The organism is Enterobacter chuandaensis (assembly GCF_003594915.1).
Taxonomy (GTDB): Bacteria; Pseudomonadota; Gammaproteobacteria; order Enterobacterales; family Enterobacteriaceae; genus Enterobacter; species Enterobacter chuandaensis.
The window spans coordinates 173,015-230,685 of sequence record NZ_QZCS01000006.1; the positions used below are offsets into that span (position 1 = coordinate 173,015).

General features: G+C 56.5%; 54 protein-coding genes, 1 pseudogene and 1 other annotated feature (2 of these 56 running past the window's edge). Of the genes and pseudogenes, 16 read left to right on the forward strand and 39 right to left on the reverse strand.

Annotation, left to right across the window (positions count from 1 at the left end):
- The 5 genes in view from surA to apaH are tightly spaced (at most 4 nt apart) and all read left to right on the forward strand, a layout consistent with a single transcriptional unit that may run on beyond the window.
- Positions 1-831, forward strand: the 3' portion of a protein-coding gene (gene surA, locus D5066_RS11960) for a peptidylprolyl isomerase SurA (protein ID WP_119916062.1). Its footprint begins 456 nt before the window's first position; 831 of the gene's 1,287 nt are visible here — the last part of the coding sequence; its start codon lies off the left edge, out of view; the stop codon is at positions 829-831.
- Complete coding sequence (pdxA, locus tag D5066_RS11965; protein ID WP_119916063.1) at positions 831-1,817, forward strand: 4-hydroxythreonine-4-phosphate dehydrogenase PdxA; 987 nt, start codon at positions 831-833, stop codon at positions 1,815-1,817. Before surA ends, pdxA begins: the two co-directional genes overlap by 1 nt.
- Positions 1,814-2,635, forward strand: a complete 822-nt coding sequence (gene rsmA / locus D5066_RS11970; RefSeq protein WP_119916064.1) for a 16S rRNA (adenine(1518)-N(6)/adenine(1519)-N(6))-dimethyltransferase RsmA — start codon at positions 1,814-1,816, stop codon at positions 2,633-2,635. Before pdxA ends, rsmA begins: the two co-directional genes overlap by 4 nt.
- A gap of 3 nt (positions 2,636-2,638) precedes the next feature.
- Positions 2,639-3,016 (forward strand): Co2+/Mg2+ efflux facilitator ApaG/CorD, encoded by a 378-nt coding sequence (gene apaG, locus D5066_RS11975; protein WP_080328716.1) that lies wholly within the window; start codon positions 2,639-2,641, stop codon positions 3,014-3,016.
- A gap of 4 nt (positions 3,017-3,020) precedes the next feature.
- Entirely contained in the window at positions 3,021-3,869 is an 849-nt protein-coding gene (gene apaH / locus D5066_RS11980; RefSeq protein ID WP_119916065.1) for a bis(5'-nucleosyl)-tetraphosphatase (symmetrical) ApaH, read from the forward strand.
- A gap of 71 nt (positions 3,870-3,940) precedes the next feature.
- Here the strand turns inward: apaH and folA are convergent, their stop codons facing one another.
- The 13 genes and pseudogenes from folA to D5066_RS23105 form a co-directional block, all read right to left on the reverse strand.
- Positions 3,941-4,420 carry a type 3 dihydrofolate reductase gene (folA, locus tag D5066_RS11985; protein WP_006173915.1) on the reverse strand — a complete coding sequence of 160 codons (480 nt, stop codon included), beginning with the start codon at positions 4,418-4,420 and terminating at the stop codon, positions 3,941-3,943.
- A gap of 114 nt (positions 4,421-4,534) precedes the next feature.
- Complete coding sequence (gene kefC, locus D5066_RS11995) at positions 4,535-6,400, reverse strand: glutathione-regulated potassium-efflux system protein KefC (RefSeq protein ID WP_119916066.1); 1,866 nt, start codon at positions 6,398-6,400, stop codon at positions 4,535-4,537.
- On the reverse strand, positions 6,393-6,923 hold the full coding sequence (gene kefF / locus D5066_RS12000) for a glutathione-regulated potassium-efflux system oxidoreductase KefF (protein ID WP_119916067.1): 531 nt from the start codon (positions 6,921-6,923) through the stop codon (positions 6,393-6,395). The genes kefC and kefF overlap by 8 nt, the downstream gene beginning before the upstream one ends.
- A gap of 103 nt (positions 6,924-7,026) precedes the next feature.
- Complete coding sequence (locus D5066_RS12005) at positions 7,027-7,260, reverse strand: YgdI/YgdR family lipoprotein (protein WP_119916068.1); 234 nt, start codon at positions 7,258-7,260, stop codon at positions 7,027-7,029.
- Between the two features lie 139 nt (positions 7,261-7,399).
- A complete protein-coding gene (gene carB / locus D5066_RS12010) occupies positions 7,400-10,624 on the reverse strand; it encodes a carbamoyl-phosphate synthase large subunit (RefSeq protein ID WP_008502028.1) in 3,225 nt (1,074 codons plus the stop codon).
- An 18-nt stretch (positions 10,625-10,642) separates the two neighbouring features.
- Complete coding sequence (gene carA / locus D5066_RS12015) at positions 10,643-11,791, reverse strand: glutamine-hydrolyzing carbamoyl-phosphate synthase small subunit (RefSeq protein WP_080329004.1); 1,149 nt, start codon at positions 11,789-11,791, stop codon at positions 10,643-10,645.
- Positions 11,792-12,245: 454 nt separating this feature from the next.
- Positions 12,246-13,067, reverse strand: a complete 822-nt coding sequence (gene dapB, locus D5066_RS12020; protein ID WP_080329003.1) for a 4-hydroxy-tetrahydrodipicolinate reductase — start codon at positions 13,065-13,067, stop codon at positions 12,246-12,248.
- A gap of 205 nt (positions 13,068-13,272) precedes the next feature.
- A complete protein-coding gene (gene ispH / locus D5066_RS12025; RefSeq protein ID WP_022647010.1) occupies positions 13,273-14,223 on the reverse strand; it encodes a 4-hydroxy-3-methylbut-2-enyl diphosphate reductase in 951 nt (316 codons plus the stop codon).
- Position 14,224: 1 nt separating this feature from the next.
- Entirely contained in the window at positions 14,225-14,674 is a 450-nt protein-coding gene (gene fkpB / locus D5066_RS12030) for an FKBP-type peptidyl-prolyl cis-trans isomerase (protein ID WP_003856450.1), read from the reverse strand.
- Between the two features lie 57 nt (positions 14,675-14,731).
- Complete coding sequence (lspA, locus tag D5066_RS12035; protein WP_080329002.1) at positions 14,732-15,232, reverse strand: signal peptidase II; 501 nt, start codon at positions 15,230-15,232, stop codon at positions 14,732-14,734.
- Positions 15,232-18,048, reverse strand: a complete 2,817-nt coding sequence (ileS, locus tag D5066_RS12040) for an isoleucine--tRNA ligase (RefSeq protein ID WP_119916069.1) — start codon at positions 18,046-18,048, stop codon at positions 15,232-15,234. The genes lspA and ileS overlap by 1 nt, the downstream gene beginning before the upstream one ends.
- A gap of 45 nt (positions 18,049-18,093) precedes the next feature.
- Positions 18,094-19,020 (reverse strand): bifunctional riboflavin kinase/FAD synthetase, encoded by a 927-nt coding sequence (gene ribF, locus D5066_RS12045; protein ID WP_119916070.1) that lies wholly within the window; start codon positions 19,018-19,020, stop codon positions 18,094-18,096.
- A 7-nt stretch (positions 19,021-19,027) separates the two neighbouring features.
- Positions 19,028-19,246: pseudogene (locus tag D5066_RS23105) on the reverse strand (DUF2575 domain-containing protein).
- 101 nt (positions 19,247-19,347) lie between these two features.
- Here D5066_RS23105 and rpsT point away from each other — a divergent pair.
- On the forward strand, positions 19,348-19,611 hold the full coding sequence (rpsT, locus tag D5066_RS12055; protein WP_003856458.1) for a 30S ribosomal protein S20: 264 nt from the start codon (positions 19,348-19,350) through the stop codon (positions 19,609-19,611).
- Positions 19,612-19,668: 57 nt separating this feature from the next.
- Here rpsT and nhaR read toward each other — a convergent pair whose 3' ends face one another.
- The 4 genes from nhaR to dnaK form a co-directional block, all read right to left on the reverse strand.
- The gene (nhaR, locus tag D5066_RS12060) at positions 19,669-20,568 is read right to left on the reverse strand and encodes a transcriptional activator NhaR (RefSeq protein ID WP_080328999.1); all 900 of its coding nucleotides are present in this window, start codon (positions 20,566-20,568) and stop codon (positions 19,669-19,671) included.
- Positions 20,569-20,625: 57 nt separating this feature from the next.
- The gene (gene nhaA / locus D5066_RS12065; protein WP_119916071.1) at positions 20,626-21,801 is read right to left on the reverse strand and encodes a Na+/H+ antiporter NhaA; all 1,176 of its coding nucleotides are present in this window, start codon (positions 21,799-21,801) and stop codon (positions 20,626-20,628) included.
- Positions 21,802-21,973: 172 nt separating this feature from the next.
- Positions 21,974-23,119 (reverse strand): molecular chaperone DnaJ, encoded by a 1,146-nt coding sequence (gene dnaJ / locus D5066_RS12070; protein WP_014830600.1) that lies wholly within the window; start codon positions 23,117-23,119, stop codon positions 21,974-21,976.
- Between the two features lie 87 nt (positions 23,120-23,206).
- Positions 23,207-25,120, reverse strand: a complete 1,914-nt coding sequence (gene dnaK / locus D5066_RS12075; protein WP_023310346.1) for a molecular chaperone DnaK — start codon at positions 25,118-25,120, stop codon at positions 23,207-23,209.
- Between the two features lie 296 nt (positions 25,121-25,416).
- On the opposite strand from dnaK, the gene satP reads away from it, so the two are divergent.
- Complete coding sequence (gene satP / locus D5066_RS12080) at positions 25,417-25,983, forward strand: acetate uptake transporter (RefSeq protein ID WP_080328997.1); 567 nt, start codon at positions 25,417-25,419, stop codon at positions 25,981-25,983.
- Here the strand turns inward: satP and D5066_RS12085 are convergent.
- The 3 genes from D5066_RS12085 to tal all read right to left on the reverse strand — a co-directional run bounded on the left by D5066_RS12085 (position 25,960) and on the right by tal (position 29,055).
- Positions 25,960-27,282, reverse strand: a complete 1,323-nt coding sequence (locus D5066_RS12085; protein ID WP_119916072.1) for an MFS transporter — start codon at positions 27,280-27,282, stop codon at positions 25,960-25,962. The genes satP and D5066_RS12085 overlap by 24 nt on opposite strands.
- A 122-nt stretch (positions 27,283-27,404) precedes the next feature.
- Positions 27,405-27,992 (reverse strand): molybdopterin adenylyltransferase, encoded by a 588-nt coding sequence (mog, locus tag D5066_RS12090; RefSeq protein ID WP_119916073.1) that lies wholly within the window; start codon positions 27,990-27,992, stop codon positions 27,405-27,407.
- A gap of 109 nt (positions 27,993-28,101) precedes the next feature.
- Complete coding sequence (tal, locus tag D5066_RS12095) at positions 28,102-29,055, reverse strand: transaldolase (protein ID WP_080328994.1); 954 nt, start codon at positions 29,053-29,055, stop codon at positions 28,102-28,104.
- Positions 29,056-29,317: 262 nt separating this feature from the next.
- Between tal and D5066_RS12100 the strand changes: the two genes are divergently transcribed.
- Both D5066_RS12100 and yaaA read left to right on the forward strand, forming a co-directional pair.
- Entirely contained in the window at positions 29,318-30,748 is a 1,431-nt protein-coding gene (locus tag D5066_RS12100; RefSeq protein WP_119916074.1) for an alanine/glycine:cation symporter family protein, read from the forward strand.
- 66 nt (positions 30,749-30,814) lie between these two features.
- Entirely contained in the window at positions 30,815-31,588 is a 774-nt protein-coding gene (yaaA, locus tag D5066_RS12105) for a peroxide stress protein YaaA (RefSeq protein ID WP_119916075.1), read from the forward strand.
- A 32-nt stretch (positions 31,589-31,620) separates the two neighbouring features.
- Here the strand turns inward: yaaA and D5066_RS12110 are convergent, their stop codons facing one another.
- From D5066_RS12110 to yjjY, 7 genes are all read right to left on the reverse strand, one after another.
- Complete coding sequence (locus tag D5066_RS12110; RefSeq protein ID WP_080328991.1) at positions 31,621-31,917, reverse strand: DUF2502 domain-containing protein; 297 nt, start codon at positions 31,915-31,917, stop codon at positions 31,621-31,623.
- Positions 31,918-32,165: 248 nt separating this feature from the next.
- On the reverse strand, positions 32,166-33,452 hold the full coding sequence (gene thrC / locus D5066_RS12115) for a threonine synthase (protein ID WP_119916076.1): 1,287 nt from the start codon (positions 33,450-33,452) through the stop codon (positions 32,166-32,168).
- 3 nt (positions 33,453-33,455) lie between these two features.
- Entirely contained in the window at positions 33,456-34,385 is a 930-nt protein-coding gene (gene thrB, locus D5066_RS12120) for a homoserine kinase (RefSeq protein WP_080328989.1), read from the reverse strand.
- Position 34,386: 1 nt separating this feature from the next.
- Positions 34,387-36,849, reverse strand: a complete 2,463-nt coding sequence (gene thrA / locus D5066_RS12125) for a bifunctional aspartate kinase/homoserine dehydrogenase I (protein ID WP_119916077.1) — start codon at positions 36,847-36,849, stop codon at positions 34,387-34,389.
- A gap of 24 nt (positions 36,850-36,873) precedes the next feature.
- Positions 36,874-36,991, reverse strand: a sequence feature (Thr leader region).
- On the reverse strand, positions 36,930-36,998 hold the full coding sequence (thrL, locus tag D5066_RS12130) for a thr operon leader peptide (RefSeq protein ID WP_015572623.1): 69 nt from the start codon (positions 36,996-36,998) through the stop codon (positions 36,930-36,932). (Overlaps the previous feature by 62 nt.)
- A 211-nt stretch (positions 36,999-37,209) precedes the next feature.
- A complete protein-coding gene (locus D5066_RS12135) occupies positions 37,210-37,896 on the reverse strand; it encodes a tRNA/rRNA methyltransferase (protein ID WP_119916078.1) in 687 nt (228 codons plus the stop codon).
- Positions 37,897-38,295: 399 nt separating this feature from the next.
- Complete coding sequence (gene yjjY / locus D5066_RS12140; RefSeq protein ID WP_001541509.1) at positions 38,296-38,436, reverse strand: YjjY family protein; 141 nt, start codon at positions 38,434-38,436, stop codon at positions 38,296-38,298.
- Between the two features lie 95 nt (positions 38,437-38,531).
- On the opposite strand from yjjY, the gene arcA reads away from it, so the two are divergent.
- Positions 38,532-39,248 (forward strand): two-component system response regulator ArcA, encoded by a 717-nt coding sequence (arcA, locus tag D5066_RS12145; RefSeq protein ID WP_003856501.1) that lies wholly within the window; start codon positions 38,532-38,534, stop codon positions 39,246-39,248.
- 49 nt (positions 39,249-39,297) lie between these two features.
- On the opposite strand, the gene creA is transcribed toward arcA, so the two are convergent.
- Positions 39,298-39,768, reverse strand: coding sequence for a protein CreA (gene creA, locus D5066_RS12150; RefSeq protein WP_010427098.1), 471 nt, complete (start codon positions 39,766-39,768; stop codon positions 39,298-39,300).
- A 211-nt stretch (positions 39,769-39,979) separates the two neighbouring features.
- Here creA and robA point away from each other — a divergent pair, with 211 nt between their 5' ends.
- A complete protein-coding gene (robA, locus tag D5066_RS12155) occupies positions 39,980-40,849 on the forward strand; it encodes an MDR efflux pump AcrAB transcriptional activator RobA (RefSeq protein ID WP_080328986.1) in 870 nt (289 codons plus the stop codon).
- On the opposite strand, the gene gpmB is transcribed toward robA, so the two are convergent.
- A complete protein-coding gene (gene gpmB / locus D5066_RS12160; protein ID WP_008502057.1) occupies positions 40,846-41,493 on the reverse strand; it encodes a 2,3-diphosphoglycerate-dependent phosphoglycerate mutase GpmB in 648 nt (215 codons plus the stop codon). The two genes, robA and gpmB, sit on opposite strands and share 4 nt — an antisense overlap.
- A gap of 49 nt (positions 41,494-41,542) precedes the next feature.
- On the opposite strand from gpmB, the gene yjjX reads away from it, so the two are divergent.
- The gene (yjjX, locus tag D5066_RS12165; RefSeq protein WP_119916153.1) at positions 41,543-42,058 is read left to right on the forward strand and encodes an inosine/xanthosine triphosphatase; all 516 of its coding nucleotides are present in this window, start codon (positions 41,543-41,545) and stop codon (positions 42,056-42,058) included.
- Here the strand turns inward: yjjX and trpR are convergent.
- A complete protein-coding gene (trpR, locus tag D5066_RS12170; protein WP_080328985.1) occupies positions 42,049-42,378 on the reverse strand; it encodes a trp operon repressor in 330 nt (109 codons plus the stop codon). The two genes, yjjX and trpR, sit on opposite strands and share 10 nt — an antisense overlap.
- Before the next feature lie 55 nt (positions 42,379-42,433).
- Positions 42,434-44,371, reverse strand: a complete 1,938-nt coding sequence (sltY, locus tag D5066_RS12175; protein ID WP_119916079.1) for a murein transglycosylase — start codon at positions 44,369-44,371, stop codon at positions 42,434-42,436.
- A 227-nt stretch (positions 44,372-44,598) separates the two neighbouring features.
- On the opposite strand from sltY, the gene ettA reads away from it, so the two are divergent.
- Entirely contained in the window at positions 44,599-46,266 is a 1,668-nt protein-coding gene (ettA, locus tag D5066_RS12180) for an energy-dependent translational throttle protein EttA (protein WP_119916080.1), read from the forward strand.
- A gap of 91 nt (positions 46,267-46,357) precedes the next feature.
- Here ettA and D5066_RS12185 read toward each other — a convergent pair whose 3' ends face one another.
- The gene (locus tag D5066_RS12185; protein WP_119916081.1) at positions 46,358-47,257 is read right to left on the reverse strand and encodes a LysR family transcriptional regulator; all 900 of its coding nucleotides are present in this window, start codon (positions 47,255-47,257) and stop codon (positions 46,358-46,360) included.
- Between the two features lie 108 nt (positions 47,258-47,365).
- On the opposite strand from D5066_RS12185, the gene D5066_RS12190 reads away from it, so the two are divergent.
- A complete protein-coding gene (locus D5066_RS12190) occupies positions 47,366-48,367 on the forward strand; it encodes a zinc-binding alcohol dehydrogenase family protein (protein WP_119916082.1) in 1,002 nt (333 codons plus the stop codon).
- Positions 48,368-48,407: 40 nt separating this feature from the next.
- On the opposite strand, the gene nadR is transcribed toward D5066_RS12190, so the two are convergent.
- The 3 genes from nadR to serB are packed head-to-tail and all read right to left on the reverse strand — an operon-like array spanning position 48,408 to position 52,041.
- Positions 48,408-49,640 (reverse strand): multifunctional transcriptional regulator/nicotinamide-nucleotide adenylyltransferase/ribosylnicotinamide kinase NadR, encoded by a 1,233-nt coding sequence (gene nadR, locus D5066_RS12195; protein WP_006810194.1) that lies wholly within the window; start codon positions 49,638-49,640, stop codon positions 48,408-48,410.
- 35 nt (positions 49,641-49,675) lie between these two features.
- Entirely contained in the window at positions 49,676-51,061 is a 1,386-nt protein-coding gene (radA, locus tag D5066_RS12200; protein WP_003856523.1) for a DNA repair protein RadA, read from the reverse strand.
- A gap of 11 nt (positions 51,062-51,072) precedes the next feature.
- Positions 51,073-52,041 carry a phosphoserine phosphatase gene (gene serB / locus D5066_RS12205; RefSeq protein WP_080328981.1) on the reverse strand — a complete coding sequence of 323 codons (969 nt, stop codon included), beginning with the start codon at positions 52,039-52,041 and terminating at the stop codon, positions 51,073-51,075.
- Positions 52,042-52,158: 117 nt separating this feature from the next.
- Here serB and D5066_RS12210 point away from each other — a divergent pair, with 117 nt between their 5' ends.
- A complete protein-coding gene (locus tag D5066_RS12210) occupies positions 52,159-52,803 on the forward strand; it encodes a YtjB family periplasmic protein (protein ID WP_045631120.1) in 645 nt (214 codons plus the stop codon).
- Between the two features lie 39 nt (positions 52,804-52,842).
- Complete coding sequence (gene lplA, locus D5066_RS12215; RefSeq protein ID WP_119916083.1) at positions 52,843-53,859, forward strand: lipoate--protein ligase; 1,017 nt, start codon at positions 52,843-52,845, stop codon at positions 53,857-53,859.
- A gap of 61 nt (positions 53,860-53,920) precedes the next feature.
- On the opposite strand, the gene deoD is transcribed toward lplA, so the two are convergent.
- The 4 genes from deoD to deoC form a co-directional block, all read right to left on the reverse strand.
- A complete protein-coding gene (gene deoD, locus D5066_RS12220) occupies positions 53,921-54,643 on the reverse strand; it encodes a purine-nucleoside phosphorylase (protein WP_010427122.1) in 723 nt (240 codons plus the stop codon).
- An 88-nt stretch (positions 54,644-54,731) separates the two neighbouring features.
- Entirely contained in the window at positions 54,732-55,955 is a 1,224-nt protein-coding gene (gene deoB, locus D5066_RS12225) for a phosphopentomutase (protein WP_119916084.1), read from the reverse strand.
- Between the two features lie 53 nt (positions 55,956-56,008).
- A complete protein-coding gene (gene deoA, locus D5066_RS12230) occupies positions 56,009-57,331 on the reverse strand; it encodes a thymidine phosphorylase (RefSeq protein ID WP_119916085.1) in 1,323 nt (440 codons plus the stop codon).
- Between the two features lie 109 nt (positions 57,332-57,440).
- Positions 57,441-57,671 carry the end of a deoxyribose-phosphate aldolase gene (gene deoC / locus D5066_RS12235; protein WP_003856543.1) on the reverse strand. It continues 549 nt past the right edge of the window, so only the last 231 of its 780 coding nucleotides appear in the window; its start codon lies beyond the right edge, outside the window; its stop codon occupies positions 57,441-57,443.

Below are 57,671 nucleotides of genomic sequence, written 5' to 3' on the forward strand. Positions count from 1 at the left end.
CTGCCGCAGGAAGTAGACGCGCTGGCAAAACAGGTGGGTAACCAGAACGATGCGAGCACAGAGCTGAACCTGAGCCACATTCTGATCCCATTGCCAGAGAATCCAACGTCCGATCAGGCTGCGGAAGCAGAAAGCCAGGCGCGTTCTATCGTCGACCAGGCGCGTAACGGCGGCGATTTCGGCAAGCTGGCAATCACCTACTCCGCTGACCAACAGGCGCTGAAAGGCGGCCAGATGGGCTGGGGACGTATTCAGGAGCTGCCATCCATCTTTGCCCAGGCGCTGAGCACGGCGAAGAAAGGCGATATCGTAGGTCCAATCCGTTCAGGCGTAGGTTTCCACATTCTGAAAGTGAACGATCTGCGCGGTCAGAGCCAGAACATTTCAGTCACTGAAGTTCACGCCCGCCACATTCTGCTGAAACCGTCACCGATCATGACTGACGATCAGGCGCGTGCGAAGCTGGAACAGATTGCTGCGGACATTAAGAGCGGTAAAACCTCGTTTGCCAATGCAGCGAAAGAGTTCTCTCAGGATCCAGGCTCTGCGAACCAGGGCGGCGATCTGGGCTGGGCGGCTGCGGATATTTACGATCCTGCCTTCCGCGATGCGCTGATGAAGCTGAACAAAGGCCAGATCAGTGCACCGGTTCACTCGTCGTTCGGCTGGCATCTGATCGAGCTGATGGACACCCGCAACGTGGACAAAACGGATGCGGCGCAGAAAGACAGAGCCTACCGTATGCTGTTTAACCGTAAGTTCTCTGAAGAAGCAGCAACCTGGATGCAGGAACAGCGCGCCAGTGCTTACGTGAAAGTGCTGAGCAACTAATGAAACCGCATCGTGTTGTTATCACGCCCGGCGAACCTGCCGGGATTGGGCCTGACCTCGTTGTCCAGCTTGCCCAGCGCAGCTGGCCGGTGGAACTGGTTGTCTGCGCGGATGCAACACTGTTACAAGACCGGGCCACGCTGCTCGGTCTGCCTTTAACGCTCATCCCTTACGTTGAAGGTCAACAGCCCGCACCACAGCAGGCCGGTACGCTCACGCTGCTTCCCGTTCCCCTTCGTACACTGGTCGTCCCAGGCCAGCTCAGCACGGAAAACGGCCACTATGTCGTGGAAACCCTTGCCCGTGCCTGCGACGGTTGCCTGAAGGGCGAATTTGCCGCTCTGATCACCGGCCCCGTGCATAAGGGCGTCATCAACGAAGCGGGCATCCCCTTTACCGGGCATACCGAGTTCTTCGAAGAGCGCTCGCACAGCCCGAAAGTGGTGATGATGCTGGCGACGGAAGCGATGCGCGTTGCTCTCGTGACCACCCATCTACCGATCAAGGCCATTCCTGATGCCATCACCCCGGAACTGCTGCGGGAGATCATCGGGATCCTGCATCACGACCTGCAAACAAAGTTCGGCATCAAGCAGCCGCACGTTCTGGTTTGCGGCCTGAACCCTCATGCGGGTGAAGGCGGGCACATGGGCACCGAAGAGATCGACACCATTATTCCTGTGCTTGAAGAAATGCGCGCTAAAGGAATGAATCTTAGCGGCCCGCTGCCTGCGGATACCCTTTTCCAGCCGAAATACCTGGATAATGCCGACGCCGTGCTCGCGATGTACCACGATCAGGGCCTGCCCGTGCTAAAATACCAGGGCTTTGGCCGTGGCGTGAATATCACGCTCGGTTTACCTTTTATTCGAACGTCCGTTGACCACGGTACTGCGCTGGATCTGGCAGGCCAGGGAAAGGCGGATGTCGGCAGTTTTATTACGGCGCTTAATCTCGCCATCAAAATGATTGTTAATACTCAATGACTAATCGAGTCCATCAGGGCCACTTAGCCCGTAAACGTTTCGGGCAAAACTTCCTTAACGATCAGTTCGTGATCGAAAGCATTGTCTCGGCTATTAATCCGCAAAAAGGTCAGGCGATGGTCGAAATCGGCCCGGGCCTTGCCGCGCTGACCGAGCCGGTAGGCGAACGCCTCGACGAACTGACCGTCATCGAACTGGACCGCGATCTGGCCGCACGCCTGCAAACGCACCCGTTCCTCGGGCCGAAGTTGACCATTTATCAGCAGGATGCCATGACCATGAACTTTGGCGAACTGTCAGAGAAAATGGGCCAGCCGCTGCGCGTGTTCGGTAACCTGCCGTACAATATTTCCACACCGCTGATGTTCCACCTGTTTAGCTATACTGATGCCATTGCCGACATGCACTTCATGTTGCAAAAAGAGGTTGTTAACCGTCTGGTTGCAGGCCCGAACAGTAAAGCGTATGGTCGTTTAAGCGTGATGGCACAATATTACTGCAACGTGATCCCGGTACTTGAAGTACCGCCATCAGCGTTCACGCCACCACCGAAAGTGGATTCTGCGGTTGTGCGCCTTGTGCCGCACAAAACGAAACCGTATCCGGTTAAAGATCTGCGCGTGCTGAGCCGCATTACGACAGAAGCCTTTAACCAGCGCCGTAAAACGATCCGTAACAGCCTGAGCAATTCGTTTACCGTTGAGGTGTTAGCCGAGCTGGGGATCGACCCGGCAATGCGTGCGGAGAACATTTCCGTAGACCAGTATTGCAAGCTGGCTAATTACATCAGCGAAAATGCGCCGCCGAAGGAGAGTTAAGCCATGATTGATTCGCCCCGCGTATGTGTCCATGTACAAAGCGTCTATGTTGAATCACAGTCCTCACCGGACGAAGAGCGTTTTGTCTTTGCTTACACCGTGACCATTCGCAATCTGGGGCGGATGCCCGTGCAGCTGCGCGGGCGCTACTGGCTTATCACCAACGGCAATGGCCGTGAAATCGAAGTTCAGGGTGAAGGTGTGGTGGGTGAACAGCCCCACATCGCCCCTGGCGAAGAGTACCAGTACACCAGCGGCGCGGTGATTGAAACGCCAATGGGTACCATGCAAGGCCATTATGAAATGGTCGACGTCGATGGCAACGAATTCCGCGTTGCCATTCCTGTGTTCCGCCTCGCCGTAACCACACTCATTCATTAATCTAATGTCTACATATCTGATTGGCGACGTTCACGGTTGCTACGATGAACTGATCGCATTGTTAAAACAGGTCGACTTTACGCCAGGACAGGACACGCTCTGGCTGACGGGCGATTTAGTCGCACGCGGCCCCGGCTCGCTTGAGGTTTTACGTTTCGTCAAATCGCTGGGCGACAGCATGCGCATGGTGCTGGGCAATCACGATCTCCACCTGCTGGCCGTATTTGCCGGGATCAGCCGTAATAAACCCAAAGATCGCCTCTCTCCGCTGCTGGATGCGCCGGACGCGGATGAACTGATTAACTGGCTGCGTCGTCAGCCTTTACTGCAGGTCGATGAGGAGAAAAAGCTGGTCATGGCCCATGCCGGGATCACCCCGCAATGGGATCTTGAGACGGCTAAAACCTGCGCGCGTGACGTTGAAGCGGTGCTGGCGAGCGACTCCTACCCTTTCTTCCTTGATGCCATGTACGGCGATATGCCAAACCACTGGAGCGAGGATCTCAGCGGTCTGGCCCGCCTGCGCTTTATCACCAACGCTTTCACCCGCATGCGTTTCTGCTTCCCGAACGGGCAGCTGGACATGTATTCCAAAGAGACACCGGAAAGTGCGCCCGCCCCGCTCAAACCATGGTTTGCCATTCCAGGGCCGGTGACAAGCGAGTACAGCGTCGTATTTGGTCACTGGGCTGCACTGGAAGGCAAAGGCACACCGGAAGGGATCTACGGTCTTGATACCGGATGCTGCTGGGGCGGAGAGTTAACCTGCTTACGCTGGGAAGATAAAGCTTACTTTGTTCAGCCGTCCAACCGACAGCTGGACTTAGGGGGAAGTGAGGCTGTCGCCTCCTGACTGTTCAAAAGACCGCACCGAACAGTCCCCTCTCCCCTTTGAGGAGAGGGTTAGGGTGAGGGGTATATCACCTAACGACGTTCCAGAATCTCGAAGCAATAGCTGTGGGAGTTCTGCGCATCCGCATCATGGAATTCGCTGAACACGGACTCCCACTCGTCCGGATCGTAATCCGGGAAATGGGTGTCTCCTTCCACTTCCGCATCAATGTGGGTCAGATACAGCTTCTGCGCTTTTGGCAGGAACTGCTCGTACACACGCCCACCGCCAATCACCATGATCTCTTCGGCGTCACCGCAGGCGGCAATCGCTTCATCAACGGACTTCACCCATTCGACGCGATCGTCAGTGCCCGGCTGGCTACTGATAACGATATTCTTACGGCCCGGTAATGGACGACCAATCGACTCCCAGGTCAGGCGGCCCATCACTACCGGCTTGTTTAACGTAGTACGTTTAAACCATGCGAGATCGGCAGGCAGGTTCCACGGCATGGCATTTTCCATACCGATAACGCGGTCCACCGCCAGCGCTGCAATCAGACTGATCATTGAAAATTTCCCGGATGCAAAAAATTGCCGCCACTATACGGAAAGCTTAATCTTTCGTCGACTGGCGGCAGGGTAAAGATACAGAAATTTTTTATTATTGCTGGCAACTCCACTTCACGCGGAAGGTTTACTCTCGGGCTCGTCAGCCGGATCGCCGGTATGCTTGCCCTCTTCCGTGCCCTGCCAGCCATGACGCTGGATCAGCGACAGGTGATTACGGTCCTCGTTAATGATTTCTGTGAGCATCGCGCTGGTGCGTTTAAACACCGCCGCACGCTCCGTGGCCGTGCTGCCAGCCATCGCCACCATCTCTTCCACCATCCCGGTGTTAAAGCGGCGGAACAGGTCCGCACGTTCGCGCGCTTCATACGCGCCAAGCCCCAGATTTTCCAGCGCCATACGGCCAGACTTCAGCGCACCTTCGAACGTTTCACGCTCCGGTGCCTCTACGCCCGCCTGACGCAGCCGGATGTAATGATCCACATCGCGCGCGCGGGAGATAATGGTCAGCCCCGGGAAATGTTCTTTGACCAGTTCCACCATCTGCATGCTGGTTTCCGGATCGTCAATGGCGTTAATCAACACCTCAGCTTTTGCCGCCCCGGCGGACTCCAGCAGATCGACGCGGGTCGCATCGCCATAAAACACCTTCATATCAAATTTACGCAGGGTGTCGACATGATCGGGGTCGTGATCGAGGATGACCATTTTCACCCCGCTCGACAGCAATAAACGACCCACGATCTGCCCGTAGCGGCCAAATCCGGCGATGATGACGCGCGGCTGCTCCTCGTCGATCTCGTCGGCTTCGCGCTCCTGCTCGCTACCTGATTTTTCCAGACGCGTCAGCACCACCAGCAGCACAGGCGTCGCGGCCATCGACAGCGCAACAGCAAGCGTCAGCGCTTTCGCCCACTCGGGATCGAGCACGTTTGCCATCTGCGCGGCACCAAACACCACAAAGGCAAATTCGCTCCCCTGCCCCAGCAGTACGGCAAACCAGCGACGCTGTTTGTTTGGCACCTTCAATGGACGTGCAATCAGCCACAGCATCACCATTTTAATGACCAGGAAACCGACGAGCAGGATGACGATCCGCAGCGGATGCGTGACCAGCGTGCCGAAGTCGACGGACATCCCCACGCCGATGAAAAAGAGCCCCAGCAGCAGTCCTTTGAACGGTTCGATATCGCTTTCCAGCGCGTGACGGTATTCAGAGCTCGCCAGCAGAACGCCTGCGAGGAATGCCCCCATCGCCATCGACAGCCCGGCTTCCTCCAGCAGCAAACCAAAGCCAAACACCAGGAACAGTGCCACGGCGCTGAACACTTCGCGCAGGCCAGAACGGGCAACAAACCGCAGCAGCGGACGGGTTACGTAACGACCAAGCAGCACCACCAGGGCCAGCGCACCCACCACCTTCAGTGCCGACAGCGCGAAAGCGCCCAGCGTGGTAGACGAGCCGCTTGCGGCCAGCAGCGGGATCATCGCCACCAGCGGAATAGCGGCAATATCCTGGAACAGCAGTACCGAGAACGCGCTGCGTCCCATCTGCGAGACCGTCAGGTTACGCTCGTTCATCGCCTGCATGGCAATCGCCGTCGAGGAGAGCGCCAGCGTCATGCCAATCAGCTCCGCGACCTTCCACTCCATGCCCAGCAGGATGCAGAACCCACCCAGCAGGAGGCCGCAGGCCACCATCTGCAGCGCTCCTCCGCCGAATACCGAGGCGCGAAGCTTCCACAGCCTCTGCGGATCCAGCTCCAGGCCAATCATAAACAGCATCAGCACGACGCCAATCTCAGCGAAATGGAGGATCGCCTCCGCATCCGTCACCAGACGAAAGCCCCACGGCCCGATGACGCAGCCTGCAATCAGGTAGCCAAGAACCGAGCCCAGCCCCAGGCGTACCGCCACCGGCACAATCAGGGCCGCTGCGCCGAGATATATCAGCGCTTGTATCAGCGTATGGCTATCCATGGTGCGTCTCCTGCCACTCAAGTAAGCGTTGTTTGTAGTGGCGAGCCTGGGCCTGCAGCGTTTCATCATCGCAAACAAACGTGCAGTGCATCGCAAAAGGCGGGAGCCAGGTCAGTCCACAGTAAAGTGCCGTCGCCTGCAGCGGCTGCGCCAGCACATCAAACCCCGGGAAAGCGCCAATATCAAAGTGGCTTTCGCCTCCTCCGGTGGTCACCGCCCACATCAGGCTTTTGCCTTTTAGCGCATGGCCGTTGTGGCCGTACGCCCAGCCGTGGGAGAAGACTTTATCAATCCACAGTTTCAGGAGCGGGGGCGTGCTGTACCACTGCATGGGGTGCTGCCAGATGATCAGATCGGCGCGGGAGAGCGCCTTCTGTTCGGCGGCGATATCGATATTAAAATCGGGATAGAGTTCATAGAGGAAACGTATCTCTACGTTATCAAGCGTCCTTACCTGCTCAAGCATCCGCTTATTCGCATGCGAGTGCTGCGGATAAGGGTGCGCATAAATTATCAGAATCATTGATTAGCCTGTTGTTACTGCTTTCTTTTAACAAAAGAGTGTAGTCAGTAATTCAACAGGCTAATAGTGAATATTATTGACGGGCTTACGTCAGAATTCTGAATTAGTTATCCAGCTCGCCCATGGATTTAACCTGGTCGCGGTTAATCTGCTCAGTTTGACCGGTTTCGGCGTTTTTATATGACACCAGACCGGTATCGTCATCCACCTGCGGTTTCCCGTCGGTCACGATAGTTTTGCCATCGGTGGTTTTTACGGCCTGGTTAGAGGAACAGCCCGCCACGGTAAACATTGCAGTGGCACCCAGAACGGAAGCGATCAGTAGTTTATTTTGCATGGTGTTTTCCCCTGCTCTCAGTTGAATTTCGTTATCGACCTAACCATTTTAGGCTAACTGACTGAAAGCGGATGAAAAACCAGAAGGTTCTGAAGATGAGAAAAATGCCCGGCAACTAAACGGCACCGGGCAATTTGTCTTACTTGCTAATCTGCGCGTGCATTTCCTGCACTGAAATCACCTTCTCGGTGGCATCCGCGTTCAGCGCCATGGCCGTCGCGAAACCGCCGTTCAGGGTGGTGTCGTAGTGTACTTTGTACTGCAGCGCGCTGCGGCGGATCAGCTTGGAGTCTTCAATCGCCTGACGACCTGCGGTGGTGTTGATGATGTAGGTGTATTCGCCATTCTTGATACGGTCCTGAATATGCGGACGCCCTTCATGCACCTTGTTCACCAGACGCGGGTTAATACCGGCTTCACCCAGCACAATCGCCGTACCGTGGGTTGCATCCAGCTCGAAGCCCTGTTTCAGCAGCTTGGCGGCCAGGTCAACCACGCGCTCTTTGTCGCCTTCGCGAACGGAGAGCAGCGCACGGCCCGATTTTCTCATGGTGGAGCTACTTCCCAGCTGCGCCTTGGCGAATGCTTCCGCGAAGGTACGGCCCACGCCCATCACTTCCCCGGTAGAGCGCATTTCTGGCCCTAACAGCGGGTCAACGCCCGGGAATTTGTTGAACGGCAGCACCACTTCTTTCACCGAGTAGTACGGCGGGATGATTTCTTTGGTCACGCCCTGCTGTGCCAGCGTCTGGCCAGCCATCACGCGCGCCGCCACTTTCGCCAGTGGAATACCGGTCGCTTTAGAGACGAACGGTACGGTACGCGCCGCACGCGGGTTGACTTCAATCAGGTAGACTTCGTTATCTTTCACCGCGAACTGGACGTTCATCAGGCCGCGAACCTGCAGCTCGAAGGCCAGCTTCTGCACCTGCTGGCGCATCACGTCCTGGATTTCCTGGCTGAGGGTGTACGCTGGCAGAGAACAGGCTGAGTCACCGGAGTGCACGCCTGCCTGCTCGATATGCTCCATAATGCCGCCAATCAGCACCATTTCGCCGTCGCAGATGGCGTCAACGTCCACTTCCACCGCGTCGTCGAGGAAACGGTCGAGCAGCACTGGCGCATCGTTGGAGACGCTCACCGCGGTCTGGAAGTAGCGACGCAGGTCGGCTTCGTCATAAACGATTTCCATCGCGCGGCCGCCCAGCACGTAGGAAGGACGTACTACCAGCGGGTAGCCAATCTCTTTCGCCTTCTCGACAGCCTGTTCGATGGCGGTCACGGTGGCGTTCGCCGGCTGTTTCAGCTTCAGACGGTCAACCGCCTGCTGGAAACGCTCGCGGTCTTCCGCACGGTCAATCGCATCCGGGCTGGTACCGATAACCGGTACGCCCGCCGCTTCCAGCGCGCGCGCCAGCTTCAGCGGAGTCTGGCCGCCATACTGCACGATAACGCCTTTTGGCTTCTCAATGCGTACGATTTCCAGCACATCTTCCAGGGTAACCGGCTCGAAGTAGAGGCGGTCAGAGGTGTCGTAGTCGGTAGAAACCGTTTCCGGGTTACAGTTGACCATGATGGTCTCGTACCCGTCTTCGCGCAGCGCCAGCGAGGCGTGTACGCAGCAATAGTCGAACTCGATGCCCTGGCCGATACGGTTTGGACCACCACCAAGCACCATAATCTTGTCGCGGTCAACGGACGGGTTCGCTTCACACTCGTCTTCATAGGTGGAGTACATGTACGCGGTGTCGGTTGAGAACTCTGCCGCACAGGTGTCCACGCGCTTGTAAACCGGGTGCAGGTCGTACTGGTCACGCAGCTTGCGGATTTCCGCTTCACGCACGCCCGCCAGCTTAGCCAGACGCGCATCGGCAAAGCCTTTACGCTTCAGCATGCGCAGGAAGTCAGCGTCCAGGCCGTTGATGCCCAGCTCTGCCACTTTCTCTTCCAGACGCACCAGCTCTTCAATCTGCACCAGGAACCAGCGGTCGATATTGGTCAGGTTGAACACGCCGTCGACGGACAAGCCCGCACGGAAGGCATCGGCGATGTACCAGATACGCTCTGCGCCCGCGTCCTTCAGCTCGCGACGGATTTTAGTCAGCGCTTCCGGGTCGTCCAGGCTCACTTTCGGGTCAAAGCCGGTCGCGCCCACTTCCAGGCCGCGCAGCGCTTTCTGCAGGGATTCCTGCTGCGTACGGCCAATTGCCATCACTTCACCGACAGATTTCATCTGGGTGGTCAGACGGTCGTTCGCGCCCGCGAATTTCTCGAAGTTAAAGCGAGGGATTTTAGTCACAACGTAGTCGATGGACGGCTCGAAGGACGCTGGCGTGCGGCCTCCGGTAATGTCGTTCATCAGCTCGTCGAGGGTATAACCCACCGCCAGTTTCGCCGCCACCTTCGCAATCGGGAAGCCGGTCGCTTTAGAGGCCAGCGCGGAGGAGCGGGACACGCGCGGGTTCATTTCGATAACAATCAGACGGCCGGTTTTCGGGTTAACGGAGAACTGCACGTTAGAACCGCCGGTTTCCACGCCGATTTCACGCAGTACCGCCATCGAGGCGTTACGCATGATTTGATACTCTTTGTCGGTCAGGGTCTGGGCTGGCGCAACGGTGATGGAGTCACCGGTGTGGATACCCATCGCATCGAAGTTTTCGATGGAGCAGACGATGATGCAGTTGTCGTTTTTATCACGCACCACTTCCATCTCGTACTCTTTCCAGCCAATCAGCGATTCATCAATCAGCAGCTCTTTGGTTGGGGAGAGATCCAGACCGCGTTCGCAAATCTCTTCGAACTCTTCGCGGTTGTAGGCGATACCGCCGCCGGTGCCGCCCATGGTGAACGATGGACGGATGATGCACGGATAGCCCACTTCTGCCGCAACGGCCAACGCTTCTTCCATGTTGTGCGCGATACCGGAACGCGCGGTGTCGAGGCCGATTTTCTTCATCGCCACGTCGAAGCGGCGACGGTCTTCTGCTTTATCAATCGCGTCGGCGGTCGCACCAATCATGGTCACGCCGAACTCGGCCAGCACGCCCTGACGCTCCAGCTCCAGCGCGCAGTTCAGCGCCGTCTGGCCGCCCATGGTCGGCAGCACCGCATCCGGGCGCTCTTTCTCGATGATTTTGCGTACCACTTCCCAGTGAATTGGCTCGATGTAGGTTGCATCGGCCATTTCCGGGTCGGTCATGATGGTGGCCGGGTTAGAGTTCACCAGAATTACGCGGTAACCCTCTTCACGCAGGGCTTTACACGCCTGCGCACCGGAGTAGTCGAATTCGCAGGCCTGGCCGATGACGATCGGGCCAGCGCCAAGGATCAGGATGCTTTTTATGTCTGTACGTTTTGGCATGGTCTTCTCGGCTCCTGATTATTTAGCGGTCTTACGGTATTGCTCGATAAGTTCGATGAAGTGATCGAACAGCGGCGCGGCGTCGTGTGGGCCCGGGCTGGCTTCCGGGTGCCCCTGGAAGCTGAATGCTGGCTTATCGGTGCGATGAATGCCCTGCAGGGTGCCATCGAACAGTGATTTGTGGGTCACGCGCAGGTTAGCCGGCATTGACGCTTCATCGACGGCGAAACCGTGGTTCTGCGCGGTAATCATCACCGTGTTGTTGTCGATGTCTTTCACCGGGTGGTTACCACCGTGGTGGCCGAACTTCATCTTAACGGTGTTCGCACCGCTCGCCAGCGCCAGGAGCTGATGGCCGAGGCAGATGCCGAATACCGGAATGTCGGTTTCCAGGAAGGACTTGATGGCGGCGATGGCGTAATCGCACGGCGCCGGGTCGCCAGGACCGTTAGAGAGGAAAATACCGTCCGGATTCATCTTCAGCACGTCTTCGGCAGACGTTTGTGCCGGAACCACCGTCAGGCGGCAGCCGCGGTCAACCAGCATGCGCAGGATGTTGCGCTTGGCGCCGAAATCGTAAGCCACTACGTGGAACGGCAGCTCGCTCTCTTTTTTCGCTTCCGGCAGGTCGCCTTCAAGCGTCCAGCTCCCCTGCGTCCAGCTGTAGGCTTCGGTGGTCGTCACTTCTTTCGCCAGGTCCATGCCGTTCAGGCCCGGGAAGGCTTTCGCTTTTTCCAGCGCCAGCGCCGCATCGAGGTTATCACCCGCGATGATGCAGCCGTTTTGTGCACCCTTCTCGCGCAGCAGACGCGTTAACTTACGGGTATCGATATCGGCAATCGCCACGATGTTATGGCGCTTCAGGTAAGAAGAGAGGTCTTCGGTGTTGCGGAAGTTGCTGGCAATCAGCGGCAGGTCGCGAATGACCAGGCCTTGCGCATGTACCTGAGAAGATTCTTCGTCAGCCGCATTGGTGCCGACATTGCCGATATGAGGATAAGTAAGAGTAACGATTTGGCGAGAATAGGAAGGATCAGTGAGGATTTCTTGATAACCGGTCATTGAAGTATTGAAAACGACTTCCCCAACCGCCGAACCCGTTGCCCCTATGGCCCGACCGATAAACTGGGTTCCGTCTTCCAGAACCAATAGCGCTGACTTAATCAAAACACCCTCCGAAGAATATTCACTCACTTTATTTGCATATTAATTCATAACCGCGTCATGAATCAATGCAAATGTGTTGCCAGCGGATTTTTGGCAAACGGCGGCATTCTGGGGATTTGGTGGATAAAAGTCAACTTAAAACGGATATTTTGTTTAGTCTTTTGCGAGCCTGGCGGGCTGGGAGTGACTTAAGCGGTAAAAAGATCAGGTAAATCACTGTAGAAATCGCTTGCGTGCGAAGTTTAATGCAAAAGAACAGGTCGCAACGCATAAAAGTGGACCATTTGGTCAAAATTTACATTTTGGCAACGCAAAAAGAAGAGAAAAGGCAAACTTTCAAGGAAAACAATATAAAACAGAGATGAAATAGACAAAATAAAAGGGCAATAAAATATTGCCCTATGCAATCAAACAATTACGACTGCAATAACCACATCACGATGGGTAATAAAGCTTACAAATTGTTGAGATCGAGCACATCTCGCATATCAAAAAGACCATCTTTCTTATCTTTTAACCATAGTGCTGAGCGAACGGCCCCGTTGGCAAACGTCATCCGGCTGGAAGCTTTATGTGTAATCTCCACACGCTCGCCAATATCGGCGAACATCGCGGTATGTTCGCCGACGATGTCGCCCGCACGAACCGTTGCGAAACCAATTGTGCCCGGCACGCGTTCGCCGGTGTGACCTTCGCGGGTATAGACCGCGCAGTCTTTTAAATCTTTATCAAGTGCATGAGCAATCGCTTCGCCCATCGCCAGCGCCGTGCCTGATGGTGCGTCGACTTTGTAGCGGTGATGCGCTTCAACGATCTCAATATCGGTGTAGTCGCCCATCACCTTCGCCGCTTTCTCCAGCAGCTTGAGCATGACGTTTACGCCGACGCTAAAGTTTGCCGCAAAGACAATCGCGATGGCTTTTGATGCGTCCTGAATAGCCTGCTTACCCGCATCGTCAAAACCGGTAGTGCCGATGACCATTCCCTTGCCGTGCTGGCGGCAAAACGCCAGATGCGTCAGCGTCCCTTCCGGGCGGGTAAAATCGATGAATACATCGAAGTCATCTTTAACCGCGTCAAGGCTGCTCTGAACGGTAACGCCCGTCTTTCCCGCGCCCGCCAGCTCACCAGCGTCGGCACCAAGCAGTGAGGAGCCTTCACGCTCCAGCGCCGCGCCCAGCGCCACACCATCCATCTGTAGCGCCGCCTGAATCAGCTGACGGCCCATACGTCCACCCGCGCCCGCAATAGCGACACGGATCTGTGCATCATGCATAGTTATTCTCTTACGTTAAAATGATGTAAACCGTTTTCAGATTAACCAGCCTTCGCGGAGGCTGCCAACTGAAAACACCAATAATTAGAATTTAACGTGAAACCGACTTAAATATCAGTAAAAGACATGATTTTGTCGTCACGATAATGTACGGGGCAAAAAAAAGGCCAGCACATGAGATGCTGGCCTTTCAATAGATAAGGGGTTATTCCACTTCGCGGGCGTCGATACGCAGCTCTTTCGGCACTTCGAAGACAATGTTCTCTTCCCGTCCTTCCAGCGGAACCGCTTCGCCACCGCCCAGCTCCTGCAGACGAGCAATCACGTTCTGCACCAGGATATCCGGTGCGGAAGCCCCTGCGGTAACGCCAACGCAGGCCGCATTTTTCACCCACGCTTCCTGAATGTCCGTTGCATCGTCAATCAGAAACGCCGCTTTCCCCATACGCTGCGCCAGTTCGGCCAGACGGTTGGAGTTAGAGGAGTTTTTGGAGCCGACCACCAGCACCACATCCGCCTGTTCAGCCAGCGCGCGCACCGCTTCCTGACGGTTAGTGGTGGCGTAGCAGATGTCATCCTTACGCGGCCCGACGATTTTCGGGAAGCGCTGGCGCAGGGCGTCAATCACGTCTGAGGTATCGTCAACGGAGAGCGTCGTCTGGGTCATAAATGACAGACGGGCTTCGTTTTTCACATTCAGCGTAAAGACATCTTCCGGCGATTCGACAAGGTACATGCCCCCTTCCGGGTTGCTATACTGGCCCATGGTGCCTTCGACTTCCGGATGACCGGCGTGGCCAATAAGAATCGACTCTTCACCGCGACGGCTGGCGCGCGCCACTTCCATATGCACTTTTGTCACTAATGGACAGGTGGCATCGAATACGGTCAGATCGCGGCTTTTCGCCTCGTTGCGTACCGCCTGTGAGACGCCGTGCGCGGAGAAGATCAGGATCGCACCGTCCGGCACTTCGCTTATCTGCTCAATAAAGATAGCCCCGCGCTCGCGCAGGCTGTCGACCACGTAGCGGTTATGCACCACTTCGTGGCGCACGTAAATCGGCGCGCCGTAAATCTCCAGCGCGTTTTCAACAATGCTGATAGCGCGGTCTACACCGGCGCAGAAGCCGCGCGGGTTAGCCAACAGGATCTGCATTTCAGGCCTCCAGTGCCGGATCGATCTCCAGCACTTCTACATCAAAATGAACGGTACGCCCGGCAAGCGGATGGTTGAAGTCAACGGTAATAGAGTCGCCGTTGATTTCGCGGATCACGCCAGGCATTTCGCTGCCGTCCATAGCGGTAAAGAGCATGATCGCCCCGATCTCCGGTTCACCCGCGTCCATGAACTCACGGCGCGAGAAATACTGGATCAGGTCCGGACTCGGCACGCCAAATGCCGCATCCGGCTCCAGCGAAAAGGCTTTTTTCTCACCCTCTTTCAGGCCCAGAAGCTGCTGCTCAAGACCCTCAGACAGCGACGTATCGCCAAGACGGAACAGGGCCGGTTTGCCATTGTTGCGGGTGGATTCGGCGGTGGAGCCGTCATCCAGCTTCAGCGTGAAGTGAACGAGAACCGCGCTGTTGCTCTGTACGGATTTAGACATGCACATTGCTCTTTAATGTTGTGCCGGATGGCGCAGCGCGTCACCCGGCATTGACAATTACGCCTGCTCTTTCGCGGCTGGTTTCGGCAAAAAGCCTTCCAGCACGATTAACGCCGCACCGATGCAAATTGCGCTGTCGGCGAGGTTAAAGGTCGCGAAGTGCCAGTCGCCGACATAGAAGTCGATCATATCGACCACAAAGCCGTGCCACAGGCGGTCAAACAGGTTGCCCAGCGCGCCGCCAATGATCAGCGCGTAGGCGATGTTATTCAGCTTTTGCGTCGCCTTCGAGCGGTACATCAGCACAGCCAATACCACGCAGATACCGATGGCGATACCCGCAAAGAACCAGCGCTGCCAGCCACCGCTGTCGGCAAGGAAACTGAACGCCGCGCCGTAGTTACGGGCGTAGTGCAGGTTAAGCGACGGGAACAGCGAAACCGTCTCCCCCAGAGCGAAATTCTGGAGGATCAGGAACTTGCTGCCCAGATCGATAATCAGCACCACTACCACCAGCCACAGCCAGCGCAGTCCTGTTGAACAGAGAGTTTTACTCATCAGGCAAACTTACGTTTTTCGCCGTCACCGGCGACGTTGCTTACACAGCGTCCGCAGATGTCTGCGTGTTCCGCCACCTGGCCGATATCGGTGGTGTAATGCCAGCAGCGCGGGCATTTCTCACCGTCGGCTTTGCTCAGCGCGACTTTCAGGCCTTTGAGCAATTCGCTCTGCTGAGCATCAGCAGAAGCCTCGGCATAATCCGCAACTTTCGCACCGGAGGTCAACAGGACAAATCGCAATTCATCACCCAGCGCGGTCAGCTTCGCCGCCAGCTCCGGTTCGGCGTACAGAGTCACTGCCGCTTCCAGAGAGCCGCCGACTTTCTTATCCGCACGCGCCTGCTCGATAACCTTGTTCACTTCGCCGCGCACTTTCAGCAGCTCGTCCCAGAAGGCATCGTTCATTGCTTCAGTGCTGGAGAGATCGAACAGACCTTCGTACCACTCGCCGGTGAAGACATACTTCTCGCGGTCGCCCGGCAGATAGCCCCAGATTTCATCCGCGGTGAAGGACATGATCGGCGCCATCCAGCGTACCAGCGCTTCTGCGATGTGGAACAGCGCGGTCTGGCAGCTACGACGCGCCACGCTTTCCGCTTTCGCGGTGTACTGGCGGTCTTTAATGATGTCGAGGTAGAACGAACCCATCTCAATGGAGCAGAAGCGCATCAGGCGCTGCACCACTTCGTGGAAGTCGTAAGACTCATAGGCTTTCAGGATATCGTCCTGCGCCGCTTTCGCGCAGCCTACCGCCCAGCGGTCCAGCACCACCATCTCTTCCGGCTTCACCATGTCTTTTACCGGATCGAACCCGTTCAGGTTCGCCAGCAGGAAGCGCGCGGTGTTACGGATACGACGATAGCTGTCGGCAGCACGCTTCAGGATCTCGTCAGACACCGCCATTTCGCCGGTGTAGTCGGTTGAGGCCACCCACAGACGCAGAATGTCTGCGCCCAGCTTGTTCATCACGTCCTGCGGAGAAACGGTGTTACCGATGGACTTGGACATCTTACGGCCCTGTCCATCCACGGTGAAGCCGTGGGTCAGTACCTGACGGTAAGGTGCTTTGCCTTTCATGGCGGTGGAGATCATCAGCGATGACATGAACCAGCCGCGGTGTTGGTCGGAACCTTCCAGATACATGTCGGCAGCGTGACCGGCAAACTCAGGACGCACGTCAACCACGGAGGCGTGAGTAGACCCGGAGTCGAACCACACGTCCAGGGTATCAGGCACTTTCTCGTAGTTGTCCGCGTCCGCGCCCAGGATGTCGCGGGCGTCGAGATCCCACCACGCCTGAATGCCGTCAACTTCGACGCGCTTCGCCACTTCTTCCATCAGTTCCAAGGTGTTCGGATGCAGTTCCTGCGTCTCTTTATGCACAAACAGCGACATCGGCACGCCCCAGGTACGCTGACGGGAGATACACCAGTCTGGACGGTTAGCCACCATGGATTCGATACGCGCCTGGCCCCAGTCAGGGATCCACTGCACGCCTTTGATCTCGGAGAGAGACTGCGCGCGCAGGCCTTTCTGATCCATGCTGACGAACCACTGCGGAGTCGCACGGAAGATGATAGGGGTCTTGTGACGCCAGCAGCACGGATAGCTGTGCTGCATTTTCTCAACGTGCAGCAGCGCGCCGCTGGTGCGCAGCATGTCAACGATGATGTCGTTGGCTTTAAACACGTTGATGCCGTCCAGCGCCGGGTAGGTGCCAGGCAGGTAAGAACCGTCCGGACCAACCGGGTTGGCGATTTCCAGACCGTACTTCAGGCTGATGTTGTAGTCGTCCGGACCGTGGCCACCGGCGGTATGCACCGCACCGGTACCCGCTTCCAGCGTCACGTGGTCGCCCAGGATCGCCGGAACATCGAAGTCCAGGAACGGGTGTTTAAAGCGCATCAGCTCCAGCGCGTCACCTTTTACGGTGCCCAGCACGGTGTAATCGGTGATATGCGCGCGTTTCAGCACGCTCTCAACCAAATCTTTCGCCAGGATAACCGCGCGGCCATCAATCTGCACCAGCGCGTACTCAAACTCACCGGACAGGGAGATCGCACGGTTCGCTGGCAGGGTCCACGGGGTGGTGGTCCAGATCACCAGAGCGATCGGGCCGCTTACGCCAGGCAGACCGAATTTAGCTTTGATCGCATCCTGATCGACCGCTTCGAAAGCAACGTCGATAGAAGGCGAGGTTTTGTCGTAATACTCCACTTCCGCTTCTGCCAGTGCAGAACGGCAGTCCACGCACCAGTGCACCGGCTTAGCGCCTTTGTGCAGATGGCCGTTACCGATGATTTTGCCCAGCGCACGGATGATGTTAGCTTCAGTTTTGAAGTCCATGGTCAGGTACGGGTGCGACCAGTCGCCCAGCACGCCCAGACGGATGAAGTCAGCGCGCTGACCGTCAACCTGGGTAGCTGCGTATTCGCGGCATTTCGCGCGGAACTCGGCGGCGGTGAACTTCTCACCCGGCTTGCCGAACTCTTGCTCCACCTTCAGTTCGATCGGCAGACCGTGGCAGTCCCAGCCCGGAACGTAAGGGGAGTCGTATCCCGCGAGCCCTTTGGACTTCACGATAATGTCTTTCAGAATCTTGTTAACCGAGTGACCAATATGAATGCTGCCATTCGCATATGGAGGGCCATCATGCAGAATGAAGGATTTTTTGCCTTTTTTGGCTGCACGAATGATGCCGTACAGGTCATCATCGGTCCAACGCGCCAGCATTCCCGGTTCGCGCTTGGCGAGATCGCCGCGCATCGGGAACCCTGTTTCCGGCAAATTCAGGGTTGATTTATAGTCACTCATCAGATTCTCGGTTCCGTATTTATCACGTAGGCAGTTAAGCCGGTTCTAAAGCCCAAAAAACTCGCGGGCCGTCAATTCATCTCGCGCGATTTGCGCTTTAAGTTCGTCCAGCGAGGCAAATCGCTGCTCGTTGCGTATTTTTTTACGCAGTATCACATCTATATGGCGACCATAAAGGTCCATTACAACGTCCAGCAGGTGCACTTCTAACTGTTGACGCACACCGGCAACGGTAGGACGTGTGCCAATATTGGCAACACCGTAAAACGGCTGTTCGCCCAGTCCTGCCACTTCCACCGCATAGACCCCTTTAACCGGGGAAACCTGACGACGCAGCGGTATATTCGCCGTCGGGAAACCTATCGTGCGGCCCAGCGCATCGCCATGGACCACGCGACCAGAGATAGTGAACGGGTGGCCCAGCAAGTTTTCTGCCGTCTCCAGTTCATCATTGGCCAGCGCCTGCCGTACTGCCGTGCTGCTGACGCGCACGCCGCCTTCACAGAAGGTCATCGCGCTGGTGACGTCAAAGCCATACTCCAGACCAGCCTTCTGTAATAGCAAGAAATCGCCCTGACGACCAGCGCCAAAGCGGAAATCATCCCCCACGGCGAGAAATTGTACGCCAAGACGCTTAACCAGCAGGTCGCTGACGAAATTTTGTGCTGTCAGTGCGGCAAAGCGGCGATCGAAACGCACGCACAACACGTAGTCCACGCCGGACTCAGCCAGGTAGCGCAACTTCTCGCGCAGGCGAGTGAGGCGAGCGGGAGACTTATCACCCGCGAACAGCTCCAGCGGCTGTGGCTCGAAAATCATCACCACAACGGGCAGGCCACGGGCCTCCCCTTCTTTACGCAATCCCTGCAACAGCGCCTGATGACCACGATGCACGCCGTCGAAATTACCAATAGTCAGCACGCACCCATGTGGCGCTCTGCTGAGATTATGTATGCCGCGTATCAGCTTCATGTCTGGCTCAAAACAGTGAAAATCGCCAAAGTATACCTTGTACAGCGGTTAAGGTTAACCGGCGATTGTTCGCGCAAAACAGAAAGCCGTAATGATTTCATCAGGCTGACCTTTCACAGCGAAAAAATCTGCCCGTGAACTGCGATTTTTATGCCGAAAGGCTGTATTCACGAAAGACAAGCTGGTAGAATCCTGCGCCATCACTACGTAACGTAGCGTCGCTAATTAACGGCGCTTATTTGCACAAATCCATTGACAAAAGAAGGCAAAGAGGGCATATTCCTCGGCCTTTGAATTGTCCACATAGAACATATTTGGGAGTTGGACTTGGCTAATATCAAATCAGCTAAGAAACGTGCCGTTCAGTCTGAAAAGGCTCGTAAGCACAACGCAAGCCGTCGCTCTATGATGCGTACTTTCATCAAGAAAGTATACGCAGCAATCGAAGCTGGCGACAAAGCTGCAGCGCAGAACGCATTTAACGAAATGCAACCAATCGTGGATCGTCAGGCTGCTAAAGGTCTGATCCACAAAAACAAAGCAGCGCGTCATAAAGCAAACCTGACCGCGCAGATCAACAAACTGGCTTAATCGCTACTTGTTGTTGCTTGTTTAAAGAACCCGCTTAACGCGGGTTTTTTTATGTCTTCAGAATGCCGGTGGCGTAAACAGCGCCGAGTAGTCACGGTTGCAGATTCGCTGCACAGCCGGGTGCTGAATCATCCTTTCTGCAAATATGGCGTGATACTCCTCCATCACGTTATCTACCCTGCCAATCTCCGTAATCTTGTCGTCTGAATAGAGATCGTGCGCGTACAGCGTTGGCGCAACGAAGATTGCATTATGCGCTTCGCCAAAGGCCTTCATCAGCGCCGCATCGTCGAACTCGCCAAGGATCTCGACGTTCAACCCCTGTGAGTTAAACCAGTTCAGCAGCTTGCGTCCGAGCATGGAACGCCTGCCCGGCACCAGCAGACGACGCTCTTCCAGGCAGGCCGGAAAAGGTTTCTCCGGCGGCGGATTGATGCACCAGAAGCTGACGCCGCATTCGCCAATCTTCACCGAGAACAGCCCCTCCTGCTGCGTGGAATCTATAGGGCAATCAGAGATAATCATGTCCAGCTTGTGCTGGCTCAGCTGCTCCAGCAGCATTTCGTGGGTGGATTCAAAGCAGCGCAGGTGGATTTGTTCGTCTTCCACCACCGCCGCATCCAGCACGCCGCTCACCAGCCGTTTGGACAGCGCATCCGCCACGCCCACGTCAAAAAGCAGGTTCGACTCTTTGCGGTAGTTGACGATGTCCAGCATCTCCTGGCTGAGGGTGAACATTTTGTCCGCATAGCGGAAAACCAGTTCCCCCAGCTCGCTCGGCTCAATTCCACGCCCTTTACGCTTGAACAGCTTGCCCTGCAGCCGTTCTTCCAGCGCCTTGATTTGCCCGGTGATGGTTTGCGGCGTCAGGTAAAGCGCCTCTGCCGCACCCACGACCGAGCCCTGCTTATAAACGTGCCAGAAGTAGTAAAGATGGTTGTAATTCAAATGAGACATCGCGTGTTCTCTCCCTGAGTGTGTATCGGGAGAAGGAGCCCCTCCTCCCGGTTTCCGTTATGCCTGGACAGCCTGTCCGGACAATTTCACCTTCAACAAGGTATAACCAATTACTGCGGCCAGTAATGACCCGATGAGAATGCCGAGCTTAGCCCAGACGATGAGCTCAGGCGCGTTTGCGCCAAACGCCAGGGTCGAGATAAAGATCGACATGGTAAATCCAATACCGCACAACACGCCGACGGCCATAATCTGACCAAAGGTTGTGCCGTTCGGCAACGACGCCAGCTTAAGCTTCAGCGCCAGCCAGCAGAACAGGCTGATCCCCAGCGGCTTACCGATAAACAGCCCGGCAATAATGCCCAGCGGCAGCACAGAGGTCAGTCCGTCAAACGTCACGCCGCCCAGCGAAACGCCCGCGTTGGCAAAGGCAAACAGCGGCAGGATCATAAAAGCGACCCACGGGTGCAACACATGTTCCAGCTGTTTCGCAGGTGATTTACCCTCCTGCGGCTTAAGCGGCACGAAGAAGCCGACAATCACCCCGGCCAGCGTGGCGTGCACGCCGGATTTCAGTACCGCCGTCCACAGCACCATCCCCACCAGGATATAAATGCCGATGCGACGGACGTTGAAGATGTTCAGCAGCGCCAGCACCGCAATCGCCCCGGCGGCTACGCTCAGTGACAGGATCGACAGATCGCTGGTGTAGAACAGCGCAATAATCACGATCGCACCCAGGTCATCAATGATCGCCAGCGCCATCAGGAAGATTTTCAGCGCAACCGGCACGCGGCTGCCGAGCAAAGCTAAGACACCAAGCGCAAACGCGATATCCGTCGCGGCCGGGATAGCCCACCCGCCACGCGCAACAGGATCCTGCCAGGTAAATGCGAGGAAGAGCAGCGCCGGAACGACCATCCCTCCAATGGCGGCAATCACCGGGAACGCCGCGCGCTGACGGCTGGCAAGCGATCCGAGCACCAGCTCACGCTTAACCTCCAGCCCTACCAGCAGGAAGAACACCGCCATCAGCGCATCGTTGATCCACAGCAGCATGTTCTTGTTGATTTCCAGCGCCCCGACCTTGAGCTCAACGGGCGTTTCCAGAAATGCGTGATAGAGATCGCGCGTCATGCCCAGGTTAGCCAGCACCATTGCGGCCGCCGCGGCAATAATCAGGATCACGCCACCGGACGCCTCACTGCTAAAGAAACGGTGTAGTAATTTCATTTAAGTTCTCTCTTTTACAACAATACCTCGATAAAACCATAATACCAAGCCAAATAACTCGGCAAAAACAGATTAATATTGAGTATAGACTCAGTTTAACCGAGCTATATGCGCAAATAAAAAAGCCCGGAATCGCTTCCGGGCTTTTTGAAGATAGATATCAGCTAACGAATTAGCGGGTCAAATCATCGAAGAATTTTTTGACGCCATCGAAGAAGCTTTTGGAACGCGGGCTGTTTTTCTCACCCGTTGGGCCACCAAAGCTTTCCTGCAGCTCTTTCAGCAGCTGTTTTTGCTTGTCGTTCAGGCCAACCGGCGTTTCCACGACGACGCGGCACAGCAGGTCGCCCTGCGCGCCACCACGAACGGATTTCACGCCTTTGCCACGCATGCGGAACAGCTTGCCGGTCTGGGTTTCACCAGGGATTTTCAGATTGACGCGACCGTCCAGCGTCGGTACTTCGATTTCACCGCCGAGTGCCGCCATCGCGAAGTTGATTGGCACTTCGCAGTACAGGTTATTACCTTCACGCTCGAAAATAGCGTGCTGTTTCACCTGAACCTGAACGTACAGATCGCCTGCCGGTGCGCCGTGCTCGCCGGCTTCGCCCTCACCTGCCAGACGGATGCGGTCGCCCGTATCAACGCCAGCCGGGATTTTAACGGACAGGGTCTTGGTTTTCTCAACGCGACCATGACCGTGGCATTTGGTGCACGGATCTTTAATCAGCGTACCGCGACCGTGACAGTGCGGACAGGCCTGCTGTACCGCGAAGAAGCCCTGACGCATCTGCACCTGGCCGGAGCCGTGACAGGTTGGACAGGTCTGTGGCTGAGTACCCGCTTTCGCGCCGCTGCCGTGGCAAACGTCACACTCTTCCAGCGTTGGAATGCGGATCTCTTTGGTAACGCCGCGAACGGCCTCTTCCAGGGTCAGTTCCATGTTGTAGCGCAGGTCTGCGCCGCGCGCCGCGCGCTGACGACCACGGCCACCGCCAAAGATATCGCCGAACACATCGCCAAAGATGTCGCTGAAATCAGCGCCGCCGCCAAAGCCGCCGCCACCGAATCCACCGCCGCCCATGCCGCCCTGTTCAAAGGCTGCGTGACCGTACTGGTCATAGGCCGCACGTTTTTGTGCATCGGTCAGGACTTCGTAGGCTTCTTTGATCTCTTTAAATTTGGCTTCAGCCTCTTTGTCACCCTGATTACGGTCCGGGTGGAATTTCATGGCCAGGCGCTTATACGCCTTTTTGATTTCACGCTCTTCCGCAGTTTTCGGAACGCCTAAAATCTCGTAATAGTCTTGCTTTGCCATTGTTTTTTTTAAGCCCCTTAACATGCGAGCACGGGCGTGGAGAGTTCTCCTACGCCCGTGCTGATTAATTACCCTGCATCAGGGCGATTATTTTTTGTCTTTAACTTCTTCGAACTCTGCGTCGACAACGTCGTCGTCTTTCGCGTTGTTCGCAGAAGCGTCAGCGCCCGCCTGCTGCTGTGCGTGCTGCTGCTGAGCGATTTCCATCAGCTTCTGGGAAGCCTGTGCCAGCTCCTGCATCTTCGCTTCGATGTCCGCTTTGTCTTCACCTTTCAGTGAGGATTCCAGCGCGCTCAGTGCAGCTTCGATAGCAGTCTTGTCTTCTGCTGGCAGTTTATCGCCTGCTTCTTCAACCTGCTTACGGGTGCTGTGCAGCAGATGGTCACCCTGGTTACGGGTCTGAACCAGCTCTTCGAACTTACGGTCGGATTCCGCGTTAGCTTCGGCATCGCGAACCATTTTTTCGATTTCCGCTTCGTTCAGGCCAGAAGATGCCTTGATGGTGATCTTCTGCTCTTTACCGCTGTTTTTGTCTTTCGCAGACACGTGCAGGATACCGTCAGCATCGATGTCGAAGGTGACTTCGATCTGCGGCATGCCGCGCGGTGCCGGGTTGATACCGTCCAGGTTGAACTGACCCAGAGATTTGTTATCCGCCGCACGCTTACGCTCACCCTGAATCACATGGATGGTTACCGCAGACTGGTTGTCTTCAGCGGTAGAGAACACCTGGCTGTGTTTCGTTGGGATGGTGGTGTTTTTGTTGATGAGCGCAGTCATCACACCGCCCATGGTTTCGATACCCAGAGACAGCGGGGTAACGTCCAGCAGCAGTACGTCTTTAACTTCACCGGTCAGTACGCCACCCTGAACCGCAGCACCGATTGCGACCGCTTCGTCCGGGTTAACGTCTTTACGTGGTTCTTTACCAAAGAATTCAGCCACTTTCTTCTGAACCATTGGCATACGGGTCTGACCACCCACCAGGATAACGTCCTGGATGTCAGATACGGACAGGCCAGCATCCTGCAGAGCAACTTTCAGCGGCTCGATGGAACGGTTCACCAGGTCTTCTACCAGGCTTTCCAGTTTCGCACGGGTCACTTTGATGTTCATGTGTTTAGGACCGGTCGCGTCTGCGGTGATGTACGGCAGGTTCACGTCGGTCTGCTGAGCGGAAGACAGTTCGATCTTCGCTTTCTCAGCGGCTTCTTTCAGGCGCTGCATCGCCAGCGGGTCGTTACGCAGGTCAATGCCCTGATCTTTCTTGAACTCGTCAACGAGGTAGTTGATCAGACGGGTATCGAAGTCTTCACCACCCAGGTGGGTATCACCGTTGGTTGCCAGAACTTCGAAGGTTTTTTCGCCGTCAACTTCGTCGATTTCGATAATAGAGATATCGAAGGTACCACCACCCAGGTCGTAAACCGCGATAGTACGGTTGCCGACTTCTTTATCCAGACCGTAAGCCAGCGCCGCTGCGGTTGGTTCGTTGATGATACGTTTGACTTCCAGACCTGCGATACGGCCAGCATCTTTAGTCGCCTGACGCTGAGCATCGTTGAAGTAGGCAGGTACGGTAATAACAGCTTCAGTTACCGGCTCACCCAGGTAATCTTCAGCCGTTTTCTTCATTTTCTTCAGCACTTCAGCAGAGATCTGCGGTGGTGCAGTTTTGGTGCCTTTCACATCAAGCCACGCATCGCCGTTATCTGCCGCGATGATTTTGTAAGGCATGATAGAAACGTCACGCTGAACTTCTTCGTCCTGGAAGCGGCGACCAATCAGGCGTTTAATCGCAAACAGGGTGTTTTGCGGGTTTGTCACTGCCTGACGTTTAGCCGGCTGACCAACCAGAGTTTCACCATCCTGGGTATAAGCAATGATAGAAGGCGTGGTGCGATCGCCCTCGGCGTTCTCCAGCACACGAGCAGTCGTGCCATCCATAATCGCTACACAAGAGTTGGTAGTACCCAGGTCGATACCAATAATTTTACCCATCTAAACGTCTCCACTAAAAATTCAGTCAACATGTGGTTGTGTACCTGTAATAAGGGCAGAACGTGCTTTTTCAACTGCCCAGATTTGATTTTTTTCAGGTCCACACACTGCGGTTGACTACAAGATGGGGTCGCGACGGCATCCATCAAGGGGGAGCGATAAAAAAAATTTTAATTTCACCCTGATGAGATCATAGACGGCATCGATTGCGCCCATTATGATGCCGCGCCCCGTCAGGGAGTATTGACGCGGGTTTAACCATTTCACCATATTAATGATGATTTTTTTGAGGACTTATGGGCAACACTAAGTTGGCTAATCCGGCTCCGCTGGGCCTGATGGGTTTTGGCATGACCACCATCCTGCTGAACCTGCACAACATCGGGATGTTCCCGATGGATGGCATTATCCTGGCGATGGGCATTTTTTACGGCGGTATCGCGCAAATCTTCGCGGGCCTGCTGGAATATAAGAAAGGCAACACCTTCGGCTTAACCGCCTTCACCTCTTACGGCTCGTTCTGGCTGACCCTGGTCGCCATTCTGGTGATGCCTAAAATGGGTCTGGCAGACGCGGCAAACGCCCATTTCCTGGGCGTGTACCTGGGTCTGTGGGGCGTGTTCACCCTGTTCATGTTCTTCGGTACCCTGAAAGGTAACCGCGCGCTGCAGTTCGTCTTCCTGAGCCTGACCGTGCTGTTCGCCCTGCTGGCGATTGGCCACCTGGCGGATAACGAAGGCATCGTTCACGTAGCAGGCTGGATTGGCCTGGTGTGCGGCGCAAGCGCTATCTACCTGGCAATGGGCGAAGTGCTGAACGAGCAGTTTGACCGCACCATTTTACCTATTGGTGAAAAACACTGATCCCTCTGTCGTGCCCGCCTCTCGGGCACGACATTCCCCCGCCTGACGAAGCCACAATCCTAATACCAGCCCCATCAGCGAAAGTGCGAGTACATACCAGGCTGGCGCCAACGGCGACACGCCCATCAGCACGGTAACCGCAATCGGCGTCAGCCCGCCGAAAATGGCATACGAGACGTTGTAAGAGAACGAGATCCCGGTGAAACGCACTTCCGGCGGGAAGGAACGCACCATTACGTACGGCACAGCGCCGACGACGCCCACGCAAAGACCTACCACACCGTACAACAGGAACAGCTGTTCAGGATGGCTGCCCGCCAGGTGGTAAAATGCCCAGCTTGATCCCGCCAGCAGCAGGCTTCCGACAATAAAGGTCAGGCTGGCACCAAAGCGATCCGCCGCCAGCCCGGCGGCCAGACAGCCAAAGCAGAGCATGATTGTCGCGATACTGTTTGCCTGTAAGGTCACGGCAGGGGTGAAACCGTACTGCTTCTGCAGCCACACCGGCGACATCAAAATCACCACCACAATGCCCGCGGAAAGCAGCCAGGTGAGCAGCATCGACACCACCACCGCTTTTTTATGACGCACCGCGACGGCTTTGACCGGCAGCTCCTGCGCCAGCGCCTTGCGCTGCTGCATTTCGAGGAAAATCGGCGTCTCCTGCAGCCAGCGGCGCAGGTACATTGCCACCAGACCAAACGCCCCGCCCAGCAGGAACGGAAGTCGCCAGCCCCAGTCGTGCACGGCCTGCTGCGTCATGCTGGTGTTGACTATCGTCGCCACCACCGACCCCAACAGGATCCCGACGGTCAACCCCGCCGTTAAGGTTCCGCAGGCAATGCCGATGCGGCGCGCCGGAACATGCTCCGCGACAAACACCCACGCGCCCGGCACTTCACCGCCAATCGCCGCGCCCTGAAGGACGCGCATCAGCAACAGCAGTAACGGAGCAAGAATGCCCATCGAGGCATAGGTAGGGAGCAGACCGATGGCCAGCGTCGGCACGGCCATCAGCAGGATGCTGAGGGTAAACATCTTCTTACGCCCGACCAGATCGCCAAAGTGCGCCATCACAATGCCGCCAAGCGGACGCGCCAGATACCCGGCGGCAAAAATGCCGAAGGTTTGCACCTGACGCAGCCATTCCGGGATATCGGCCGGGAAGAAGAGTTCTCCCACCACAGCGGCGAAGAAGACGAAGATGATGAAGTCGTAAAACTCCAGCGCGCCGCCCAGCGCGGCGAGCGTAAGGGTTTTGTAGTCCTGTCGATTCAGAGGTCGGGTGTTATGTGACATAGCGAACCATTATGCGTGTGTTGTGGATTTATTTTTACAGTAATCGTAAAGAAAAAATTACTATACCGTAAAAGCTTTACCACGCTATCGCCGCTTCAGCTAATGTCACATATTTGTTAATTTCAGGAGATTGTATCGCGGCGTGCGTTTTTCGGACGAAAAGCTGCTACCACTTTCTCATCGGTTTCCACATACGGACCGTCAAGCAGCTGTATACAATACGGTACACTGGCGAAGATGCCGTGCACAATGACGCTGCCGTCTTCCCCCTTCAGCCCTTCCAGCGTCTCTTTGATCGACTTCGGCTGGCCCGGCAGGTTCAGAATCAGCGCCTGTTTGCGAATCACCCCCACCTGGCGGGAGAGAATGGCCGTCGGGACAAAGTGTAGACTGATCTGGCGCATCTGTTCACCAAAGCCCGGCATTTCGCGGTCGGCAACCGCCAGCGTCGCGTCCGGCGTCACGTCGCGACGCGCGGGGCCGGTTCCGCCCGTTGTCAGCACAAGGTGACAACTCATCTCATCCACCAGCTCACACAGGGTCTGCTCAATGATCGGCTGCTCGTCCGGGATCAGGCGAGTCTGGATCTCAAACGGAGTAGTGAGCGCGCTGCTCAGCCACTCTTCCAGGGCGGGGATGCCTTTATCCTGATAGACACCGCTGGAGGCGCGGTCAGAAATCGACACTAAGCCGATGCGTAAGGTATTCATATCCATTCCATTCAAAAAGTACTGATTAATGGGAATGATACACGCAGAGAGGAAATTCAGACAGAGGCAGGGGAAGACGCGTGACCGGGAGCCCGGTCACGCGGAATGATTACAGCAGGTCGCCGATCATTTTTTCCAGTTTTTCCTGGTCGATTGCAAACTTACGGATACCGTCCGCCAGTTTGTCTACAGCCATTGGATCCTGGTTGTGCTGCCACAGGAACTCGGATTCAGTGATGCGCTCCGGGCGCGCTTTCACTTCGCCGGTGTAAGACAGTTTACGCTCGATAGCACCTTCGCTTTCCGCCAGCTCTTTCAGCAGCGCAGGGGCGATGGTCAGGCGGTCACAGCCAGCCAGCTCGATGATTTCACCGACGTTACGGAAGCTTGCGCCCATAACCACGGTCTCATAGCCATGCTGTTTGTAGTATTCGTAGATTTCAGTCACGGAAATCACGCCGGGATCTTCAGACGCAGCGTACTCTTTCTTGTCGGTGTTGGCTTTGTACCAGTCCAGAATACGGCCCACGAACGGAGAAATCAGGTACACGCCGGCTTCTGCACATGCGCGCGCCTGCGCGAAGGAGAACAGCAGGGTCAGGTTACAGTTGATGCCTTCTTTTTCCAGCTGCTCAGCGGCACGAATGCCCTGCCAGGTTGAAGCCAGTTTGATCAGGATACGGTCGTTGCTGATGCCCGCATCGTTGTACATTTTGATCAGACGTTTCGCTTTGGCGATTGACGCTTCGGTGTCGTAGGAGAGACGTGCATCCACTTCGGTAGAGATACGGCCAGGAACCAGCTTCAGGATTTCCAGACCGATGTTCACTGCCAGCTTGTCGGTAGCATCCACAACCTGCTGTGCGCGGTCATTGCTCTGCGCTTTCGCCCAGGTCACTGCGTCGTCAATCAGTTTGCGATACTCAGGGATCTGTGCGGCGTTAAGGATCAGAGAAGGGTTAGTTGTGGCATCCTGCGGCTGGTACAGCTTCATTGCCGCGATATCTCCGGTGTCAGCTACGACAGTGGTGAACTGACGAAGGGAGGTCAATTTATCCGTCATGATAGTGTTTCTCTTTTAACGTGCCCTGGATAATTCACGCTACCGACAGCATGCCTGCAGCGGAAAAATGACAGGTTTACTTGTTAGGGGGATGTAACCGGTCTGCCCTGATGATAACACGACGGAGGGGTAGCGCAACCGCAGACAGTGCGCTTAGGCAGAGTATGATAAACTCAGAGTATTAACAGGCTGCTAAGCAACAGCATGCCCAATCAGTGGTAGCGCTTACATATTCACGTTGGCATCAACAAGAGGGACGTTAATGCCTGATTTCTTTTTCTTTATTAACGAAGTCCTCTGGGGTTCAATAATGATCTACCTGCTTATGGGAGCAGGTATCTGGTTTACGCTACGCAGTGGGTTTATCCAGTTTCGCTATATTCGCAAGTTTGGCAGAAGTCTGAAAAACAGCGTCACGCCGCAACCGGGCGGATTAACGTCGTTTCAGGCGCTCTGTACCAGCCTGGCGGCGCGCCTCGGCAGCGGAAACCTGGCGGGCGTTGCGCTGGCCATTAGCGCTGGCGGGCCTGGTGCGGTGTTCTGGATGTGGGTGACGGCAATTCTCGGGATGGCCACCTCTTTTGCCGAAAGTTCGCTGGCGCAACTCTACAAAGAGAAAGACAGAAACGGACAGTTTCGCGGCGGCCCGGCCTGGTATATGGCCCGTGGCTTAGGGATGCGCTGGATGGGCGTGCTGTTCTCGCTTTTTTTACTGATCGCATACGGTCTTATTTTTAATACCGTGCAGTCAAACTCGGTCGCCCATGCCCTCCGCTATGCCTTCTCCTGCCCGGAATGGCTCACCGGCAGCGTTTTAGCCCTCGTTGTTCTGCTCACCATTTCTATCGGCCTTAAAGGCATTGCCCGCCTGATGCAGTGGCTGGTTCCTATTATGGCGCTGCTCTGGGTGACCGCGAGTCTGGTCGTCGCTGCACTGAATGTTGATCAGGTTCCGGACGTCATTGCAACCATCTTTAAAAGCGCCTTTGGCTGGCGTGAAGTGGCGTCAGGCGCACTGGGCTATACCCTGAGCCAGGCACTGATGGCGGGTTTTCAACGAGGCATGTTCTCCAATGAAGCCGGAATGGGGTCCACTCCCAACGCGGCAGCTACCGCCGCGTCCTGGCCACCGCACCCTGCTGCACAGGGTATCGTGCAGATGATCGGCGTGTTTATGGATACCGTTATTATCTGTTCGGCCAGCGCCATGATCCTCCTGCTGGCCGGTCCTGTAGCGCATGAGTCGGATATCGACGGAATACAGCTTCTCCAGCAGGCGCTGGTGAACCTGACCGGCGGCTGGGGCTCGGGATTTGTCTCGCTCATTCTGATGCTGTTCGCCTTCAGCTCGATTGTGGTGAATTACCTGTACGCCGAAAACAACCTCACATTTCTGAGAGTCGACTCTCGTCCTGTCATCATCTTGCTTCGCCTGGGCGTGATCCTGATGGTGCTTGCGGGTGCCCTTCTCACCATGCCGCTGGTCTGGCAGCTGGCAGATGTCATTATGGCGTTCATGGCCATCACTAACCTGACGGCGATCCTGCTGCTCTCGCCCGTAGTGACCCTTATTGCCAGGGATTACCTTCGCCAGCGCAAGCTCGGCGTACAGCCGGTATTTGATGCCGCACGCTATCCCGAAATTGCGTCTCAGCTTGCCCCCGGCACCTGGGATGATTTGCCCCGGCAATAACAGCTATCGATCAATTCAGGGCGATTTTTTGTTAAAGTCGCTCTAAATTTCCTGCAAGGACTGGATATGCTGATTCTGATTTCACCTGCAAAAACGCTCGACTACCAGAGCCCTCTTGCCACCGAGCGCTATACCCAGCCAGAACTGCTGGATTACTCGCAACAGCTGATCCGCGAAGCGCGCAAGCTCTCTGCGCCGCAAATTGCTTCGCTGATGAGCATCAGCGACAAGCTGGCAGACCTTAACGCGACCCGGTTCCACGAGTGGCACCCGGATTTCACCCCTGCCAACGCTCGCCAGGCGATTCTGGCGTTTAAAGGTGATGTCTACACCGGCCTGCAGGCGGAAGACTTCAGTGAAGCCGATTTCGATTTCGCCCAGCAGCATCTGCGCATGCTGTCGGGTCTTTACGGCGTACTGCGCCCGCTGGATCTGATGCAGCCGTATCGTCTGGAGATGGGCATTCGCCTGGAAAACGCCAAAGGCAAAGACCTGTACCATTTCTGGGGCGACATCATCGCCGACAAGCTGAACGCGGCGCTGCACGCCCAGGGCGATAACGTGGTGATTAACCTGGCATCCGATGAGTACTACAAGTCGGTGAAACCGAAAAAGCTGGAGGCGGAAATTATCAAGCCGGTGTTCCTCGACGAGAAGAACGGCAAGTTCAAGGTGATCAGCTTCTACGCTAAGAAAGCGCGCGGCCTGATGAGCCGCTACATCATCCAGAACCGCCTGACGAAGCCGGAGCAGTTAACCGGGTTCAACACCGACGGCTATTTCTTTGACGAGGCGTCGTCAGGGAAAGGTGAGCTGGTATTTAAGCGCCACGAGCAGTAAAACTAAACCCCGCCATCTGGCGGGGTGTTGCGTTAATGGTGCTTCCAGTCCGGGCCCGGACGATGATCGTCATGGCGACGGTCATCGTGGTGGTGGTCACGATCGCGATGCTCGTCATGCGGACGCCAGCGGTTATCGCGCCAGTCATAATGCGCCTTCCACCAGTCATGGTCGCGCCAGCGGCCGCCATCCCAGTAATGCCCGTTGTTATCCCGATCGCCAATCTGCAGTTTTACCGCAGGTACGAGGGTAATTTCAGATGCCTGTACCGCCATGGGGGCGACCAGCACCAGAGAAAGCGCGATGAGTGCAGGTTTCAGTGTAGACACAGGTGACTCCTTATTCTTCTTGCCCAACGTGGGCCGATGTAAGGAGAGTACGCGAGGGGAACGGGGGAAGTTATTCTCTGCAATCCTAAACGCTAAGTGACCGCATTTATTGGGAATTTCTGCTTTTTTCCTGCTTTTTCTCTCCTTAATTTCTTCACAAAAAAGCCGGGTGGCGCCTATGCCTTACCCGGCCTACGATTGGGGACGTTGTAGGCCCGGTAAGGCGTAGCCGCCACCGGGCAATAAAATCACGCGCGGGTCATCATCAGCTTACGCAGCGCCGCAAAGTCCGCTGGCAGCTCATGCGACAGCAGCGGCAGGTCGGCACGCTCGGCCAGCTCTTTTGGCAGCGGCAACGTTTCGCCCAGGATCGCTTCCACGCTCTCTTTGAACTTCGCCGGATGCGCGGTGCCCAGGAACAGGCCATATTCACCCGGGTTAAGCTGGTCGCGCAGCGCGCGGTAGGCAATCGCCGCGTGCGGTTCAGAGGTGTAGCCCACCGCTTTCAGCTCGCGCATGGTGGCTTTGGTGGTTTCGTCCGTCACCGCAGCGTAGCCCAGGTCGCCCAGACGCCACACCTTGCGGCGGAACAGTTCTTCCACGCGCGGCCAGTTGTTCGGCTGGGACACGTCCATGGCATTGGAGAGCGTTGCCTGCGTCGCGTTTGGCACCCACTTCCCGTCTTTCAGGAAGCGCGGCACGGTGTCGTTGGCGTTGGTGGCGGCGATAAAACGCTTCACCGGCAGACCCAGGGATTTCGCCAGCAGACCCGCCGTCAGGTCACCGAAGTTACCGCTTGGTACCGAAACCACCAGCTGATTGCGCGCTTCCTGCGGCAGCTGCGCCACCGCTTCGAAGTAGTAGCAGATCTGCGCCAGCAGACGGCTGATGTTGATAGAGTTCGCCGAGTTCAGCCCCAGCGCGGCCTTCAGCTCTTCATCGTCGAAGGCCTGCTTGACCAGCGCCTGGCAGGCATCGAAATCGCCGTCGATCGCTACGGTTTCAATGTTGCCGCCGAGGGTGCAGAACAGTTTTTCCTGCAGCGGGCTGATTTTGCCTTTCGGATAGAGGATCACCACGCGGACGTTTTTCAGGCCGTAGAACGCGTGCGCCACCGCTGCGCCGGTATCGCCGGAAGTGGCGGTCAGGATGGTCACCGGTTTGTCGCCGCTGATATGGGTCAGCATCTGTGCCATAAAGCGGCCGCCGAAATCCTTAAACGCCAGGGTCGGACCGTGGAACAGCTCCAGACAGCCGACATCAGGCTCCACCTGCTTCACCGGCGCCGGGAAAGCGAACGCCGCGCGCACGCGCTCTTCCAGAAGCTCCTGCGGGATTTCGTCGCCGATAAACGCGGACAGAATTTTGGTGCTGCGGGTGACAAAGTCCTGCTTCAGCAGTTCGTCGATGTCGGTCAGCTGGAATTCCGGCAGATCGTGGGGGAAGAACAGCCCCTGATTTTTGCCCAGTCCCTGAGTCACCGCCTGCGCGAAGCTGACCTGCTCGTTATGATCTTTAAGGTTGTAGAGTTTCATTAATTATCCCAGTACTCGTGCGCCAGCCGTGTCCAGACGGCAAATATGAACAAAGCCTTCCTGATTTTGCAGGTAGTGTTTAGAGAGCCAGTCCGCCACGCGCTGCGCGGTGTCAGGCTTGTCGCAAAGAGCGAATAGCGTCGGGCCGGAGCCGGAAATGCCGCACGCCTGCGCGCCGATATCCATCGATGCCTGTCGCGCCTCGTTAAAGCCGGGCAGCAGCTTCGTGCGGTACGGCTCGGCAATGACGTCCTTCATCAGCTTCGCCGCCAGCTGCGGCTGACGGGTGTAGCAGGCATGGATAAAGCCCGCCAGATGACGCCCGTGGGCGATACAGTCCTGGCGACGATACTGCGCGGGCAGGATCGCACGCGCTTCCGCGGTAGAGACCTTAATGCCCGGATAGGCCAGCACCCACAGCCACTCATCAAACCCTGGCACCTGCTGGCTGATGATGCCATTTTCTTCGATCATCAGTTGCATGCCGCCGAGGAAGCACGGCGCCACGTTATCGTAATGAATGCTGCCGGAGATGCGCCCTTCCAGCTCGCCCATCAGCCCAAGCAGACGGCTATTATTTAATGGCTTGCCGCAGTGCTCGTTCATCGCCACCAGCGCGGCGACCACCGAGCAGGCGCTGGAGCCCAGCCCCGAACCAATCGGCATACTTTTTTCCAGCGTCATGGAAACCGGCACGTTTTTGCCGATCTCCTGACAGAAGCGCTCCCAGCACTGATAGACGATATTCTCGCGCGGCTCGGACGGCAGCTTGCTGGCGAAGCGGCCCACGTTATTCAGGCTAAAGCTGTCTGCCGCCTCCACCGTTACCGTATCACCCAGCAGCGAACCATCCACCGGCGTCACCGCCGCACCCAGCACGTCAAATCCGACGCTCATATTGGCGCTGGAAGCCGGGGCATAAACTTTGACCATGTTAAACTCCTAACTTCCATGACAGGGTACGCAGCAGATCGGCAAACACGCCCGCCGCCGTAACATCGTTCCCTGCGCCATAGCCGCGAAGCACCAGCGGCAGTGGCTGATAATAGTGGCTGTAAAACGCGAGGGCGTTTTCGCCGTTTTTGACTTTGTACAGCGGGTCGTTGCCATCCACTTCGGCAATCTTCACCCGGCACACGCCATCTTCTTCAATATTGCCAACATAGCGCAATACCTTACCTTCATCACGGGCTTTCGCAACGCGCGCGGCAAAGGCATCGTCAAGCTGGGGCAAATTCGCCATAAAAGCGCTGACGTCACCGCTGCTGTTAAATTCTGCTGGCAGCACGGGCTCAATCACGATGTCGGAAAGCTCCAGCTCGCGGCCCGTTTCACGCGCCAGAATCAGCAGCTTGCGCGCCACGTCCATACCGGAAAGATCATCACGCGGATCCGGCTCGGTGTAGCCCAGCTCGCGCGCGGCGCGGGTGGCTTCCGAGAGGGTCATACCCTCATCCAGCTTGCCGAAGATAAACGACAGGGAGCCGGAGAGAATACCGGAGAAACGCTGCAGTTCGTCACCCGCGTTGAGCAGGTTTTGCAGGTTTTCAATAACCGGCAGCCCCGCGCCGACGTTGGTGTCGTACAGGAACTTGCGGCGCGACTTGCTCGCCGCCAGACGCAGCTGGTGATAGTAATCCATCGACGAGGTATTGGCCTTTTTATTCGGCGTCACCACGTGGAAGCCTTCGCGCAGGAAGTCGGCATACTGGTCGGCCACCGCCTGGTTCGAGGTACAGTCAACAATCACCGGGTTAAGCAGGTGATACTCTTTTACCAGACGGATCAGGCGCCCCAGGTTGAACGGCTCTTTCGCCTCTTCCAGCTCCGCCTGCCAGTTCTCCAGGTTAAGGCCGTGAACGTTGGTCAGCAGCGCTCTGGAGTTGGCAATCCCGCAGACGCGCAGATCGATATGCTTCTTCTTAAGCCACTCCTGCTGGCGCTTCACCTGCTCCAGCAATGCGCCACCGACGCCGCCCACGCCAATCAGGAACAGCTCGATCACCTGATCGGTGTTGAACAGCATCTGATGCACCACGCGCACGCCGGTGGTGGCGTCATCATTATCCACGACAACAGAGATTGAACGTTCGGACGAGCCCTGAGCAATCGCCACGATATTAATATTGGCGCGGGCCAGCGCGGCAAAGAACTTGGCGGAAATGCCGCGCAGCGTGCGCATTCCGTCGCCTACGACGGAGATTACCGCCAGACGCTCCTGAATGGAGAGCGGCTCCAGCAGCTCTTCTTTCAGCTCCAGATAGAACTCTTCTTCCAGCGCGCGGCGGGCGCGCAGGCAGTCAGCCTGCGGCACGCAGAAGCTGATGCTGTACTCGGAAGAGGACTGCGTGATCAGCACCACGGAGATACCGTTGCGTGACATGGCCGCAAAAACGCGTGCCGCCATGCCGACCATCCCTTTCATCCCCGGACCTGAGACGCTGAACATCGCCATGTTGTTCAGGTTGGAAATACCTTTCACCGGCAGGCCATCTTCATCAGAGCTGGCGCCAATCAGCGTACCCGGCGCCTGCGGGTTACCGGTATTTTTAATCAGGCAAGGGATCTGGAACTGGGCAATCGGGGAGATAGTACGCGGGTGAAGCACTTTGGCGCCGAAGTAGGAAAGCTCCATCGCCTCCTGGTAAGACATCGACTTCAGCAGCCTGGCGTCCGGCACCTGGCGCGGGTCACAGGTATAAACGCCGTCCACGTCAGTCCAGATCTCACAGCAGTCCGCGCGTAAGCAGGCAGCCAGCACGGCGGCGGAGTAGTCAGAGCCGTTACGGCCCAGCACCACCAGCTCGCCCTTCTCATTTCCGGCAGTGAATCCGGCCATCAGGATCATGTGGTCAGACGGGATTTTGCTCGCGGCGATACGGCGGGTTGATTCGGCAATATCAACGGTGGATTCGAGGTAGTGACCTGCCGCCAGCAATTTCTCAACCGGATTGATCACGGTAACGTTGTGGCCGCGCGCTTCCAGCACGCCTGCCATGATGGCAATCGAGAGCTTCTCACCACGGCAGATCAGCGCCGCGTTGATGCTGTCCGGGCACTGGCCGAGGAGGCTGATGCCGTGCAGGACGTGTTTGATTTGCGCGAATTCCTGCTCAACGAAGGACTTCAGCTGAGCGAGCGGGAAACCAGGCTGAGCCTCTGCCAGCCCTTGCAGTAAGTCAGCGAAGATACGCTCTGCGTCGCTGATGTTCGGGAGTGCATCCTGGCCACCGATGGTTTTTTCAATCATCGCCACCAGATGGTTCGTGATTTTTGCCGGGGCAGAGAGCACGGTCGCAACCTGCCCCTGCCTGGCGTTGCTCTCCAGGATATCGGCAACACGCAGAAAACGTTCTGCATTTGCCACTGATGTACCGCCGAACTTCAACACTCGCATGGTTCTACCTCGTTTCCTTTAGCCGAAAAAAAAGCCCGCACTGTTCAGGTGCGGGCTTTTTTCTGTTTTTCCTGTACGCGTCAGCCCGCATCGTTACCTGTGGTAATGATGATGGTTGTGGTAATGGTGGTGATGCTGATGCGTTTCATGGATGTTGTGTACTCTGTCATTATTATCTGTCTGTGCTGTATTCTTTTAGGGTTAAAGGATCGGGCACCTTAAGTCAATGAATTTTTAATTTGATCACAATTCCGCAGACTCTCACGTCCCGCTGTTTGCCGATTTATTTTCATCCGATTCGCCCAGTCGCAACCCTTCTGGACAGACTATTTCGCCATAGAAAAAAGTTATGACAGCATTTTACTCGACCAATTTTTTTTCAATATCGTGCAGCAAACGATGCAACATTGCCGTGTCTCGCTGCTCAAGACGTCCGAGTCGCTGTTGCAGCCAGTCGGCCATTTTTTGATCGTCCGCGACGCCAAGGTTCGATAACAGACTCTCTACGCGAGCACGAAGCGCGGCCAGCTGATTTTCATTGGCGGCTTCTGCCTGCGGTTGCGGGATTTGCATTAGGGAAGCTAATTGATAGCAATAGACCATTACCGCCTGGCCTAAATTCAGGGAGGGGTAATCGGCGACCATCGGCGCACCGGTGAGAACATCGGCCAGCTCCAGCTCTTCGTTGGTCAGCCCTGAATCTTCACGGCCAAACACCAGCGCGGCCCTCTCCAGCCACTGGCTTTTCTCTTCCAGCATCGGCACCAGCTCCGCCGGGGTGGTGTAGTAGTGGAACTTCGCCCGGCTGCGCGCGGTGGTCGCTACGGTAAACGAAATGTCGTGCAGTGCATCAGCCAGCGTGGCGTAAGTGGTTATATTATCGAGAATATCGCCTGAACCGTGCGCCACCCAGCGGGCGGCAGGCTCCAGGTGCGCTGTGCTGTCCACAATACGCAAATCGGTAAAACCCATGGTCTTCATGGCACGCGCCGCAGCGCCTATATTTTCTGCTCTGGCTGGGGCGACCAGTACAATCGACAGATGCATTTATGCTCTCTTTTTAATCAGTTAGCCGGTAAAAATGTGATGCGCTTCAACATATTACGCAGCGCGAATTTACAAATTTGCAACACAAATCACCGAAATAGCGTTTCAGAACAAATTAAAGACGCTAAACTATTTTGTGTCTGAACAATCAGTTAGAATGTTAACAGGAGTCTATTATCCTTATGTTTTATAATGATAATAGCCACATGAATACCCTAATCTGATTGGATTCGCTTCGTTTATATATCAATGTCCGCAACTAGTTGGTTTATTGAAAAATTGTGACAAAGGCTAGCATTCGGCTACGATGATTTCATCAAACTGTTAACGTGCTACAATTGAACTTGATATATGTCAACGAAGCGTAGTTTTATTGGGTGTCTGGTGTCACTTAGCCTGTTATGTTGCTGTTAAAATGGTTAGGATGACAGCCGTTTTTGACACTGTCGGGTCCAAAGGGAAAGTGCCCACGACCAAGCTAATGATGTTGTTGACGTTGATGGAAAGTGCATCAAGAACGCAATTACGTACTTTAGTCACGTTAGGCCGATCATGTTAATTTGCGACATGCATCAGGCAGGTCAGGGACTTTTGTACTTCCTGTTTCGATTTAGTTGGCAATTTAGGTAGCAAACATGCAGACCCCGCACATTCTTATCGTTGAAGACGAGTTGGTAACACGCAACACGTTAAAGAGCATTTTCGAAGCAGAAGGCTACGATGTCTTTGAAGCGACCGATGGCGCAGAGATGCATCAGATCCTTTCTGAAAATGATATCAACCTGGTGATCATGGATATCAACCTGCCGGGCAAAAACGGTCTTCTTCTGGCGCGCGAACTGCGTGAACAGGCGAACGTCGCGTTAATGTTCCTGACGGGCCGTGACAACGAAGTTGATAAAATTCTTGGCCTGGAAATCGGTGCGGATGACTACATCACCAAGCCGTTTAACCCTCGCGAGTTAACCATTCGTGCACGCAACCTGCTGTCCCGCACCATGAACCTTGGCACGGTCAGCGAAGAGCGTCGTAGCGTTGACAGCTACAAATTCAACGGCTGGGAACTTGATATCAATAGCCGTTCGCTGATTAGCCCGAACGGTGAGCAGTATAAACTGCCGCGCAGCGAATTCCGCGCGATGCTGCACTTCTGTGAAAACCCGGGCAAAATTCAGTCCCGTGCAGAACTGCTGAAGAAAATGACCGGCCGCGAGCTGAAGCCTCATGACCGTACCGTAGACGTGACCATCCGTCGTATTCGTAAGCATTTCGAATCGACGCCTGATACGCCGGAAATCATCGCCACCATCCACGGCGAAGGGTACCGTTTCTGCGGCGATCTGCAGGAGTGATCCCGCAGTTTACGCATTAAAAAACGGCGCATTTGCGCCGTTTTTTTTATTAATGCCACGGCATAATCGGCACCGCGCTGATCGCGTTTTTCGGCGAGCCTTCCACCACTTTGTCGGAATACGCAAGGTAAGCCAGGGTGTTGCGTTTGGCATCATAGAAACGCACTACCTGCAGCTTTTTGAACACCAGCGAGGTCCGCTTCTGGAATACCACGTCGCCCTGCGCTTTGCCGTTCTTGATTTTATCGCTCAGCTCAACCGGGCCCACCTGCTGACAGGAAATCGCCGCATCGGAGGTATCTTCCGCCAGTCCCAGGCCACCTTTAATACCGCCCGTTTTCGCGCGGCTGACGTAGCAGGTGACGTTTTTCACGTCCGGATCGTCAAACGCCTCCACCACGATTTTGTGGTCCGGGCCAAACATCTTAAACACGGTATCGACGGAACCAATCTGTTCTGCCTGCGCGGCGCGGCCAACCATCAACAGCAACGCGGTGAAGATCAAAGTCTTGTATTTCATATTGTTACCATTCTTTAAAATTGCACTGGGCGATTATTCAACACTTTAGACAAAAATGTAGCAAGATCACAGGATTAGAATATATTCACCCAAAACGAGCCGTAAAAGGCATTAATGCGCAAAAAAAACACTGAATGCTAAAACATCAAAAAATGCTATTATCCGCTAACCTGTTATCAGGCACCTGCTGTTTTAAGGATGAGGATAGTATATGGATCAGGCTGGAATTATTCGCGACCTGCTCACCTGGCTGGAAGGTCATCTCGACCAGCCTTTGTCACTGGATAATGTGGCGGCTAAAGCGGGCTATTCCAAGTGGCATCTGCAAAGGATGTTCAAGGATGTCACCGGTCATGCTATCGGTGCCTATATTCGCGCACGTCGTTTATCAAAATCTGCAGTGGCCTTGCGCCTGACCGCGCGTCCGATTCTGGACATTGCCCTGCAGTACCGTTTCGATTCGCAGCAGACGTTTACCCGCGCGTTTAAAAAACAGTTCTCGTTGACGCCCGCGCTTTATCGTCGCTCGCCGGACTGGAGCTCGTTTGGCATGCGTCCACCGCTGCGTCTGGGTGAGTTCGCGATGCCGAAATACGAAATCGTCACCCTGCCGGAAACTCATCTGATCGGTACGACCCAGAGCTACTCCTGCTCCCTGGAGCAGATTTCTGAGTTCCGTCATCAAATGCGCGTTCAGTTCTGGCGCGATTTCCTGAGCCATGCACCGGCTATCCCGCCAATTCTGTACGGCCTGAATGAAACGCATCCAAGCCAGGAAAAAGACGACGAGCAGGAGGTGTTCTACACCACCGCGCTGACGCCGGAGCTGGCGAATGGCTACATTCAGGGTTCGAAGCCGGTCGTGCTGGAAGGTGGCGAGTACGTGATGTTCTCGTATGAAGGACTGGGTACCGGGGTTCAGGAGTTTATCCTGACCGTTTACGGGACCTGCATGCCAATGCTGAATCTGAATCGCCGTAAAGGTCAGGATATTGAGCGCTACTACCCGGCGCAGGATGCCAAACCGGAAGAAGGCCCCATCAATCTGCGTATGGAATTCTTGATTCCGATACGTCGTTAACGCTGCAGTTCGTCAAGCGCAGGGGCATCGAGGTGCGAAATGTCCCCTGCCATCTCCACCACCCAGCCCGAAGCCAGCCACGCGCTTTCCTGGTAATCAATCCGGGAAATGGAACAGTTGCGCAGGCGCAGACGGCGCTCGGCATAAGCCGGTAACCCCAGAATGGTGCTCACCAGGCAGCCCAGCGCGATACCGTGACTCACCAGCAGCGGACGACTTCCCGCCGGAAGCTTCAGGCATTCCGCCAGTGCGGCATGCATACGCACGCTCAGCTCCTGCATGGATTCGCCTTCAGGGATACGGCCATCTTCGGTACCGTTCACCAGCGTGCGGCGCCAGCCCTCTTCCGTTTCCGTCAGCGTATCGATATGGCGCTTTTCCAGCACGCCCATATCCAGCTCGCGCAGGCGCGGCTCAAGCATCACATCGCAGCCGCAGGCGTCTGCAATGATGCGCGCCGTCTGCTGAGTACGACCTAAATCGCTGGTGATGACGTGGGTAATGCCCAGCGTTCTGGCACGCTCTGCCACCTGCCACGCTTGCTGCACACCCTTCTCGGTGAGAGGACTGTCTGACTGGCCTTGAATACGTCGCTCGGCGTTCCACTGCGTTTCACCGTGGCGAACAAGGTATACCTGTAACATGCTTTTTTTCCGTTATACTGCGATGAGTTTTTTTGAATCGAGCTTAATTATGCACCATGTTGTCTCTGCTACCACCAATCCTGCCAAAATTCAGGCAATTCTAAAGGCTTTTGAAGAGATTTTCGGCGAAGGATCCTGCCATATTGATGCCGTCGGCGTCGAGAGTGGTGTACCTGAACAGCCGTTTGGCAGTGAGGAAACGCGCGCTGGCGCACGAAATCGCGTGGCTAACGCGAAGGCCGCGGCACCGAATGCTGACTTTTGGGTAGCCATTGAAGCTGGTATCGACGAAGGCGCAACCTTTAGCTGGGTGGTGATTGAAAGCCGAGAGCAGCGCGGCGAAGCGCGTTCGGCCACTCTGCCGCTGCCGGAAATCATTCTGAAGAAAGTGCGCGAAGGCGAAGCGCTCGGGCCGGTGATGTCGCAGTACACCGGCATCGATGAGATTGGCCGAAAAGAAGGGGCGATTGGCGTCTTTACGGGTGGCAAGCTTACGCGTTCAGGCGTTTACCATCAGGCGGTGATCCTGGCGCTGAGCCCGTTTCATAACGCCATTTATCGTTGATCGCCCAATAAGACTGACTCAAGCCACTGGCGCAGCTCAACCGGCGCAGACTTCAGGCTGTTCGAGCCGCGGGTGATCGTTGCGATGCCCGCGCCCAGCTCGTTTTTCAGCTCGCGCTGGCTCATCTCGCCGCGCAGCAACTCCTCGATAATCCGCACTCTTGTGCCCAGCGCTTCGCGCTCGTCCGGCGTGAGCATCAGCTGCATGAGAGGTAAGTGCAAATCCTGATCGTAAGACTGACGAAGCAGCTCCACAAAACGAAGCCACTCCTGGTGACGTTGTTCGGCCATTGCCGAGGAATACGGGGAATGCTGGGTCATGTTATGCTGCCTCTTGTACTCATTAGCGAGTACAGCATAACACAACCCGCGCCGATCAGTAACGTCTCTGCCACTCGGCATCGCTCATCAGGGTATCTTTCTGCCCCATAAAGTAGCGATAGTAGGCGTCATAGGCCAGCACGTTCTTCACGTAGCCGCGTGTTTCCGAGAACGGAATGCTCTCGACAAACGCCACCGCGTCGATGCGTCCGGCGCTGTTGCCAAGCCAGGTACGCACGCGCCCAGGCCCCGCGTTATACGCCGCCGACGCGAAGATGCGGTTATTGCCGAACTGCTGATAGACGTACTGCAAGTAGCTGGTGCCAATGTTGATGTTGGTATCCGGATCGAGAAGCTGTGACGGGCTGCTGTATCCTGGAATGTTGAACATCTTCACCGTATGCGTCGCCGTCCCCGGCATAATTTGCATCAGCCCGCTGGCACCCACCGGTGAACGGACTTTCGGGTTCCATGCGCTCTCCTGACGGGCAATCGCCATGGCGTAGCTTTGCGGGATATCTTTGCCGCTGGTGTAGCGGTCAAACAGATCTTTGTACGCCAGCGGGAAACGCTCTTCGAGATGATCCCACAGCTTCCCGGCGATCGTCGCCTGCACGCTCAGATCCCACCAGCGATTATCAAAGGCATAGCGAGCAAGCTGGGCCTTCTCGTCGGTGGTACGGCTGGTGACCAGATTCGCCCACTCGCTGCGCGCGGTATTGTCCATGTTCCAGTACATCAGCTCGCGAACGCGCGCCATCTCCGGCCCCTGCGTCAGAGCGGGGCTGGCGTTAGCGGGCGCTTTGTCGATCTTAAGCGTGTACTCCTCGCCCAGCCGTTGCGCCGCCGCCATCGGGTAGAACCCGCGCTGCTGCATCAGCGAGTGAAGAATATCTTTGGCTTCGTCTTCACGACCGCGCTCCATCAGCAGATCGGCCTGCCAGTAGCGCCATTCGTCCTTCTCTTTGGCTTCCATTGGCAAACGCGCGAGCCAGGTATTCAGCCCGCGACGATCCCCCGTTCCCAGCGCCATGCGCACGCGTCGCTCAACAAGCGAGGTCGAGTTTGAGCGCATGATCGCATCATCACGCCAGCGCGCCTGTTCGTCGGTCACATCCGTGCCCATCAGTCGCCACGCGACAATATCGCGCAATTCCTGGGTTTGATCGTCATTCAGCTGCTGCGCCTGCACCAGCTGCGGGATCATCAGCCGCGCGTTTTCTACATCGTCACGCGCCACGCTGGCAAAAGCCACCGCCGCCATCTGGCGGGTAAAATCGGTCGAGCCCGTGCTGCGGGCAAAGGTCAGGACGCTGTTCGGATCGTTTGCCAGCGCGATAACCGCCGTGGAGATCGTCTGGTAATCGGACGGCATTTGCCCTGCCAGCGCGGTCACCAGACGCGTGTTGCCGGCTTTCATCGCCAGGCGGATGCGCTCAAGGTAGGCCAGCGGATCCTGCTTGCCGGAAGCGCGCCATGCGCCAAAGAGCGAGTCACAGGCGTTCGGCTGGCTTTTGCCCGTCAGCCACAGATCTTTCGCCCCGGCCCAGGCCTCTTCCTGCTGACCGGTCGCCCATTTCGCATAGTAGTAATTACACTGCGCTTCAGTGGTATTCGGCTTCTCAGGGCTAAACGCCAGCAGCCCTCGCCAGTCTTCACGCCGCGCCAGCTCATTCACAAAACGAGACTGGAGATTTCGGGCAGGCGGCAGGGTCGGGTTCGCCTGAATAAAGTTATTCACCGTGACTGTCGGCTGGTTCATCAGATCGTCGGTGATCTGGCGATACTCCAGATACGGATACAGCGGATAGTCCTTCAGCGTCGGCATCAGCGCCTGCACGGTATCCATCTGCTTGTTGTCCCACGCCTGTTTAATCTGGGCGTAGCGGTTACGTTGTTCATCCAGTGAATCGGCATGCACCGCCTGGCTTACCGCCATTACGCATACGCTGGCAGCCAGCAGACGCCAGACCACCCGTTTGGCTTTTTCCACAAGCTCTTCCTCATTGTTTTTTCATCATTTGCAGCGTCTTGCCACATCAAAGTTGCATTCACTTATGCTAACCAGGCATCCTGCAACGCGCCACGTCATGGACACTTTTTTACCTTTCTTGCGCGTTTTAACACTCCCGACGTTCCTGGCTGGGATTAGGGCGTGAAAAAGGCTACACTTCGAGGCTGAAATTCCTTCTCATCACGATAAAAGAGGCGAAGTCCAACGTGGCTCAATTCGTTTATACCATGCATCGTGTCGGCAAAGTTGTCCCGCCGAAACGTCATATTCTTAAAAATATCTCGCTGAGCTTCTTCCCGGGCGCAAAAATCGGTGTTCTGGGTCTCAACGGTGCCGGTAAGTCCACCCTGCTGCGCATCATGGCCGGCATCGATACAGACATCGAAGGTGAAGCCCGTCCGCAGCCAGGCATCAAGATCGGCTACCTGCCGCAGGAACCTCAGCTGAACCCGGAACACACCGTTCGCGAATCCGTTGAAGAAGCGGTGTCCGAAGTGGTTAACGCGCTGAAAGGTCTGGATGAAGTGTATGCCAAATACGCCGAACCGGATGCGGACTTCGACAAACTTGCTGCACAACAGGGCAAGTATGAAGAGATTATCCAGGCGCACGACGGTCACAACCTGAACGTGCAGCTGGAGCGCGCGGCCGATGCCCTGCGTCTGCCGGACTGGGATGCGAAAATCGCTAACCTGTCCGGTGGTGAACGCCGCCGCGTGGCGCTGTGCCGTCTGCTGCTGGAAAAACCAGACATGCTGCTGCTCGACGAACCGACCAACCACCTGGATGCGGAATCCGTGGCGTGGCTGGAGCGCTTCCTGCACGACTTCGAAGGCACCGTTGTGGCAATTACCCACGACCGTTACTTCCTCGACAACGTGGCAGGCTGGATCCTGGAGCTGGACCGCGGTGAAGGTATTCCGTGGGAAGGCAACTACTCCTCCTGGCTGGAGCAGAAAGATCAGCGTCTGGCGCAGGAAGCTTCTCAGGAAGCGGCTCGCCGTAAGTCTATTGAGAAAGAGCTGGAGTGGGTGCGTCAGGGCGCGAAAGGCCGTCAGTCCAAGGGCAAAGCCCGTCTGGCGCGCTTCGAAGAGCTGAACAACACCGAATACCAGAAACGTAACGAAACCAACGAACTGTTTATTCCACCTGGAGCACGTCTGGGGGATAAAGTGGTTGAAGTGACCAACCTGCGTAAGTCCTACGGCGACCGCGTGCTGATCGACGACCTGAGCTTCTCCGTACCGAAAGGCGCTATCGTCGGCATTATCGGTCCGAACGGCGCGGGTAAATCCACCCTGTTCCGCATGATGTCCGGTCAGGAACAGCCTGACAGCGGCTCTATCACCCTCGGTGAAACCGTGAAGCTGGCCTCCGTTGACCAGTTCCGTGACGCGATGGATAACAGCAAAACCGTGTGGGAAGAAGTCTCCGGCGGTCTGGATATCATGCGTATCGGCAACACCGAGATGCCAAGCCGCGCCTACGTTGGCCGCTTTAACTTTAAGGGCACCGACCAGGGCAAACGCGTGGGCGAGCTGTCCGGCGGTGAGCGCGGTCGTCTGCACCTGGCGAAGCTGCTGCAGGTGGGCGGTAACGTTCTGCTGCTCGATGAACCCACCAACGACCTGGATATCGAAACCCTGCGCGCGCTGGAAAACGCCCTGCTGGAGTTCCCGGGCTGTGCGATGGTTATCTCGCACGACCGCTGGTTCCTCGACCGTATCGCGACCCACATCCTGGACTACCAGGACGAAGGTAAAGTGGAGTTCTTCGAAGGTAACTTCACCGAGTACGAAGAGTACAAGAAACGCACCCTGGGTGCCGACGCGCTGGAGCCGAAGCGTATTAAGTACAAGCGTATTGCGAAATAAAAGCAAAACGGCAACCTCGGTTGCCGTTTTTTATGTTTGTCCCCTCTCCCATGGGGAGAGGGCCAGGGTGAGGGCATCAGTCCGCACAACATCACCCACCCACGTAATACCGCTTCACCTCATCAAATCGCATCGCAAAGTCGATATAGCTCATCAGCGCAGGCGAATTCAGCTTCCGGCTCGGGTAGGCCAGCCAGAGATCGTTTCCCTCAACGCTCCACTCCGGCAGCACCTGAACCAGCGCCCCCTTTTTGATCTTATCTTCCAGCAGAAACGCGGGTAAGAGCGTGATCCCCGCGCCGGCAATCGCACATTCGCGGGCATACACCAGATTATCCGTCATATGCGCATTGTCCGGCAGGTAGCGGTAATCCTCACCCTCGCTTCGCAGCAGCCACTCCGACCACGCCCGGTGTGTAATACTGCGGTGATCCACCAGCTGGCGGGGATGCGTCAGCGGCTCCCGACGCGCCAGATAGTCCGGCGAGGCCAGCATGTAGCGTGGGCAGTGCCCGATCATCCTGCCAATCAGAGAGGAGTCCTGCGGCTTGCCGGTGCGCAGCGCCACGTCAAAACCGGACTCGACCAGATCCACCACGTCGTCAGAGATCGACACATCCAGCGACACGTCAGGATAGCGAAGCTGAAATTCGGCATTCATATGCGCCAGCAGCGTCGCGCCAATCCCCGCCGGACAGGTGATCCGCAGCCGCCCGCTCGGGTTATCGCGCAGCCGCTGAATGGCGTACTCCGCCCGCTCGCTGGCCGCCAGCATCTCGCGACAGTGCACCAGATAGTGCTCGCCCGCGAAGGTGAGGCTGATCCTGCGCGTGGTGCGGTTGAGCAGACGGATACCCACCTGCTGCTCCAGCTGGCTGATCCGCTGGCTAACGCTGGATTTCGGCAGTTCGGCTTTCTGCGCCGCCGCGGTAAAACTGCCCATCTCCGCCACCAGCGCAAACAGCGCCATATCCTGCAGCTGTTTAAACATGATTGTTCACCCTGTACGAACGCTGAGTTCTTGATTGTCCATCTTATCACGCAGCTGGCCACTTAATAGACTAGCCTCAACAAAACGCATGCCATTGAGGAGCACACCATGTCAGTGAAAGCCATCGCCGTTAACCCAGAAAATCCGTCCACCTTCATTGAAATCACCCCGCCGATGCCGCAGCCCGGCGAGTACGATCTGCTGGTGGAGGTGAAAGCCGTCTCCGTTAACCCGGTCGATACCAAAGTCCACGCGGGCATTGCTAAGAACGGGCTGAACGAGCCGCGCATTCTCGGCTGGGATGCCAGCGGTATCGTCAAAGCCGTTGGCGCTGGCGTCACCGGATTCAAAGCGGGTGACGAGATCTGGTACGCCGGCGACATCACCCGCCCGGGCAGTAATACCACGCATCAGCTGATCGATGCGCGCATTGTCGGGCACAAGCCTGCCGGCCTCGGCTGGGCCGCTGCGGCTGCACTGCCGCTCACGGCACTCACCGCGTGGGAAGGCCTGTTTGAGCGGCTGAACATTCAGCATGCCGGTGCGGACAAAACGCTGCTGATCATCGGCGGCGCGGGCGGGGTGGGATCGCTGGCGATCCCGTTTGCGAAGCACAACAGCAAGGTGAAGATTATCGCAACCGCTTCACGAGAAGATTCCGCCCGGTGGTGTCGCGATCGCGGGGCTGACGTGGTGGTCAACTACCGCGATCTGAAAGGCGAGCTGGCGAAACACGGGCTAACCTTTGTGGATTACATTTTCATCCTCAACGACACCGACGGGCATTGGGATGCGGTCAGCGAACTGATTGCGCCGCAGGGGCATATCTGTTCCATCGTTGAAAACGCGCATCCGCTGAACCAGGACAAGCTGAAGTCTAAATCCGCCGCCCTGCACTGGGAATTTATGTACACCCGCAGCATGTACCAGACCGCGGATATGGCCCGTCAGGGGGAGATCTTAAATGAGGTGGCGAAGCTCGTGGATAATGGCGTGGTGGAAAGCTCGCTCAGCGAGACGCTGCACGGGCTGAGCGTGGAAAGCATTACCGAAGCGCACCGTAAGGTGCTGGAGGGGCATATGCGCGGGAAGGTGGTGGTTGAGTTCTAAGGTATTCCCCCCTCACCCCAAAAGGGCGAGGGGGAAGTTATTACCCCTGCTCCCCCATCATCTCCTTCACCAGCTCGACGCAGCGCAGGAAGCGGGAGTCGTAGTCCGACTCTTCAACATGGACAAACTCAACGTTGTTTTCGTTGAGCATCTCCACCAGCATGGACTGGAATTCCCGCCTGTCCACGGAGCTGCCGAGGCTGCGCATGCCGTCAGCCACCCACGGGGTGTTGTTTTCCAGTAGGATCACCAGGTCAAATCGGTATTCGTCAATCAGCGCCTGCACGAACGGATGCTCGCGCCCCTCGTACTTTTTGCAGAACGCCTGGGTGGTGACGAAATCGGTATCAATAAACGCCACTTTGTTGGCGTATTTCACCGCGAAATCAATATACTGGGCATGCCCGAGCGCGATTTTATCGTAGTCGGAATACTGCAACGCCATCTCGTCGCCGCCGAGGTGCGAAAAGACGTAATCGCGTCCGTACTCCCACGCGCTGGTGGTGTTGAAGATGTTCGCCAGCTTGTTGACCAGCGTTGATTTGCCGCTCGACTCGCCGCCCAGAATAGCCACCGTGCGCACGAAGAACGGCTTCACTTCGGTCGGGATGTAATCCCAGTAGCGGAACGGGTTCTCGCGGATCTGCGCCCCGCTGATGTTCATAAAGGTGCGTTTCGGATCGATCAGCACCGTCTCGATGCCCAGATGCTCGCGGAACTGCGGCGCGTCGGACTCTTCAGAGGTGTAGATCCAGTTAGGCGCAATCCCCTTTTCTTCCATAAAAGCTTTAATGCCGTTGCTCCACACGTCCCAGCCGTGCGGGTATGGCTCCATACCCTCTTCGTTAAAGGCATGAATGCGAATGTTTTTCTGGTATTTAAAGGTCTGGAGCAGCCAGCGCAGGCGGTCCGGTACGGTGGGCTGCTGCGACATAGCGCTGTCTTCAAAAAGCTGGCGATCGCGCGTTTCGTCGTAGCCCATGATGATGTGCAGCTCGTCCACCTGACTACAGGCGCGCTGGATTAGATAAATATGCCCGGTATGCAGCGGATAAAACTTGCCGAACACCACGCCGATGTTCTTTTGCATCCGCGGGAACTCCAGCCCCAGAAAGCGGTGCAGCGCTTCAAGCTTCTGCGCGCTGGGGCTTTTGATTTTGGCGTTCAGCAACTGGCTCAGGTAGCCTTTGGTCATACCGCTGGCGTCCGCCACCTGCTGCAGCGTGCAGCCCTTCTGGCGGATCGCGGTCTTGATGTAGTCAAATGATGACATAAATTACGGTGCCTCCTGCAAAATCGAATACGTAATTATAAGTCGTCAAAGACATTTAACGCATCTGCGAGTTTCTTAACGCCAAAGACCTGCATCCCTTCCGGGATTTTTTTCGGCACGTTGGCAGCCGGAACGATAGCCCGACGGAAGCCGTGTTTTGCCGCCTCGGAGATACGCTCCTGGCCGCTCGGCACCGGGCGGATTTCCCCGGCCAGGCCCACTTCACCAAACACCACCAGATCCTGCGGCAGCGGCCTGTCACGCAGGCTGGAGACCATCGCCAGCAGCAACGCCAGATCTGCGCTGGTTTCCGTAACTTTGACGCCGCCGACCACGTTGACGAAGACGTCCTGATCCGCCATCTGCAGCCCACCGTGGCGGTGAAGTACCGCCAGCAGGATCGCCAGACGGTTCTGTTCCAGACCGACCGCCACGCGCCGCGGGTTGCCCATCATCGAGTGATCTACCAGCGCCTGTATTTCGACGAGCAGCGGACGCGTCCCTTCCCAAAGGACCATTACCGAGCTACCGGAGGTGATCTCATCGCCGCGGCTCAGGAAGATGGCCGACGGGTTGCTAACTTCGCGCAGCCCCTGTTCGGTCATGGCAAACACGCCCAGTTCATTCACCGCGCCAAAGCGGTTCTTGTGGCTGCGCAGGGTGCGGAAGCGAGAATCCGCGTCGCCGTCCAGCATCACGGAGCAGTCGATACAGTGCTCCAGCACCTTCGGCCCCGCCAGCGAGCCGTCTTTGGTCACGTGGCCGACCATCACAATCGCCACACCGCGCGTTTTGGCAAAGCGCGTCAGGTAAGCGGCGGTTTCACGCACCTGCGCCACGCTGCCCGGCGAAGACTGAATGTCCGCCATGTGCATCACCTGAATGGAGTCGATCACCATCAGCTTCGGCTGCTCTTCTTCGGCGATCATGCAGATCTGCTCGATGCTGGTTTCCGACAGCATATTCAGGTTGCCGGTTGGCAGGCCCAGGCGGTGCGCGCGCATCGCCACCTGCTGGAGTGACTCTTCCCCCGTGACGTACAGGGTTTTCATCTGCTCAGCGAGTTTGCACAGCGTTTGCAGCAGCAGGGTCGATTTCCCCGCTCCCGGGTTACCGCCGATCAGGATCGCACTGCCCGGCACCACGCCGCCGCCGAGTACGCGGTCAAACTCTTTGAAACCGGTCGAGAAGCGCGGCAGCGCTTCCAGGCTGATATCAGAAAGTTTTTGCACCTTCGACACGCCTGCATTTCCCGCATAGCCGCTCAGGCGTTCATTGCGGGCCACGCTCGGCGAAGCCGCCACACCACGCACTTCGGTGATGGTGTTCCAGGCATGACAGGCGCTGCATTGCCCCTGCCAGCGCGGATAATCCGCACCACATTCATTACAGACAAATGCGCGTTTTGGAGCTTTCGCCACGGTTTACCTCGTTATTTCTGATTAAGGCTGCCGGAGAGAATGCAGAACACCCCCATCAGGTCAGCGTGACGGATAGTGACTTCCGTCTTTTCATTCACTTTTGGTTTGGCATGGTAGGCAATGCCAAGTCCAGCCACTTTGATCATCGGCAGATCGTTTGCGCCATCACCAATGGCGACGGTCTGCTCGACCGGAATCTCGTACTTTTCAGCAAGACGCGTCAGGGTGTTGGCTTTGTACTGGGCATCCACGATGTCACCGATCACCTGGCCGGTCAGCTTGCCGTCCATGATTTCCAGCTCGTTAGCGACCACGGTGGTCAGATGCAGTTTCTCGCGCAGATAATCCGCGAAGAAGGTGAAGCCGCCGGAGGCGATTGCCACTTTCCAGCCGAGAGACTGCAGTTTCAGCACCAGCTGCGTCAGCCCCGGCATCAGCGGCAGCACGTCGCGCACCTGGCGCAGGATGTTAGCATCAGCCCCCTTCAGGGTCGCCACGCGCTGGCGCAGGCTGGCGGTGAAGTCCAGCTCGCCGCGCATCGCGCGCTCGGTGACTTCCGCCACCAGCTCGCCGCTGCCTGCCAGTTTAGCAATCTCGTCAATACATTCGATCTGAATAGCGGTGGAGTCCATGTCCATCACCAGCAGACCCGGCGTTTTAAGATGCGGAATTTTGCCGAGAGGCGCAACGTCCAGCCCGGCGTCATGCGCCAGACGCGTTGCGCGCTGCGTCAGGGAACCCGCCAGGCGGATGACCTGGTAATCTTCCACGCACCAGGCGGCAACAATGACCATCGCCGCACCCAGTTTAGTTTGATACTGGGTCAGTCGTTGCTTATCCAGGCCGCGTCCGTACAGCAGCCAGCCGCTACGGCCAGCGTGGTAATCCAGAGGCATCACCTCATCGCCACTTAACGAGAGCGGCAATCCTGGCCATAAAGAGACATCCGTTGGCAGGTCACACCAGGTAATGTTCGGCATTAAAGCTCCTGTAATTTCGTTCGCGCCGGAAGGTTCCAGAGGGAAAATAACGCATGAGGCTACCCTGTAACCATCACTTCTGGCAACATTAAGCCCTAAATTTTCAGCAGGTGGAATATGGCTCGCGCAAAACTGAAATTCCGGCTTCATCGCGCCGTGATTGTCCTGATCTGTCTCGCACTGTTAGTCGCATTGATGCAAGGGGCATCCTGGTTTAGCCAGAACCATCAGCGGCAGCGCAACCCGCAGTTTGAAGAACTGGCCCGCACCCTGGCGCGGCAGGTGACGCTCAACGTTGCGCCCCTGATGCGCAATGAAACGCCGGACGATAAGCGGATAGGCCAGGTCTTGCGTCAGCTCACTGAGAACAGCCGCATTCTGGATGCGGGCGTATACGATGAAAAAGGCGACCTGATTGCCCGCGCCGGTGAGCACGTCGACGTGCGTGACAGGCTGGCACTGGACGGCAAAAAAGCGGGAGGCTATTTCAACCAGCAGATTGTCGAACCCGTTCAGGGTAAAAACGGCCCGCTGGGCTATCTGCGCCTGACGCTGGATACCCACACCCTGCCAACCGAAGCCAAGCAGGTGGATAACACCACCAATATTCTGCGCCTGATGCTATTACTCTCGCTGGCGATTGGTGTTGTGCTGGCGCGCACGTTGCTCCAGGGCAAGCGCACTCGCTGGCAGCAATCACCCTTCCTGTTAACCGCCAGCAAGTCGGTTCCCGAAGACGAAGAGAGCGAAAAGAAGGAATAGTGATAAAGTAGGCGGATGATTCGGAAAAGGAACTCTGCCATGACGACGTTACGCCTGCTTATCTCTGACTCTTACGATCCCTGGTTTAATCTCGCGGTGGAAGAGTGCATCTTCCGCCAGATGCCCGCGACCCAGCGCGTGCTGTTTCTCTGGCGTAATGCCGATACAGTGGTCATTGGCCGCGCGCAAAACCCGTGGAAAGAGTGCAATACGCGGCGCATGGAAGAGGACAACGTCCGTCTGGCTCGCCGCAGCAGCGGCGGCGGCGCGGTGTTTCACGATCTGGGTAATACCTGCTTTACCTTTATGGCGGGCAAACCGGAGTACGATAAAACCATCTCTACCTCGATTGTGCTCAACGCGCTGAATTCGCTCGGCGTGACGGCAGAGGCGTCCGGGCGGAACGACCTGGTGGTGAGAACTCCCGAGGGCGACCGGAAGGTCTCCGGCTCCGCCTACCGCGAAACGATGGATCGCGGCTTCCACCACGGCACCCTGCTGCTGAACGCCGACCTGAGCCGTCTGGCGAATTACCTCAATCCTGACAAGAAAAAGCTACAGGCTAAGGGGATTACCTCCGTACGTGGACGCGTGGCAAATCTGGTGGAGCTGCTGCCAGGGATTACGCACGAGCAGATTTGCGATGCGATCCGTGAGGCATTCTTTGAACATTACGGCGAGCGCGTCGAAGCGGAAGTGATTTCACCGGATAAAACCCCGGATCTGCCCAACTTCGCCGAAACCTTTGCCCGCCAGAGCAGTTGGGAGTGGAACTTCGGTCAGGCACCTGCATTTTCGCACCTGCTGGACGAGCGCTTCACCTGGGGCGGCGTGGAGCTGCATTTTGACGTCGAGAAAGGCCATATCACCCGCACGCAGGTGTTCACGGACAGCCTGAACCCGGCACCGCTGGAGGCGCTGGCGGCACGTCTGCAGGGCTGTTTGTATCGGGCAGATATGCTGCAACAGGAGTGTGACGCGTTACTTATTGATTTCCCGGAACAGGAACAAGAGTTGCGGGACTTATCGGCATGGATTGCACAGGCGGTACGCTAGGTGCGGTCTGGTGCCCTCATCCCGGCCCTCTCCCACAGGGAGAGGGAGGGAAGAGACTGAATTACTCTTTATCGCCCAGCAGAACGGATTCCAGCGCGATTTTGATCATGTCGTTGAAGGTGGTCTGACGCTCGGCAGCGGTGGTCTGCTCGTGGGTACGGATGTGGTCAGACACGGTGCAGATGGTCAGCGCTTTCGCACCAAACTCAGCCGCCACGCCGTAGATGCCTGCCGCTTCCATTTCCACGCCCAGGATGCCGTATTTTTCCATCACGTCGAACATCTCGCCGCCGTCCGGCGCATAGAACAGGTCAGCCGAGAAGATGTTACCTACGCGTGCTTCAACGCCCAGCGCTTTTGCCGCGTCAACCGCGTCACGCACCATGCCGAAGTCTGCAATCGCCGCGAAGTCATGGTCTTTGAAACGCATACGGTTCACTTTGGAATCGGTGCAGGCACCCATGCCGATAACGATATCGCGCAGCTTAACGTCCATACGCACCGCGCCGCAGGAGCCCACGCGGATGATTTTCTTCACGCCGAAGTCGGTGATCAGCTCTTTGGTGTAAATGGAGCAGGATGGGATACCCATGCCGTGGCCCATTACGGAGATTTTGCGACCTTTATAGGTACCGGTGAAGCCCAGCATGCCGCGCACGTTGTTCACTTCACGCACGTCTTCCAGGAAGGTTTCTGCAATGTGCTTCGCGCGCAGCGGGTCGCCCGGCATCAATACGACGTCAGCGAAATCACCCATTTCTGCGTTAATGTGAGGAGTTGCCATCTTCAGTTCCTTTCAAATTGTTTATTCTTTTCACCCTCTCCCTGTGGGAGAGGGCCGGGGTGAGGGCATCAGACCGCACCCAATCCGTTTAGAACATAGCCTTGCCATATTCCATGTCAGACGTGCCAAAGTATTTCGCAATGGTCTGGCCGATGTCCGCGAAGGTTTCACGGTGACCGAGCGAACCCGGCTTCACTTTCGGGCCGTACACCAGTACCGGAATGTGCTCACGGGTGTGGTCGGTACCGGTCCAGGTTGGGTCACAGCCGTGGTCCGCGGTCAGGATCAGAATGTCATCTTCACCCACCAGTTCCATCAGCTCCGGCAGACGGCGGTCGAACAGTTCCAGACCGGCAGCATAACCTGCGACGTCACGACGGTGGCCCCAGGAGGAGTCGAAGTCCACGAAGTTGGTGAAGACAATGGTCTTGTCGCCCGCATCCTTCATCTCTTTGATGGTGGCATCGAACAGCGCATCCAGACCGGTGGCTTTCACTTTTTTGGTGATACCGCAGTTGGCGTAGATATCCGCGATTTTACCCACGGACACCACGTGGCCGCCTTTCTCGTCGACCAGTTTCTGCAGCACGGTTGGTGCCGGTGGCTCAACGGCCAGGTCGTGACGGTTACCGGTACGCTGGAAGTTACCCGCTTTGTCGCCGATAAACGGACGCGCGATCACGCGGCCAATGTTGTAGCCGCCTTCGGTCAGCTCTTCACGGGCGATTTCGCACAGCTCGTAGAGTTTATCCAGACCAAACGTCTCTTCGTGGCAGGCGATCTGGAACACGGAGTCAGCGGAGGTGTAGAAAATCGGCTTGCCGGTTTTCATATGCTCTTCGCCGAGCTGATCCAGAATCACGGTACCGGAAGAGTGGCAGTTACCGAGGTAGCCCGGCAGGTTGGCACGCTTCACCAGCTTATCCAGCAGTTCCTGCGGGAAGCTGTTCTCGTGATCGGAGAAGTAACCCCAGTCAAACAGAACCGGCACGCCGGCGATTTCCCAGTGACCAGACGGGGTGTCTTTCCCGGAAGAGAGCTCATGCGCCCATGCATAGGCACCCACCACTTCCGCGTTGCCGTCCATACCGGCTGCGATTTTACCGGTAGAACCTTCATGCGCTTTTACCAGCCCGAGGCGGGTCAGGTTAGGTAGAGTCAGAGGGCCTTTACGACCGTTATCCGCTTCGCCTTTTGCACAGGCTTCCGCGATGTGACCCATGGTATCGGAACCCACGTCACCAAAACGTTCTGCATCTTCGGTTGCGCCGATGCCGAATGAGTCCAGCACCATAATAAATGCACGTTTCATAATTGTTCTCCGTACTTAGTGCTTCATAAAAATGCGATCAGATCAGTATACCGCTATTCGGTGATACGACGATAGACCGTCGGTGTGGTTTCCGGTGCTTTATCGTCAAGAGATATTGCCGCCTTCACCGCTTTCGCCGCATCCTGCCAGCTGGCTTCGTCTTTGGCGTGGATCACCGCCAGCGGACGCTGACCGTCAACGCTGTCGCCCAGACGGGCCATATCGGTAAAGCCGACGCTGTAATCAATGGTGTCCGATGCCTGACGGCGACCGCCGCCCATAGACACGACAGCCATGCCGAGCGCGCGGGTGTCCATTGCCGAGACAAAACCTTCGCCATCCGCATAAACAGCTTTGCTGAGCATCGCGGTCGGCAGGTATTTCGCGTAGTTTTCAACGAAGTCGGTCGGGCCTTTTTGCGCGGCCACCATGCGGCCAAAGATCTCCGCCGCTTTGCCGTTGTCCAGTACCGCCTGCAGCTTCGCGCGAGCGTCGGCATCGTCTTTGGCGAGCTTACCGGAGATGAGCATCTCCACGCACAGCGCCATGGTGACGTCGAACAGGCGCGGGTTACGGTATTCGCCAGTGAGGAACTGAACGGCTTCGCGGACTTCCACCGCGTTACCGGCGCTGGAGGCCAGTACCTGGTTCATGTCGGTCAGCAGCGCGGTGGTGCGCACGCCCGCGCCGTTGGAGACGCCAACGATCGCTTCGGCCAGCGCCTCAGAGAGTTCATAGGTCGGCATAAACGCGCCGCTGCCTACCTTCACGTCCATCACCAGCGCGTCCAGCCCTTCTGCCAGCTTTTTGGCAAGAATCGACGCGGTGATCAGCGGGATGGAATCGACGGTCGCGGTAATGTCACGCGTCGCGTAGAAACGCTTGTCTGCCGGCGCAAGAGAGCTGGTCTGGCCGATAATCGCCACGCCAACGTCTTTAATAATGTCGCGGAAGCGGTTGTCATCCGGGAAGATATCGAAGCCCGGGATGGCTTCCAGTTTGTCGAGCGTACCGCCGGTGTGGCCCAGGCCGCGCCCGGAAATCATTGGGATGTAACCGCCGCAGGCTGCCACCATAGGGCCGAGCATCAGCGAAGTCACATCACCCACGCCGCCGGTGGAGTGTTTGTCAACGATTGGGCCGTTGAGGTTGAGGCTTTTCCAGTCCAGAACGGTTCCTGAATCTCGCATCGCCATGGTCAGCGACACGCGCTCAGGCATCGACATATCGTGGAAGAAGATGGTCATCGCCAGAGCCGCAATCTGCCCTTCAGAGATGGTGTTATCACGAATGCCGTTGATGAAAAAGCGAATTTCTTCGTCGCTTAATGCATGACCATCACGTTTTTTACGAATAATTTCTTGTGCGAGAAACACGGTAACCTCCATGCGGAATCGGGGGAGTTGTGGCGGGTGGCGCTACGCTTACCCGCCCTACGATCCTGTAGGCCGGATAAGCGAAGCGTCATCCGGCATTGTCTGGCAATCAGTAACTGCTTGCGCTCTTACCGTCGCCGTGACCCAACGCTTTCAGCAGGCTGGCCAGAAGGCTGGACGCGCCAAAGCGGTAGTGGCGGGAATCGGCCCAGTCGGCGCCGAACAGCTCGTCGGCAATCGCCAGGAACTGCTGTGCATCTTCTGCTGTACGCACGCCGCCCGCAGGTTTGAAGCCAACGGTTTTGGACACGCCCATATCACGGATTACTTCCATCATGAT

Coding starts and splice junctions, on each gene's coding strand:
- ispH (WP_022647010.1), bottom strand. CDS start 14,223: ATGCAGATCCTGTTGGCTAACCCGCGCGGCTTCTGCGCCGGTGTAGAC.
- D5066_RS12005 (WP_119916068.1), bottom strand. CDS start 7,260: ATGCAAAATAAACTACTGATCGCTTCCGTTCTGGGTGCCACTGCAATG.
- D5066_RS12190 (WP_119916082.1), top strand. CDS start 47,366: ATGTCAGTGAAAGCCATCGCCGTTAACCCAGAAAATCCGTCCACCTTC.
- nhaA (WP_119916071.1), bottom strand. CDS start 21,801: ATGAAATTACTACACCGTTTCTTTAGCAGTGAGGCGTCCGGTGGCGTG.
- tal (WP_080328994.1), bottom strand. CDS start 29,055: ATGACGGATAAATTGACCTCCCTTCGTCAGTTCACCACTGTCGTAGCT.
- rsmA (WP_119916064.1), top strand. CDS start 1,814: ATGACTAATCGAGTCCATCAGGGCCACTTAGCCCGTAAACGTTTCGGG.
- robA (WP_080328986.1), top strand. CDS start 39,980: ATGGATCAGGCTGGAATTATTCGCGACCTGCTCACCTGGCTGGAAGGT.
- arcA (WP_003856501.1), top strand. CDS start 38,532: ATGCAGACCCCGCACATTCTTATCGTTGAAGACGAGTTGGTAACACGC.
- trpR (WP_080328985.1), bottom strand. CDS start 42,378: ATGACCCAGCATTCCCCGTATTCCTCGGCAATGGCCGAACAACGTCAC.
- serB (WP_080328981.1), bottom strand. CDS start 52,041: ATGCCGAACATTACCTGGTGTGACCTGCCAACGGATGTCTCTTTATGG.
- ribF (WP_119916070.1), bottom strand. CDS start 19,020: ATGAAGCTGATACGCGGCATACATAATCTCAGCAGAGCGCCACATGGG.
- deoD (WP_010427122.1), bottom strand. CDS start 54,643: ATGGCAACTCCTCACATTAACGCAGAAATGGGTGATTTCGCTGACGTC.
- folA (WP_006173915.1), bottom strand. CDS start 4,420: ATGATCAGTCTGATTGCAGCGCTGGCGGTGGACCGCGTTATCGGTATG.
- nadR (WP_006810194.1), bottom strand. CDS start 49,640: ATGTCATCATTTGACTACATCAAGACCGCGATCCGCCAGAAGGGCTGC.
- D5066_RS12210 (WP_045631120.1), top strand. CDS start 52,159: ATGGCTCGCGCAAAACTGAAATTCCGGCTTCATCGCGCCGTGATTGTC.
- D5066_RS12135 (WP_119916078.1), bottom strand. CDS start 37,896: ATGCATCTGTCGATTGTACTGGTCGCCCCAGCCAGAGCAGAAAATATA.
- mog (WP_119916073.1), bottom strand. CDS start 27,992: ATGAATACCTTACGCATCGGCTTAGTGTCGATTTCTGACCGCGCCTCC.
- gpmB (WP_008502057.1), bottom strand. CDS start 41,493: ATGTTACAGGTATACCTTGTTCGCCACGGTGAAACGCAGTGGAACGCC.
- ileS (WP_119916069.1), bottom strand. CDS start 18,048: ATGAGTGACTATAAATCAACCCTGAATTTGCCGGAAACAGGGTTCCCG.
- thrA (WP_119916077.1), bottom strand. CDS start 36,849: ATGCGAGTGTTGAAGTTCGGCGGTACATCAGTGGCAAATGCAGAACGT.
- D5066_RS12085 (WP_119916072.1), bottom strand. CDS start 27,282: ATGTCACATAACACCCGACCTCTGAATCGACAGGACTACAAAACCCTT.
- kefC (WP_119916066.1), bottom strand. CDS start 6,400: ATGGATAGCCATACGCTGATACAAGCGCTGATATATCTCGGCGCAGCG.
- D5066_RS12185 (WP_119916081.1), bottom strand. CDS start 47,257: ATGTTTAAACAGCTGCAGGATATGGCGCTGTTTGCGCTGGTGGCGGAG.
- dnaK (WP_023310346.1), bottom strand. CDS start 25,120: ATGGGTAAAATTATTGGTATCGACCTGGGTACTACCAACTCTTGTGTA.
- thrB (WP_080328989.1), bottom strand. CDS start 34,385: ATGGTCAAAGTTTATGCCCCGGCTTCCAGCGCCAATATGAGCGTCGGA.
- dnaJ (WP_014830600.1), bottom strand. CDS start 23,119: ATGGCAAAGCAAGACTATTACGAGATTTTAGGCGTTCCGAAAACTGCG.
- D5066_RS12100 (WP_119916074.1), top strand. CDS start 29,318: ATGCCTGATTTCTTTTTCTTTATTAACGAAGTCCTCTGGGGTTCAATA.
- pdxA (WP_119916063.1), top strand. CDS start 831: ATGAAACCGCATCGTGTTGTTATCACGCCCGGCGAACCTGCCGGGATT.
- kefF (WP_119916067.1), bottom strand. CDS start 6,923: ATGATTCTGATAATTTATGCGCACCCTTATCCGCAGCACTCGCATGCG.
- yjjX (WP_119916153.1), top strand. CDS start 41,543: ATGCACCATGTTGTCTCTGCTACCACCAATCCTGCCAAAATTCAGGCA.
- yaaA (WP_119916075.1), top strand. CDS start 30,815: ATGCTGATTCTGATTTCACCTGCAAAAACGCTCGACTACCAGAGCCCT.
- nhaR (WP_080328999.1), bottom strand. CDS start 20,568: ATGTCTCATTTGAATTACAACCATCTTTACTACTTCTGGCACGTTTAT.
- thrC (WP_119916076.1), bottom strand. CDS start 33,452: ATGAAACTCTACAACCTTAAAGATCATAACGAGCAGGTCAGCTTCGCG.
- fkpB (WP_003856450.1), bottom strand. CDS start 14,674: ATGTCTAAATCCGTACAGAGCAACAGCGCGGTTCTCGTTCACTTCACG.
- lplA (WP_119916083.1), top strand. CDS start 52,843: ATGACGACGTTACGCCTGCTTATCTCTGACTCTTACGATCCCTGGTTT.
- dapB (WP_080329003.1), bottom strand. CDS start 13,067: ATGCATGATGCACAGATCCGTGTCGCTATTGCGGGCGCGGGTGGACGT.
- lspA (WP_080329002.1), bottom strand. CDS start 15,232: ATGAGTAAAACTCTCTGTTCAACAGGACTGCGCTGGCTGTGGCTGGTG.
- apaH (WP_119916065.1), top strand. CDS start 3,021: ATGTCTACATATCTGATTGGCGACGTTCACGGTTGCTACGATGAACTG.
- deoB (WP_119916084.1), bottom strand. CDS start 55,955: ATGAAACGTGCATTTATTATGGTGCTGGACTCATTCGGCATCGGCGCA.
- carB (WP_008502028.1), bottom strand. CDS start 10,624: ATGCCAAAACGTACAGACATAAAAAGCATCCTGATCCTTGGCGCTGGC.
- satP (WP_080328997.1), top strand. CDS start 25,417: ATGGGCAACACTAAGTTGGCTAATCCGGCTCCGCTGGGCCTGATGGGT.
- apaG (WP_080328716.1), top strand. CDS start 2,639: ATGATTGATTCGCCCCGCGTATGTGTCCATGTACAAAGCGTCTATGTT.
- creA (WP_010427098.1), bottom strand. CDS start 39,768: ATGAAATACAAGACTTTGATCTTCACCGCGTTGCTGTTGATGGTTGGC.